The following is a 52,768-nucleotide window of genomic DNA, read 5'->3' as shown; positions in this document are numbered from 1 at the left end:
ACGGTGAGCCCGGCGCCGCGAAGCGCCCTGGCCCTCTCCACCATTCTCCTACTGTATGCCATGCGGACTCCGTTCCGGACCTCAACGGTCCAACTTTTTGTCCGCAGTCCCATTGTAATTCTGGGATGCGTTTTCCGCGGATCCACATAAAAGAAAAGGACCCCTTTGCAGAGGTCCTAGTCAATTCAAGGTGGCGGGGAAGGGAATCGCGTCCGCGCGCTGCGCGGACGGACCGCTGCGGCGCTTGCGCGCCTTGCGAGCTACGCTGGCAAACGCTATCGCGTTTCCTCAGCTCCGCGCCCTCGCGGGGTTCGATTCCGTGTGGGGACTACATAAAAGAAAAGGACCCCTTCGCAGAGGTCCTAGTCAATTCAAGGTGGCGGGGAAGGGAATCGAACCCCTGACACGAGGATTTTCAGTCCTCTGCTCTACCAACTGAGCTACCCAGCCATTTGAGGTGTGCCTTGTTTCAAGGCTTGATTAGTATAACCAAGGACGCGCTCCGGTCAACCGAGAATTTGAAAAAAGTTTTTGGACACCGCCTCGGTTCTGTAAAGCAGCACGTCAGAGACATCAACCGGCCGCAAGAAGTTTTTCGCTCAGGGCCTTCAAGCCTGCACTCGTTGCAAGACAGTGGGCGATACAAAGATTGAAGGGCGTTCCAGCACCGCCCAAGCACCGGGACAGGAACACATGCGCCAGGGGCGGACATTTTCGTAGCGTGCAAGGATATTGCCGCTGCAATCAATAAAGGCAATGTCGATGGGATAAGCCATAAAACAGGTGTGAACCGAAGAGCAGCACGGAAACGCCATGACGAGCGGCAGTCCGTCAGCCGTAATCGGCACGCGGCCCAGCATGCCGCGCAAGCGTGCGCCAAACGATTCTGCCACCATAAACTCTGCCGGCGACCAACCGAGCCTATTGAGCGCACGCGCGTAGGCGATATAAGACAAGACGGCGCTCACATGACCACCCCCGGTCGCCACGGATCGACCGTAACCGCGCGCTCGTGCGACAGCTTCGCCGGCGTCCCCAGAGAAACGCCGGCAATGCTGAGCAATCTAGGCCACGGCTCATAGTACATGACGCAGGCATAGGTCCTAAACGTCCCGGACAGAGAGAGCAAGCCGCCGTCAGACGACGCCGAGCTCTGCTCGCTCGAGACCTCGACCTGCAGATTATAGCCCTGCATAGCCGCCTGAATCTCGGACTGGACACGCATCGAGGCATCGACAGAGCTCTCATCGCCCTCCCCTTCCGGCGCCACAGCGTGCGCCAGCACGATATCGGGCACCACGCGATCGAAGCGCGCAACGGCGCCAGCAAAGACCATGACGTTGTACACAATGAGCGCAAGCGCCAGCAAAACGGGAGCGACCACGGCCATCTCGACCGTCGCCTGGGCGCGCTCCTCGTACAAGACTGCACCAACGCCCATTACGATCCACCGCCCAAGGCGCCAACCAGCGTGGCGACATCGACGGTAAGCGGGATGGAACCACCGCCGGGCAACGGAATCTCCGCAAGTGTGAACACTGTACCGCTAATGGTGCGTTCGACTTGATATTCCAACGCCTCGCAAAGCGCCTTGGGATCGGTCACGCCCAACGGAATACCTCGCAGTTTGTCTTGCGCTTGAGAGAGACCGGCAATGTCAGACCCCGGACTCTTAATGACGTTAGCGGAATCGGTCAGCACCGGCTTTCGCAGGCGCAAGTCGCACGGTTCCAAACCCAGCGCCGCCACGGACGCCGAAACGGTATCGCCGAGCCACGATGCAATGGAGCCCAACGCGCCGCTGCCCCCTCCTAGGTCTTTAATCATCTCGTCCATAAGTTCGTCGGCCGAACCTTGGATGTCTCCGTATCCCACAAGCAGGCGTCCCCAAACATCCATGACGCCATCGAGTACGCCGGCAACGCCGCCCGAGCGCTCTTCCACTGTCGAGAAAAACCGCGAGAGCACGTTGTTTTGCGCCGTCGCGTTGTCGGGAGCCAAGACCGCGGCAGAGATTGCACCGCGACTGCCGAGCGTAACCGGCTTATTGAATGAAGAGTTGAGCTTACCGGGACTGGTCATATCGCCCGAGACCGCAAAGGCGACCACGCCGTTTCGGCCGGGCGGGGCGATACGCGGCCGCTCGCCCGAAAGCGCCTTGATGGCCTGGTCAAACGCATTACCCGCGCGATCGGCCTCGTCCTCGGTCTGACGCATGAGCTCGAGCTCTTTGTTGCGACATTCGACGTAATCTTCCAGAGCCCCTTTAAACTCGTCAAAGTGATACTCGAAGCCGTTTTCGATAGAAGTCGAAGGCGCTGCAACGGCACCGAGCGACGAAACGCCAAAATGGCATCTGTTGCATCTGTCCTGCCCGTCATAATCAGCAACCGAGGCTAACCCGCCTGGCGACCCCTTCTTATAGTTGGGGCAACTCGTTCCGTAATGCAGATACGTCTTGTCATCGATGGTACTAATTGGCCACGCCGCATCGGTATAGAGTTCCGTCGCTCGCACCTCTTCAGAGTTGCGCGGCAACAGCGGGATATGGGAAGTGACTTCATCTCCGTCCTCGGTTACATATGCACGATTGACCTCTGTACTCGCATAGGTGTAAAACGCCTTGCGCGCCGCCGACTCCGCCTTCGTCTCGACGCTTGAGCCCTGAGGCGCCTCGTTTGCAAGGCGCGAGCGGTAATAGGCCTTCGCGCGATCGAGCGCCACTTGCGGCTCCCATGTGACACTCGAGGCATAGTGCGGATTCTCAATATCCGAAAGCTTCGCCAAGCTCCTCGCGCGTTCCCACATGCACGAACAGCTTCCGACTGCGCCTCTGTCCGATCCGCCGCAGTCGGCAAGCCAGGCGCGTTCCTTGGCCTTTGACGTTTTCTCGGACGCTTTCTTCAGTTCCTTGGCAGCATAGTCAAGGTCTTTTGAGGTGCTCTCGATGGCATCGGTCGAGATCTCTGACCCCTCGAGCGCAACAAAGTCCGACTCCGATGTCCTGGGCACGGCGAGCGCTGTGCCGGTATAGGTCACGTTATCGGTATCCTGCGCCGAAACAGCCTGCGTAGCTCGCGCGGCAACCAGATATGGCAGAGCCGTTTCGACTTTTTGCAAACCCTCCGACGCACTTTTGGCAAACCTATTGCGCGTTTTAATAATCTCAATCCCGGTATCGACCATATCGCTTGCGGCTATTTTCCCACCCGGCACCAGCATGGCAACCAAGCCGGTGCCGATTGTGGCAAACCCCGCCAGGCCCAAGCTCAAAATGCTCGCATCCACCACCGTGGCCGCTGTATGGTAGGACGATATCACGTTGGCACCCGCCAGAGCACCGCTATCGGCCGCCACCTGGGTATCCCCGGCACGCGACATACTCCATATCGCCGCCGTCGACGAAAACAGCAGCGTAAGCACCACAAGTATGACGACCGCCGAAGAAAGCGTAGTGTAGGCACCGTCCTCGATAAACAAGTCGATACCGGAGCGGCCCATGAAGCCGCCCCGCTTGCGGCGGGCATTCGACCGGCAACGGCACACGAGCCCTCGCATCATTCGCAGCAGGCGACGCCTAATCCCACGCGGCAATCCACGAATCATAGTCTCCCTCCAGCCATCCGGGACGCGATCGATACGAAACGTCGACTTTCAACTCAACATTTCCTCCTCCCCCCACATTGCCCATGGCCTGCGCGAACGCGCCGATCACGGGCAGCGGCTTTACATCACCCGCGATAGATACAGACGAAACGCCCCTTGCGCCCGCCCGGCCAAGCTCGATATCCCACGACCGCGGTCCGCCGGCGTGAAAGATCGAGACATCGGGCACCGCGGCGAGACGGCGGCGAGCAAACTCCTTGAGGTCGTCGTCCTCCGCCGTCGTCGTGGTCATGAGCCGCGCCGTCTCGGCGGCGGCAGACTCCATGACCGCGCGCGTATAGAGCAGGCACACCGGCTGCAGCGCAAGGAGGATGAGCGTCAAAAACGTCGGCAGCAAAAAAGCGGCCTCGACCGTGGACTGCGCCCAATCCTCGCGCGCGATATCAATAGAGCGCGATGTCTTTGGCGCCTGCGGCGGCGTCGATAACCGATGTCGAGGCGACGCCATGGGACGCCGCCCGTGCAGCCAACGCCGCCAAGCGTCCGTCGGTGCCGGCGCGCCAAAGCCCCGCAATCGCCAGCACGATGGAAAGCAGCGCCATGGTGACGATGGCGTACTCAACGGTCGATTGGGCAGACTCCTCGCGCAAAACGTCAAGCATTTCACGATCCCTCCTTTGACCCCGATGCTTGCGGAACCAAGCGCACCGCGCGTAAGCGGCACGAGGCGTCGCCGGCATCCGCGGCAACCGTCACCATGTCGACCCAGCCGCGCCCATCGCGCACGATGGCGCCCCATACGTTGCCCTTGATGTCGAGGTAACCGCTTAGGGCGAGCTGGGCTGTGGGCACCTCGCGATAGACACGCAACAGGTCCGCGGCAGCCTCGGTCATCGGTCGCTCCTCGGCCCATGTCAGCCGGGCTGCGACTGCGTTGTCCGCAGATGGACCCGCCGCAGCATCCGCCCGTTCGTCGAGGGCGCGCAGAAAAGTTTGTGCCGTGACGGCGGCATCCCTGTCGGCCGTGTCCCGCGCTTTGTCATAGGGAGGCGCCACCGCGCCCGAGCTCCCATCCGCGACGGCCCCAGAACGCTGCTGTCGCACGGCATTCAGCCCCCAGAGCGTCGCCGCTATCACCACAATCAGGCAAGCGAGCACCAGCAGCACGCCAACAGAATGCCCGCCTTCTACAGGCTGTTGATGCCGTCTTTGATCGCGTTCCATAGCTTTTCGACGTTGCCCTTAAATGCAACGATGGCAATGATCGCGATTACCACGAGCACGCCGACCAAGATGGCGTACTCGGTGGTACCCTGCGCGCTTTCCTCCTGCACCAGCGCCTTGGCACGTTGACAGGAACGCATTGCACGGTAAAGCGTCCGACTCCAAACCCTACCCATAACGTCAGCCATTTTGTTCATGTATTCCTCCCTACATCATCCCGCCTGCTCCCAGCAGCGGGCCCAATATGGATAACAGCAGTGCCGGCAAGATGAGCGTGCCAGTGGGAATCAGCAGCTTGACGGGCGCTCGTTCAATCTCGCGCTCGACCGCGGCACGATGGGCGGCGCGGATCTCGCGACTTTGGGCAGCAAGGGTCTCGGCAAGCGGGGCACCCAGGGCGAGCGCTTGACCCACCGTAATGGCAAAGGTCTCGAGCGCCCGCACGTCCAGGTCCTGCGCGGCCGCCAACAACTCGTCCTCGCGCGCTCCCACGCCCACCTGCCACGCCATGCATGCCCGTTCAAGCCGAACAGTCAGCGCCGATCGACGATTGGCGCAAAAGATCTCGAGCGCCGCATCGAACGAAAGGCCGGCGGAAAGCCCCAGGCGCACCACATCAATCATCTCGGACACCTCGCCGAGCGAAACCTGCGCTGAGTTGTCCACGCCAAATGCGCCCCTCACCCGCGCAATAGCGGCATCGATCACCGAATGGGCCGCAGCAACGACCAGCACCGCCTCGCCCCTGAAAATCTCCATGGTCTTGCGCACATCCGAGCGCTCCAGGCCCGTCGCGACAAATACGCCGAAGGCGTACAGGCAAGCCGCGGCGGCAACCAGGGCGCTCACAGCTCCACCCGCATAATGCGTCGGATAACCATTAGGGCGACGCCGTTAAGGGCAAGCCCCAGAACCACGGCGCCGGCGCCTACCGGCGTTGCGAGACCGTAGCGAAAATCTGCCGAAAGCAGGGCCAGCACCGCGCACATACCCGCCGGCATCGCCGCGACCATATGCGCCGACATGCGCGCCTGCGACGTTTTGACATCCAGGCGGCGCTTGAGCTCGATACGCTCCCCCACCATGCTCGACGCCTCGGACAGCAGATCGGCAAGCGGGGCACCGGTCCGCTGCGACACCTTGAGCGCCAACGTGACAAGCGAAAGCCCGGGGGCGTCGATGCGGACAAGCAGGTCGTCGAGCGCATCGGCAGCCGAAATGCCACAGTCGATCGCCGCCGCTACCCGCAGAAACTCGGTATGCACCGGCTCTTGCGCGTGAGCGCCCACAAACCGCATGCCCTGGGCCAGCGAATGTCCCGAGGCAAGCGACATGGAAAGTGCCGTAAAGGCCTCGGGCATGGCTTCCTCCACATCGCGCTGCTCGCGTCGGTGGTCAAAGATGTCGCGTGCGGCGCCCGCGGCAAAGGGCGCAACCGCCCCCAAAACAAAGCCGATGGGCGATAGCGACACCACGGCAAGTGCAAGGCAGCAGACGCCACTCGATAGCAACAGGAACGCTAAGCGTGAAGCATCATCCTCAACGACAAGACCGATGCGGCGCACGGGAGCCAACGATGCCCACGAACGGGCGATCTTTTTCAGCAGATCGTTTTCCACCAGCTCACGCGGCAGCTTCTCTGCCGCCGTCTCGAGCGTCTGGCGCACCAGCTCCGCCGGCGGCACCCTCGGCACATGAGGCTCCACTCCGCATACCGTCGCGACCGAAAACCCGGCAAGGCCCCCTACGACGAGGGGCACAACGACCTCCATTCGTCCACCTCCTCCTGTGTAAGCGTTCCCGAGCGCAAGCCCTCTGCGATAAACGGCGGCTCGCGGTTGAGGGTCCAGGTGCGCTCGGCGGCATCGAAGGTCACGTAGCGCTCGAGTTCCACGCCACCCGACGCGCCGCGTCGCACCCCCGAATAGGAGGACACAAAACGCCGGCCGTCCGCATGGCGCTCGGACATCACGATGCCGTCGAGCGCCATAGCGATTTGTTCCTCGATAAGCTCGCTCGGCAGATCGATGCCATAGCGCGCAAGCAGCGTCAAACGCACCACGGTCTCTTGCTCGGTGCCCGCATGAAGCGTGGTGAGCGACCCGTCGTGGCCCGTGTTCATGGCCTGCAGCATGTCGCAACATTCCGCACCGCGTACCTCACCCACCACAATACGGTCGGGACGCATACGCAGGGCGTTGGTCACCAGGTCGCGGATTGTCACCGCACCCTCACCCTCAATTGAAGCCTCGCGCGCCTCCAGGCGAACCACATGCGGGTGATGCGCGAACTTGAGCTCGGCGGAATCCTCGATCGTCACGATGCGCTCGCCGGTAGATATCTCGCACGATAGCGCGTTGAGCAGCGTAGTCTTGCCCGACCCCGTACCGCCCGCAACCGCCAAATCTTGGCGCAGCGACACCGCACACGAAAGCAGTTGCGCATACCAAAGCGGCAGCGACCCCAGGCCCACAAGCTCGTCCAACGAACAGATGCGATCCGAGAACTTGCGGATAGTGAGGATCGGCCCATCGATCGCCACGGGCGGAATCACCGCGTTGACGCGATAACCTGTCTTGAGGCGGGCGTTGACGATGGGACTGCGCTCGTCGATACGCCTGCCCAGCGGCGAGATGATGCGGTCGATGAGCACGCGGATCTGCTCGTCATCCTCAAACGCATGCTCGATGGGGTATAAGACCCCGCCGCGCTCAAAGAACGCCGAGCGGCAACCGTTGACCATAATCTCGGTGACGGTGTCGTCCTCGATGAGCGGCTGCAGCGGGCCCAAGCCCACCACGTCATCCAAGATCTCGTTGATGATGGTCTCACGCTCGGGCGTCGCCAGGTCGGTCGGTTCTTCCACGTTGAGTGCCGCCTCCACCGCAGGACGCAATTCCGAGCGGGCAAGAACCGGATCGACGTAGGCACTGATGCGTGCCACCTCGTCGTAGCCCACGCGGTCCATCACGGCCCGCTTGGTGCGGCGCTTGACCGCGCGGCGCCGTCCCACATCGACAGGTGCCGCCGCCGCTGCCGCACCGGCTGCTTTAATTCTCGTTTGCAGGCTCATCGGCAATCACCCTCACGCGACCAGGGAAGGCGGATGCGTGGGCGTTCGGTGCGCGTTGCACGGTCGGCGACCATATCGCTCCAAGGGCCGACGGCGCAGCCCAGCTCCACGAGCATCTCACGCGTGGCCTCGCGCACGCTGGTCGCAAAAGCGCTGGTCTGCCCCACTGCCTCGTCAGCGCGCCCAAACGCCATGAGCGCGGCGAGTTCCTGCCCGCCATCGGCGATACGAATCTTGGAGCTCAACGCACAGGCAATCTCAAAGCGCATGGCGACATCCTCGTCCGCCCCACGCGCGCCAAATCGGTTGAATACGGCGCTCATGCGCGTGCGCGGCACGCCCACACGGCTCGCCAGCTCAATGACGCGCGCTGCAGACGTCGCGGAAGAAACTGCCGCATCACCCACGACAAGGCAACGGTCGCACGCCGCCACCGCAGCCGCCACGGCATCGCCCCAAAAGACCGAGGTATCGATAAGGACCACGTCGGACTCACGACGCAAGATGTCGAGCAGCAGCTCTACCGGACGCGCCATGAGCTCGGCGCGCTCGGGCGCTGCGACAGGCCCCCAAAGCGTAACGCCTGGGGCAACGCGCATCGATGCAGCGACCACGTCTGGCTCCGCAAGTGCGCCCGCGACCGACGGCTCGATAAGTGTCGCCATGTCATGTGGGGCATCGGCGCCCAGCAAGTCGTAGAGATTTCCAAACATTAGGTCCAAATCGAGCACGGCAGCTCGCAGACCCAGCAACGAAGCGGCATGCGCCATCGTGGCGACAATCGTCGATTTGCCACAGCCGCCCGATCCCGAGACGGCGCAGATGACCGGAGCTCGATGCGACGTCGACGCAGTGTCTGCCAGCGGTGCAGGGGCTGACGACGTGGGCGGCAACGTCCCCGTCTCGCCAGCCGCACCCAAGCGCTGCGTCCACGCCGGCACGGCAGGCTGCTCAAACGGTAGGGGCGGAACTGGGGATTCCGCTGTCACGTCGACGTGCGGGCCATCACCCGCGACAAGCCCCTCGACCTCATCGAGTCCATCGGCCAGGCTCACGCCGTGCACGTATCCCATATCTACGGCCAGGAGGTCTTCGCCATACGGTACCGACGCTCCGGCGTCATCACATGCAAGGGGGCCCGGGGGGCGCCGAACATGCTCGGCTTCCGCTTTCCCATAGTCATCAACACGCGGGCCTCTTGTAGCGCGAGGCGCCCCGGGTTCCCTATCAACAAAAACATCGGGCTCAGGCGACACGCCCCAATCGGAATCAACCGCTCCCTCGCCCACATGTCCGCTGCCGCATATGCTGTGCGCAGCGATGACCTCGGTCGCCCCCGCGCGAAACAGCCCCTCGATATCCGACGGATCGAGCGCCTCTATCAACACGACGACGCGGCTCACGCGTCCTTCGGCAGTCAGGCGCGCGACGGCCTCTCGCACATCTTTAGTATCAAACAGGGATGCCGCGATAATGGCAGCGCCACGGCGCGAAGGAAACGCCCGAGCCATAGACACCAACCCGTCTAGGTCGCCCACGCGAAGCACCTGCGCGCCCGCATCGCGGCCCTCGACTTCCTGCTGCAGCAGTCCGTAATCGCCACACGCGCAGCACGCAAGCCAGATCGCCTTCATCACTCGTCGCCTCCGCTCTTTTTGCCGCGTGCCGTGGCGGGAATCGTCAAGCTGACCGTTCCCTTGCCCGAGGCTCCCAGCAATTCCTTGACGTCTTTGGGGTCGGCCGCCAGCGTCACCCACTCGACCTTGCCTTCGCGCGTGGCACCGGCCTCGTCGCTGGTATCGATCACATACGCGCCGCACAGCCGGTCGGTCACGCCGTCTTTTTGCACGTACACATCCACGTAGCTGCCCACGCCTGCGGCTCCGCCCACCGAATGCTCGGCATCGACCGCCACCGAAACGGCAACCTTGCCCTTGGGCACCTCGAGCGTATGGCTCTCGGCTTTGGTGTAGACATCGCAGACCACGGCATTTTTGGGAATACGCGAGGTCGTCACGTCGCCACGCACCTGGCGCAGCTCGGTCGCCGCATCACGCGGCAGCAGGCTCGCGAGCCACTCTTGGGTTACGACATTGGTCTCGTCGAGGGTCTCACCCACATCGATATCACGTGCGGCAACGCAAACTTCGACGCGATCGCCGCCGTATTTGGCCAAGGTTTCGGCCTGGGCCTGCTCAGCCCGCGAACGAACCGATGATCCGTAAACCATGCAGAGTGCCGCGGCGAGCACGCCCGCTGCCAGGCTGATGGCGATGCGCTTGCTCTTGTTCACGGCAGCTCCTCTCAAGACAGCACTGGACGGATGGGATGCCCGTACCACTATTGTCCGAGCGGCCAAGCAACAAAACAGCGCGATCACCATCTTGGTTTTAAGTGTCAAACCAATTACCAGCCAAGAGCTGACCAACCCGTCAAGCCCGCGGCAAGGTTTTGGTCAGTGCGTCGGCAAAACGCTCATTTAAGGGTGCATCGGCAGTAAAAAAGCCGCCTCCCGCACAGTTGGAAGACGGCTGTCATAGATAAATTCAATTACAGATGGACATCGGGATCGAGCATTTGGGCACTCACACGCATGGATGACGCCAAGTTTTGGAACGTTTCCAGGCGCAGGCCATCGATCTGCCCGGCATCGGCGGCCTCGCGAACGGCGCAGCCCGGTTCGTGGGTATGCGTGCAGTCGCCAAACCGACACGCACGCGACGCCTCGACGATCTCGGGGAAGGCACGCGCCAGGCCCCGCTCGTGACCAACGAGTGGCAAACTGCGCAGGCCCGGAGCGTCGGCAATGACGCCGGCGTCGCCCGGCAGCGCCACCATCACGCGCGCGACCGTGGTATGGCGGCCTTGGTCGTCGCGCTCGCGCACGCCACCGGTAGCCAGCGCATCGTGGCCCAGCAGCGCATTGAGCAGCGTCGACTTTCCGGCCCCCGACTCACCCAGGATCATGGCGCACGTTCCCGCCGGCACACAGGCGCGCACCTCATCCAAACCACGGCCTTCGGCAGAGGACGTCACGATCACGCGCACGTCCGGGCCCACCAGACGGCGCACGCGATCCAGATCGCGCTCGAGTTCCGCGGCCTCGCAGCGGTCGGCCTTGGTAAGCACCACCACCGGCTCGGCATCGCAGTCGAGCGCCAACACCAGCGAGCGCGCCACGCGGTCGAGCAGCACTTCGCCGGCGCCAAGTGCCTGCACGATCAGCACGCTATCCACGTTGGAACAAAGCACCTGACGCTCGCCGCGGGCGCGGCCACGCCAACGCTCAAAACTCGTGCGTCGCGGCAGGACGCATTCGATTACGCCCATATCGTGCCCGGGTGCACGACGCACCGCCACACGGTCGCCCACAGCCGGCAGCAGCACCTCGTCCTCGCCGCGCGACTTGGCAAACCCCACGGCATGCTCGGCACGAAAGGTATCGTCGGCCGTCGCCACCAGCGGAAACCCGCGATCTAAGCGCACCACGGCGCCCAGTTGCATCTGCTCGGGCTCCTCGGCTTGGGCGCAAAAATCGTCAAATGCTGCCTGCTGAGCCGCGGCGACCGGCAGATCGCCAAACGCCGGAACATCCTGCAGCGCATCGAGTCCCGGCACGCTCGCCAGCAGCTCCTCGGCAGACGCGGGGGCTTCGGTCGCAAGCTTCCGACGACGATCACGCTTGGCTCGCGCCCCCGTCGTCTTTTTCTTCGCCTTAGCCCTAGCCTTGCCCACAAGCGCCTCCCAGCACCACAAATCACAACTGAGCAGGTATTTTAAATCAAAAAGAGCTGGCCGGGCAAAGCCCGACCAGCTCACATGCTTTCCCTCAGCCAATGGTCCCGAGAGGCCATCCGAAGGCCCGACCGCCGAGAGGGGTTTCTTCTGAGCGATCCCGCAGCGCGAAGCGCGAGGACCAGCGAAGAAGAAACCCCGCAGGCGGTCGGGCCGGTGGGAAGGATGGCCTTTCGACCTACTCCTTCTCGACCGCGCGCATGATCGCCTTGTAGATCTCCATCAGCGGAATGATCAGGAAGGCAAGGCCCAGCGCGGCGATAACGCCCTTGAGCTCAAGCGTCACGGGGCCAAAGAACATCTCGGCAAGCGTCGGCTGCACGGTTACGATCACCGTCAGCACCAGCGCCAGCGCGGCAGAGGCCCACAGCCACTTGTTCTGCTTCTTCATCTTAAACAGCGACGTGCGACGGCTGCGCATGTTAAAGCAGTGGAAGATCTCGACCATGTTGAGCGTGATGAAGGCCATCATCACGCCTTCCTCGTCGGCGACGCCGGCGATCATATCGGAGATGTGGATGTAGCCCATGTCAAAGTACACGCCCACAAAGAAGCTCGCCAGCACCAGCGCGGCAATGATCAAGCCCTGGACCACGCAGTCCAGGCCCATATTGCCGGCAAAGACACCGTCCTTGGCGTTGCGCGGCTTGCGCCTCATGATGTCGCCCTCGGCATCCTCCATGCCCAGCGCGAGCGCGGGGAAGCAGTCGGTGACCAGGTTCACCCACAGCAGCTGCACCGGCTGGAAGATGGTAAAGCCGATGAGCGTGGCGATAAACACCGAGAACACCTCGGCAAGGTTGGCCGAAAGCAGGAACTGGATGACCTTGCGGATGTTGTCGTAGATGCGGCGACCCTCTTCGCAGGCACCGATGATGGTGGCGAAGTTGTCGTCGGCAAGCACCATGTCGGCGACGTTCTTGGTAACGTCGGTACCGGTGATGCCCATGCCAACGCCGATGTCGGCACGCTTGATGGACGGGGCGTCGTTGACGCCGTCGCCCGTCATGGCCACGATCTGGTCGCGCGACTTCCAAGCCTCGACGATACGGGTCTTGTGCTCGGGCTGGACGCGGGCGTACACGCCGTAGTCCTCGATGTGCGCGTCGAGCTCCTCGTCGCTCATGCGATCGAGGTCGGCACCGGTGATGGCATGGCTGCGATCGGTGACGATACCCAGCTGCTTGGCAATGGCCACGGCGGTGTCGATGTGGTCGCCCGTGATCATGACGGTGCGGATACCGGCATCGTGGGCCTCGCGGATGGCGTCGGCGACCTCGGGGCGGACCGGGTCAATCATGCCGGACAGGCCGCAGAAGACCAGGTCGTGCTCGAGCGCGGCGGGGCTGCAGTCGCTTGGGACCTCGGTGTAGGTGCGGCTTGCCAGCGCCAGCACGCGCAGGGCCTCGTCGGCCATGGCCTTGTTGGCGGCCACGAGCTCGGCACGACGCTCCTCGGTCAGGGGGACGACCTTATCGCCCTCGTAGATGTGGGTGCACAGGCCGATCACCACGTCGGGCGCGCCCTTGGTGTATTGCTCGTACTCGCCGTCCAGGGTCTCAACGACCACGGACATCATCTTGCGGCCCGAGTCAAACGGGGCCTCGCCCACGCGCGGGTGCTCGGCAGTCAGACCAGTGAGGCCCGCCTTTCCGGCATCGTTGACGAGCGCGCACTCGGTCGGCTCGCCCACGGCCTCACCCAGTTCCTCGTCCCACTGGGCATCGGAGCACAGCGCCATGCCTGCCAGGAACTTCTCCTTAGGCGCAGCGAGCTCGTGCTTGACGACTGTCATCTTGTTTTGGGTAAGGGTACCGGTCTTGTCGGAGCAGATGGTCTGCGTGCAGCCGAGAGTCTCGACGGCAGAGAGCTTGCGGATAATTGCCTGGCGCTTGGCCATCTTGGTCACGCCAAGCGACAGCACGATGGTCACGACGGCGACCAGGCCCTCGGGGATGGCAGCGACGGCGAGCGAGACGGCGACCATAAAGGTGTCGAGCAGGGCAGTCGGGTCGGTAAGGACGTTGCCCACGCCGTGGCGGACGATGTCGACGCCAAAGATCACGACGCAGATGACGATCACCATAATGGTGAGGATACGGCTGAGCTCGGCGAGCTTCACCTGCAGCGGTGTGAGCTCTTCCTTGGCCTCGGCCAGGGCACCGGCGATCTTGCCCATCTCGGTATCCATGCCGGTGCCGACCACGACGGCGCGGCCACGGCCGTACACAACGGTGGAGCCCATGTAGCACATGTTCTTGCGGTCGCCGAGCGGCACGTCATCGGTGCCCGCGGCAAGCTCGATCACGTTGGCGTGCTTCTCGACCGGCACGGACTCGCCGGTGAGCGCGGCCTCTTCGATCTTCATCGTGGCGCTCTCGAGCACGCGGCAGTCGGCCGGGACGGAGTCGCCCGCCTCGAGCATGATCACGTCGCCGGGTACGAGCTCGGCGCTCGGCAGGTGCACGAGTTTGCCGTCGCGTAGAACCTTGGACTGCGCCGCGCTCATCTCCTGAAGGGCCTCGAGGGCCTCCTCGCTCTTGGCTTCCTGGACCACGCCCAGCACCGAGTTGACGATAACGACGAACATGATGATGGCGACATCGGCAAAGTCCGCCTCGCCCTTAACCATGCCCGTGAGCGCGCTGATAACGGCGGCAACGATCAACATGATGACCATGGGGTCGGCCATCTGCTCAAAGAAACGCTTCCACAGCGGCGTCTTCTCGGCTTCCTCAAGCTTGTTAGGGCCTGTCTTGGCGAGGCGCGACGACGCCTCGTCGTTGCTCAGGCCGAGGTTCTCATCGACACCTTGGTCGCTGAGCACCTCCGCCGCGGCGGACAGGTATTCCTTTTGCATATAGAGTCCCCTCCTGGGATTCGGGCCACTCAGCAGATTGATGCCCGATCATAATTCCCAGGAGAAGGGCAAGGGCTCATCAAGGCTGCCGTGCTGAGCGGCAGTTGATAGTGGAGCTATGGTACCCCAAAGCGACGCGTCTAGCCAAAACAATCCATTTGGAAATATGGTCCGTATGCAACGATGCGGACCGTGTGATGCTCAATACTGATAAAACGTTTTTTCTTAGGCGCGTCGCCAAACTAAAATATCGCCCAGATAGCAGCGGTTAGAGCGGTTGGTAAAGTTTTTTCATATACCGTTTTTCCCGTAAAAAATGAACTTCTAATTCGGCATACGGTCGATTTTTTGGGGTATTCGGCCGGTATTTCGTTATAATCAACTCAGTTTTATTTCTTATGGTTTATCTATCAGCGCAAGACGATGTCAGATGGAGGTCTGAATGTACAAGCGCACTAAGATTGTATGCACCATGGGTCCCGCCTGCGATAGCGACGAGACCATCCGCGAGATGATCAAGGCGGGCATGAACGTCGCCCGTTTTAACTTCTCGCACGGCTCCTACGACGAGCACCACGGTCGCATCGAGCGCGTCCGTCGTATTTCCAAGGAGCTCGGTATGCCCGTCGGCATCCTGCTCGACACCAAGGGCCCCGAGGTCCGCACCGGTCTTCTGGTCGACGGCAAGAAGGTTGCCGTCAAGACCGGCGACAAGATCGTCGTCACCGCTCAGCCCACGTCCGAGGATTTCCACGGCACCGCTGAGCACATCTCCCTCGACTACCTGGCTCTGCCCTCCGAGGTCGAGAAGGGCTCCCTCATCCTGATCGATGACGGCCTGGTTGCTCTCGAGGTCGAGTCCGTCGACGGCCAGGACATGACCTGCGTCGTCAAGAACGACGGCCTGATCGGCGAGCGCAAGGGCGTCAACATGCCCAACGTCAACATCTCGCTGCCCGCCATCACCGAGCGCGATCGTCAGGACATCCTCTTTGGCCTGACCGAGAACATCGACTACATCGCCGCTTCCTTCATCCGTGACGGCGAGTCTGTCCGCGGCATCCGCGAGCTTTGCCGCGAGAACGGCGGCGAGCACGTGACGATCTTCCCGAAGATCGAGTGCGCCCTGGGCGTCGAGAACTTCGATGAGATCCTCGAGGCTTCCGACGGCATCATGGTCGCCCGTGGCGACCTGGGCATCGAGATCAAGCCCGAGCTCGTTCCGCACATCCAGAAGGAGATCATCGCCAAGTGCAACGCGGCCTACAAGCCCGTTATCACCGCTACGCAGATGCTCGACTCCATGCAGCAGAACCCGCGCCCGACGCGCGCCGAGGTTGCCGACGTTGCTAACGCCATTTACGACGGTACCGACGCCGTCATGCTGTCCGGCGAGTCCGCTGCCGGTAAGTACCCGGTCGAGGCCGTCAAGATGCAGGCCAGCATCGCTCTCGAGACCGAGAAGTACCTCCCGGCTCACGCTCCGCTCGAGGTTCCGGCCGATGCTCACGGCACCCGCGTCGTCAACAACGTTGTGGGTATGTCCGCTGTGAACATGGCCACCACCGTTGGCGCCAAGTGCATCACCGTGCCGACGACCACCGGCCGTACCGCTCGCCTGATCTCGCACTTCCGTCCCAACATGCCGATCTGCGCGTTCTCCCGCCACGAGTGGGCCGTCCAGCAGATGATCATGTACTGGGGCGTTATCCCGCACAAGGCCGAGATTACCCAGGGCACCGTCAACGGCACGATCGTCAAGGCGATCGAGACCGCTAAGGAGCTCGGCTACGTCGAGACCGGCGATTTGACCGTCGCTACCGCCGGCGATCCCCGCATGAGCGTCCAGCTTGAGGACAAGGTCTCCTCGACCAACGTCGCCTACGTCGCTCAGGTGCGCTAAATCGCACTTGCAAGCACATTTGCATTAAAAAGGGCCCGGAAGGCTTCGCCTTCCGGGCCCTTTTTCTGTGCGCCGATGCCTACCGCACGGCATGACACGCACCCATTTCTTTACCAAAAGCGCGAGATCCGCCCTCCGAGGCCCAAAAAATAAAGCCCAAGCGCTAAAAGTGTTCGCCCGGTGGCAAACCCACACCTCACACAGGGCTGATAAATCGTTTTAGCAAGGTCTAAATCGACCACGTTTTCGGAAGTGCGGGGAAAAATTGCCTACCCCCGAGCACAAGCCCTTTTATTTCAACAAAACCCCTGATAAAGTTGGCTTAAATACCGCTTGTGGTTGACCTGTTTGTCTTTTTCCCCGCACTTCCGAAACCGATAGCTTTTCTAGCCCAAACTACGCTCAAACGATCGGATCGCTATGTCATTTCTTGCCTGCGGACCCACGGCTTTTCAGTACTATCGCATACCGCCCCAGATACTGGGACTCTATCCGGCAATCCTGCCGCCCGACCATGACCATCGCTTGGTGCATTACTCAAAACAACCAGTATTTAAAGACTTGCTCGGCACACCAGTCTGGAGATTCGTGGGCGAAAGAAAACAGCGCGCGAACGGAAAGCTATTTCATAGCCGTCTGCTAACCCAAGAGCCGCCTCCTGGGTCGTTTAGGCAGACTGAGCATGGATTTGATGTCACGTCGCCCGAGTTTACGCTGCTCAACCTTGCTACGCAGGTCTCACGCAACCAGTTACTCATGGCTTGCTACGAGATGTGCGGCTCCTTTGCAGTGTTCACGCCTTGTAAACGGGCGCAGCAGCAGCTCGATGAAGCAATTTCGCTTAAGCTCATTCCGCCCGACTGTGGTTGGAAACGTGTTGTCGACACCAAGGGCAATGACACCAACTTGTGGAAGCGCACGCCGCTTCTTTCCGCAGCGGATATCGCCGCGTTCGCCAAGCAGGCCGCAGGCCTGCGCGGCGTTAAACAACTGCGCTGGGCGGCCGAGCACATGACGGGACAGACCGCCTCGCCCTTCGAAGTACAGACCTCCATGCTTGTCTCGCTCCCCCGCAACGAGGGCGGCATGGGCATCAATATCGCAAACAACGTGCGCATCCCACTCAGCGACGCCGCGCGCTCACTGTATGACAAAACCTGCTGCTACGCCGATATCCTCATAGAGAGCAGCACCGACAGCATGGGCGTCATTCTGGAATGCCAAGGCCGCTCCGCCCATGACAGCGAAGCCGCGAGCCTCTCCGATGCCGAGCGCACCACCGCCCTTACAAGCATGGGCTATGACGCTATCCAGATAACCTATGATCAAATCAAGGACACGAAGAGCTTTAACAGCATCGCCGAGCTAATTCATAAAAAGGCGGGGCTCCCTTACGTTCCAAAATCTAAGCTGGAACTCACTGCCGCAGAAACCCTTCGGCGGGAGCTATTGGTCGATTGGGATGAACTGTTCACCGCGAAGTCAGCCGGCTAGCAGCTAGCGATCAGAGGAACTGCGGGGACGTCAGAAGCGGCAACGCGGGCGGCAAAACCCGCCTCGGTTAGCTCAACGACCTCGGTAAACGTTGCGTCAAAGAACTCTTCGGTCAGCAGACGGTACGGCGGATGATCCGGATCGCCGGGGTTTTCGCGCACAATCTCGTGCATAACGCCAATGGTCTTGAGCACATACTCTTGTGGAATCGAATACTGACCAAACTGGGCCGCCGCGGTATAGAGGCGATCGGTCGCACGCGGGATAGAAACGATGCCGAGCGTCTTGCCAAACCAGTCAAAGTCTCCCTGCTTCTTAATGCGGAACTCCTCGCACGGCTTGCCGCCGCGCGCCTCGAGATATTGGTTCACGCGCGTGTTCCACACGGTATCGGCCACCAGATGCGACCAAACGCCCAGCGTCAAATCGAGCAGCGACTGCGCTACGTCATCGGGCGCAAGCGAAAACTCGGCGGCGCCGGGGCCGTCAACCGGCTCGGCGTCTTTGTAGCGCTGCGGATAGTGCACCCGATTGAGCCTTTCACGCTCTTCGACAATCGAGGTCGCTGCAGCCGGCGCACCCGCCGGCGCACCTTTAAGCAAAGGCGCCACATAGGTGTCCCAAAACTCATGCTCGCGTGGCTTAGGAATGGGCTCGGGCTTGGCAAAGTGCGTGATGCGATACGGGATGGGGTCGGCAATACCGGGAACCATGTACCCCACAAAAATGTCCGGAACCACGCTGCCAAACAAAAAGGCATTGCGGTCGCGCACGTTATCGGCAAGCGCGCCGGCACGCGCCAGAAGTCGTTCCGTCTGAGCGATATGAATATTCCAGCTTGGCATAGCTACCCCCGTAAAAACCCGGATAACTATACCATTCGCAGCAAGTCACGTGCGCGGCCGCAACCCCACTATGCGGCAACTATTCTGCTGCACCGTTTTCGGTTCCATATGACGGCACGGGAGCCTCGACCACGTGGTGATATCGATCGATATAAATCGCACGGGCCCCAAGACGTCGTACTAAATCCTGATGATGCGTGCTCATCAAGACCGTCTTACCGGCAGCAACATAGGCCAGTAGAAAGTTGACCACGATGTCGCAAGAGTCCTCGTCAAGTCCGTTGGTAGGCTCGTCGAGCACCAGAATATCGGGGTTCATCGACACGACGGCAGCCAGCGCCACACGCTTCTTTTGCCCGCCCGAAAGCTGATAGGGCGAGGCATCGACCAGATCGGCAACCTGAAACAGCTCCATGGCATCACGGACGCGGCGCCCAAGCTCGTCCGCCGAAAGCCCCATTTGAGCCGGGCCAAACGCGACCTCCTCGCCGACCGTGGCGCAAAAGAGCTGTGCATCGGCGTTTTGGAACACGAAGCCCACGTGCTGATGGAACCGCTGGGCCGTCGCGGAATCCTTGAGATATGCCGCATCGACCACATGTCCATCAAACAGGTACGTACCCGCATCCGCAAGCTCAAGCCCGTTGATAAGCCGCATGATCGTCGTCTTGCCGCAGCCGTTGGGTCCAAGCAGCGCAACCAGCTCACCGCGATTAACCTGCAGCGACACGCTATCGACCACCGTATGGCCCGCATAGGAAAACACCACGTTGCGAAACTCGATGAGCGGCGTGGCCTTGGCGCCGGCAGCACCGCTCGCACCCATCGCACCATTTGTATCGTTTGCCAAAACGTCGCCCTTCCCTATTCACATCGACGGCTTGACCGCCCGCGCTACAGCACCGCGCACAACACGGCGAGCAGCACCACAACGGCCGCATAGACCGCGTCGTGCCAGCCAAATCCGTTCCGTGCAGGCGCCGGATATGCGCCGGCAAAACCGCGGCAAAGCATAGCCTCGTCCATCGCGCGGCTGCATTCCATCGCCTTGATAAAGGTCATGCCCATGATACCCGCGATCGAATCGGTACGCGAAAATCCTGCAGGCGCGCGGCCCACACTGCGAAGCATGACCGATTCGCACAGGTCGTGCGCCGTGCGTCCCAGCACCTCGATGTGTTTGAGCGCCATATCAAACGTAAAGATAACCTCGTCGGGCAGGTGCAGCATCTTAAGCGCCGCCGACATGCGACTCCAGGTAAGCGTCCACGAAACGCCCAACACCAATGACACATTAACAAAGGTCTTGAGCGCAATCTTGAGCATGGCGCCCGTGGCAGAAGCACCCAGCAGCAGGGCCGGCAGCGCCAAAACCACGGCAAACCCCGCTGCAGCCAACGCCGGCACAAAGGTCGCGCGCAGCCCGCGTACGGGGCGCACCGCAACGAGCACCAACGCGATCGCTGTCATCAGCATCAAGTACAGCGGGCTCTGCGTCAGGCATACGCACAGGACGCAGACGAACATCCCCACCAAACGCACTGGCGCCGAAACGGAAGAAAGGGCGCGGTCGATAATCGACCCGCCCTTATGTGCGCCGCCGCCTAGACGAACCCGCTCAAGCAGGCTCGCCAGGTGCAGGACATTCTTTTGCATCACACGATGCCGAGCCCCCGCGGGCTCATAACGCTGCTCGGCCGCAAGCCAGCTAGGCAGCTCGACCGTCGCCATGGGCTCCGCTTTCCTTGACCGTTAGCGAGACTAGGCGAAAGGCGATGGTGAGCACCGCCACGCCAATCACGCCCGAAAGAATATACATCGCGGCCTGGCCGGCAAAGCCAAGGACCTGCTCCTCGGAATAGGCCTGCAGATAATCGCCCGTGGGCAGGGCATCGGCAAAGGTCGGGGTATCGAGACCGACCGAAGTCTGCAGACTGTCGTCACCAGCCTCCTGAACGGCGGTCGCGGCGCCATCGGCGTCCCACTCGCCCCAGGCGTCACCCGTGGCAAGCAAGCCGAGCGGCGTGGCCACGACAAGCACGGCGACCAGGATGAGCGTGGGGACCAGCGAGGTCTTCTTGGCAGCAGCGCCCTCGGCAGCAAGCTGGCCATCGGCGGCCTCGGGCCCGACGATAACGCTCGGCGCCGTCTTCTTAATGAAACCGTAGATGGCGGCCGTCGCCACGCCCTCGACCACGCCGGCTACCAACATGTGCGGAATCATCATGGCCGGAATGGCAATAGAGAGCGGGAAGGGGCAGTACAGCGGAGCGCCCGAAGCGTTGGTAAAGAACATCGGCTGAATACCAAACTCGATCGCCGTGCACAGGGCCGCCAGGCACAGGCCGACCCAACCGCTTACGACGGCCGAAACCGAGGTGCCCCAGCTCTTGTCGTGCAAACGGCTGTTGAGCGCACGGAACACGATAGCGGCGGCAAACGGCAGCACGAAGGCCATGTTAAAGCAGTTGGCGCCAAAGGACAGGATGCCGCCGTCGCCAAACAGCAGCGCCTGCAGCGCCAGCGCGACCGAAACCGCGATGGCCGCGGCCTCCGGGCCCAGCAGCAGCGCGATGAGCGCACCGCCGACGGCGTGACCCGTGGTACCGCCGGGCAGCGGCACATTGAACATCATGAGCAAGAAGGAGAACGCGGCGCAGATACCCAGAAACGCCATATGCTCGCGGTCGAGCGTGGCGCGCACCTTTTTGATGCAGTGAACCCACACAGGGACCATCACCACTGCCATGACGGCATCGGTCTGCGGGGACAGATAATTATCTGGAATGTGCATGTACGCCTCCCGGTTATCGGCGCACAGAATTACAACGCCGCTTAAATCACCTTGCCAGTGTTACGTATTGTCAGATTCGTAACACGCCGCTGTCTATCATAGCAAAACGGCGCACTGCCGACAAAGCAGCACGCCGTTATGCAATGCGCGTGTCATATATGCAGGCTCAGCAGTGCCTTATACCGAGGATAGCAGTCACGTAAGGCTCGGCAGCAGCCACCGCTGACCCATACCCCAGTGCAGGACCTAGCCGCGGACCTCGCCGTTTACGCCCTTGCACACCTTGGTGACGATCTTCTGGTGCGCTTTTTCGACCTCTTCGCTGGTAAGCGTGTGGTCGTCGGAGCGATACGTAAGCGCAAAGGCCATGGACTTCTTGCCCACGCCCACGCGGACCGGATCGCGGTAGACGTCGAACAGACGCACACCCTCGAGCAGCTTGCCGCCGGCGCTGGTAATGCGGCGCTCAAGGTCCTCGCAAGTCACGGAGTTGTCGACCACGATAGCAAGATCGTGCTCAACAGCCGGGTACTGCGAGAACTCGCGGTAGTTCTCCTGGTTGCGGGCGCCCTTGATCAGCTTGTCCAGGTCGAGCTCAAAGGCAACGACAACCTCGTCGATGCCCATGGCCTCGCGCGCCTCGGGGTGGATCTCGCCGACCCAGCCCAGCACGGTGCCGCCAGACAGAACCTCGGCGGCACGGCCCGGCTGCAAGAAGGCATAGCCCTCGCCCTCGACGGGACGGAAGCGAACCTTCTCGATGCGCAGCTGGGCGAGCAGCTCCTCGACAATGCCCTTGCCAAAGAAGAAACGCAGCTTGCGGTACTTCATGTTCCAGGACTGCTCGCTCCACTGGCCCGAGAGCACGCCCGCCACGGACTTGGTCTCCTTGGGCAGGCTGGCGTTCTCGCGGCCGTGGAACAGGCTGCCGACCTCGTACAGGTGCACGTTGGGCGTGCCATGGGCCTCGTTATAGGCCACAGACTGCAGCAGGCCCGGCAGCAGCGAGCGGCGCATCTCGGTCTGCTCGGCCACCAGCGGGTTCATAAGTACCACGGGGCAGCCGCGGCCCTCGGTGGACATGCCGATCTTCTCCAGGTCGCCCGGCGCGGCAAAGCCAAAGGTCGTGGTCTCGTTGAGGCCGCAGGCGCGCAGGATCTCGCCGACCTTGCGGGTAAGCTTCTGCTCGCGGGTCAGGCCACCGATGTGGTTCTTGGCAGCCGGGATGGTCGCCGTCACGCGGCCCATGCCCCACAGGCGCAGGACCTCCTCGATCAGGTCGATTTCGCGCGGCAGGTCGGGGCGGAAACTCGGCGGGGTAACCATAAAGTCCTCGCCGTCGCGCTCGACGGTGCAGCCCAGGCGGGTGAGCGAGCGCTCGATAAAATCGGGCTCGATATCGGCGCCGCAGATGGCGTGCACGCGGGCCAGGCGCAGCTTGATGCTGTCGATGGTCTTGGGCGCGGGGAACACATCCACGTAGCCGGGAGCGACCTCGCCGCCGGCGATCTCCTCGATGAGCGCGCAGGCAACATTGGCCACATCCACGCAGCCGGTCTCATCGACCTGGCGCTCAAAGCGGATGGAGGCGTCGGAGATCAGCGACAGGTCGCGGCTGGTGTGCGAGGTGCGACCGGCGTCGAAGCAGGCGCTCTCGACCATCACGTCGACGGTGTCGTCCTCGATCTCGGAATCCATGCCGCCCATAACGCCGGCCAGCGCCACGGGGCGCTCGCCGTCGGTGATAAGGCCCATGCCGGCATCGAGCGTGCGCTCCTCGCCGTCGAGCGTCGTGAACTTCTCATCCTGCTGGGCGGCGCGAACCACCACGCGACGCCTGCCATCGCGCTCGGCAAAGGTGTCCAGGTCAAAAGCGTGCAGCGGCTGACCGGTGAGCATCATCACATAGTTGGTGATGTCGACGATGTTGTTGTGCGGACGCACGCCCAGGGCGTTAAGGCGCTTGACCATCCAGTCGGGCGAGGGGCCGACCTTCACGTTGCGCACGATGCGGGCGACATAGCGGTCGCACAGGCCCTCGTCGGCGATCTCGACCGAAAGCTCGTCGTCGGTCGCGCGGCCGGTCTCCGCCTTGATGGCGGGCAGCTCAACGTGGAAATCGCGATCGAAAATGGCACCGGTCTCACGGGCCATGCCGATCATAGACAGGCAGTCGGGGCGGTTGGGCGTGATCTCGCAGTCGAGCACGGTATCACTCGAGCCCACATACTCGGCAAACGGCATGCCGCAGGGCGTATTCTCGGGCAGGATCATGATGCCGGAGTGGTCGCCACCCAGGCCGAGCTCGCGCGCGGAGCAGTTCATGCCCATGGACACGACGCCGCGAAGCTTGCTCTTCTTGATCTTGACGTCACCGGGAAGCACGGCGCCGATCATTGCCGTGACGATGTGGTCGCCGGCCTCAAAGTTCTGCGCGCCGCAGACGATCTGCAGCGGGGCGGGATTGCCGTCGGCGTCGAGGTTCTTGTCACCCACGTCGACCGAGCACACATACATATGGTCGCTATCGGGGTGCGGGGTCTTGGTAAGCACCTTGGCGGTCACCACGTGGTCGAAGGACTCGCCCACGGTGTCGATCGCCTCGACCTCGGTGCCGGTACGGATATATTCGTCCGAAAGGGTCTTGGGATCCTCCGGAATATCGATCATGGTCTTGAGCCAGTCGTAAGAAACACGCATCTAACTGGTCTCCTTTCATCTGTAACGTCTGCAATAAACAGACGGAAAACTCCAGCTACGGAGACGGGTTTCCGAGGTGCCGCAGATTGCCCCGAAAGAGGAGCGCCGCGTACTTGGGTACGCAAGCGACGGTTTGAGGGGCAAGGTGCGGTGGCTCGGGAAGCCGCCGGGACAGGTCAACTTAAAACTGATTCAGGAAACGCATATCGCCTGTCATGAGCGTTCTGAGGTCGGGCAGGTCGTAGCGCAGGGCCGCGACGCGCTCGGCGCCAATGCCAAAGGCGAAGCCGGTGTACTTCTCGGGGTCGATGCCGCAGTTGATCAGGACGTTGGGGTCGACCATGCCGCAGCCCAAGATCTCGATCCAGCCGCTGTGCTTGCAGAAGTTGCAGCCCTTGCCGCCGCAGACGTGGCAGCTCACGTCCACCTCGCAGGAAGGCTCGGTGAAGGGGAAGAAATGCGGGCGGTAACGCGTCTTGCGGTCCTCGCCAAACATGCACTTAACAAAGTAGTCGAGCGTGCCCTTAAGATCGCCAAAGGTGATGCCCTCGTCGACGACCAGGCCCTCGATCTGGTTGAACTGCGGCAGGTGACAGGCGTCGGCCGTGTCGGGACGGTAGACGGTGCCCGGGCAGATCATGTAGATGGGCGGCTTCTGCGACTCCATGGTGTGAATCTGCACGCCCGAGGTCTGGGTGCGCAGCAGCACGTCGGACTCGCCGTGGGCATGCGCCTCGGGGTGCGCGACGCTGCCGGGGTTGTTGTCGACCACATAGAAGGTGTCGCGGGCCGAGCGGCTCGGGTGATCCATGGGGGCGTTGAGCGCGGTGAAGTTGTAGTAGGAGGTGTCGACCATGGGACCGGACTCGACGGTGTAGCCGATACCGCTAAAGATATCCTCGGCCTCCTCGATAATCTGCTTGATCAGGTGCTGATGGCCGATCTGCGGACGGATGCCCGGCAGCGTGATGTCGACGGCCTCGTGCTCCAGTGCGTGCTTGAGGGCGGCGGCCTTCATCTCGGTGGTGCGCTCGTCGAGCATGCCCTCAATCAGCTGGCGCATCTCGTTGGCGCGCTTGCCCATCACGGGGCGATCCTCGGGGGCGAGCTTGCCCATCATGCGCATCAGGCCGGTAATACGACCCTTGCGGCCGAGCAGCTCAACGCGCGCAGCCTCGAGCTTGGCGGCGTCGTCGGCGCCTGCGACGAGCTCCTTGGCCTCTTCCTCGAGTTTGACCAGATCATCAATCAGACTCATGTCTTCCCTTTCGTCTCTCGCGTTCCCCGCTCGCCAGGACGACTGCCGCCGTCTGGCGTTGCGAAAACGCGGCCCGGTTCGGTAACAAAAAACCGTCCTCGGGCATGTGCATTGCCCAAGGACGGTTGAATTCCGCGGTACCACCTTGTTTGACCCGGCGGATGTCTGGCCCGCCGTGCCCACTCTATGCCCCTTATCGCGAGGCTCACGGCTTCCCTACTGGGGCTTCGCCGCCGCTGGCCGCGCGCCCGTTGAGGTTGCTGCTCGGGAGTGAACGCTTGGCCCTTGCCACCGCAGGAAGGCTTGCAGCCCATGGCCTTCCCTCTCTTGCCGGCGACGCGGCGGGCAAAACCCTCTCCGTCAACGCATTGGGCTATAGGATAACACATTCTGCGAGCATATCGCCGCGTTCCGTTTTGTTCGCACTGGGTACAAGGCAGATAGCTGTGCAAACTGGCCGCACGCCCACCCGTGGCGTCCGGTCTGCGAGATCAAGGATATAGGTATGGGAAAGAAACTCGATAAGAAGGCCAAGGCCGCCGTGGCCAAGGCCTCTAAGAACGCCAAGGCGGGCAAGGGCATCAAGAAGCTCCGCAAGCTCGAAGGCAAACTATGGACCCGCGAGTACCTGCTCAAGATTGCCGAGTTCGATGGCGCGACGATTGCCCCCGCCAACGGCGCTGCGGCCCGCGCCGATGCTATGGGCACCCTTGCCGGCGAACATCACAAGCTCCTGACCAGCAAAAAGTCCGTCGAGCTTGTAGGCTCGCTGGCACACGAGACCGTCGCCGGCGGCAAGATCGACGACCCACAGCTGCTCGACGAGATCCGTGTGCTCGGCCGCGACCAGCGCGAGGCAAGCGTTATCCCTACTGAGGAGGCCGAGGCCTGGACCAGGCTCACCTGCGAGGCCGACGCCGTGTGGCACAAGGCCAAGACGGCCAACGACTGGGCGAGCTTTGAGCCCTACGTGGATAGAATCGTCGCCCAGCTCAAGCATCAGGCCGAGCTCATGGACCCCAAGCGCGACCCATACGATGTTTGGCTCGACCAGTACGAACGCGGCCTTTCCGCCAAGAGCTTCGATGCGTTTTGTGACGAGGTCAAGGCCACCGTCGTGCCGCTCGTTCACGCCATCGGCGAGCGCGGACAGCAGCCTACTGCCGACTTTTTGCACGCGCATGTGCCCGAGGCCGCCCAGCGCGCCATGAGCTTCGACCTGATGAAGCTCGTCGGCCTTAACCTGGACGACACCACGCTCGCCTTTACCGAGCACCCGTTTAGCGAGGGCTTCTCGGTGGGCGATGCGCGCATCGCCACGCACATCTACGAGGACGACTGCATCTCCAACGTCTATAGCATCATCCACGAGGCGGGGCACGCCATGTACGAGCTGGGCGTGAACCCCGCTTACGCGCGCACGTGTCTGGAGGGCGGCACCTCCATGGGCATTCACGAGAGCCAGAGCCGCTTTTTCGAGAACACCGTAGGCCGCAGTCGCGCTTTTATGGGCCCGCTGCTCGAAGTGCTGCGCCGTCACGCGCCCGAGGTCTACGGCAACGTGGACGAGGACACGCTCTACCGCGCCGTGAACATCGCTCAGCCGTCGCTGATCCGTACCGAGGCAGACGAGCTCACCTACCCGCTGCATATTATGGTGCGCTACGAGATTGAGCGCATGCTGTTTGCCGGCGAGGCCACGGCAAAGGACATCCCCGCGCTTTGGAATCGCTTTATGGACGAGTACCTGGGTATTCCTGTTCCCGACGACACGCGCGGCTGCCTGCAGGATACGCACTGGAGCGGCGGCTCGTTTGGCTACTTCCCCACGTATGCGCTGGGCAGCGCCTACGATGCCATGTTTGTGCCGGCCATGTGCCGCGACGGTGTCGACCTTAACGGCGCCTGTGCGAGCGGCGACCTGACACCCGTCCGTGCTTGGCTGGGCGAGCACATTTGGCAGTGGGGCCGCGCCAAGGACGCGCCGGAGCTCATCAAGGGCGCGTGCGGTATGGCATTCGATGCCCGCTACTACTGCAGCTACCTGCAGGACAAGTTCACCACGCTGTACCAGCTGTAAGGATTGACCAGCACGCCATCGCCAACGCCAACCATGTTGACGTCGATGTCTTGGCAACGTCAGCGAAAACGGCCCCAAGCGAGCAAGGTGACGTGAAATGAAAGGGCGCTGACCTTCTGGTCGCGCCCTTGAAATTGAACGCCAGATTGCCGCTTGGGCCGTTTGTAGCGTCGAGCGGTTACGCGGTTTGGTAAAACCGCGTAACTACAGAGCCTCCAGCGCGGCGGCGATGCGCTTCATGGCGGCGTCGGCGGCGTCTTGGTCGGGGGCCTCGGCCAAAACGCGAATCACCGACTCGGTTCCGCTCTTGCGCACGAGCACGCGGCCCTCGCCCGCCAGCGACGCCTCGGCCTCGGCAATGGCGGCCTGCACGCCCATGTTGCCCAGCGCAGCATCCTTGTCCGCCACGCGTACGGCAACCTGCGCCTGCGGCAGCAGCTTACACGGCACCGCGAGCTGCGAAAGCGTCTCGCGTTCGGCACGAATCACTTCCATCACACGCAGCGAGGTCATTATGCCGTCGCCCGTACGCTCGATATCGCCAAAGATCGTATGGCCCGTCTGCTCGCCACCCAGGCTGTAGCCGCCCTCGCGCATCTTGGCATACACGTGGCGGTCGCCCACGCCGCTGGTCACGGCACTCAGGCCGGCAAGCTCCAGCGACTTAATCAGGCCAAAGTTGCTGGCGATCGTCGGCACCACGGTACCGCCCGAGAGGCGCCCGTGCTTGTTAAGATACACGCCGCACACGTACAGAATCTGGTCGCCGTCGACCACGCGGCCGCGCTCGTCCACGGCCAGGCAGCGATCGGCATCGCCGTCGTAGGCAAAGCCCACGTCCAAGCCTTGCTCCACCACATGGCGCTGCAGGCGCTCCATATGCGTAGAGCCACAGTCCACATTGATGTTAAAGCCATCGGGCGCGGCGTTAATCACGCGCACGTCGGCGCCCAGCGCGTCGAACACCGGCTTGGCCACCGAGGACGCCGAGCCGTTGGCGCAGTCGATGCCGATCTTGACGCCCTGCAGCGAAAAGTTCGCGCTTGCAATGAGCGAGGCGATGTAGCGGTTGCGACCCTGCATGTAGTCAACCGTGGCGCCAATGTGGTTGCCCGTGGCCAGCGGCACCTCGCTCTTGCCATCGATGTAGTCCTCGATGAGCTCCAGCACGTCCTCGTCCATCTTAAAGCCGTCGCTGTTGACCAGCTTAATGCCGTTATCGCAAAACGGGTTGTGGCTCGCACTGATCATGATGCCGCAATCGAAGCAGCCCTCCACGGTCTGATGCGCCACGCCCGGCGTTGGAATCACGTGCAGCATATATGCGTCCGCACCGCTCGCAACCAGACCGCTCACCAGCGCCGCCTCGAACATATAGCTCGAGCGACGCGTGTCCTTGCCCACGATCACGCGTGCTTTGCGCTCGCGGTTGGCGCCGTAATACCAACCCACAAAACGGCCGATCTTGTACGCATGCTCTACGGTCAGCCCAACGTTGGCCTCGCCGCGAAATCCGTCGGTGCCAAAGTACTTCATAAGAGGTCCTCTCTATAGACAAAGGCGCGCCGCCAAAGCAACGCGCCGCCAGCCTATTATCCTTTATAGCAACCGCAGAGGCTACACCGTGAGGAACATCATCACGATGATCATGGCAAAGCCGATAAGATCGGTCGGCAAAAACACCGTGCCCAGCATAACGGCACTCGTGATGGTCGCCGAAACCGGCTCCACGGTTCCGATCAAGCTCGCACGCACCGAGCCGATGTCCTTGACGCCCTGCATATAGAGCATGTACGCCAAAAACGAGCCCACGACCACAAACACCGCGAGCGCCTCGACGCCGGCGGCATCGAGCGCCGGCATATGGGCCCAAGGCTGCACGATAGTGCAGGTGACGATACCAGCCGTGAGCATGGCTGAGCCCGTAACGATGGGGCTGCCGTATTCGGGCAGAATCTTGGCGGGAATCACCGCCATGCAGGCGGCGCTCACCGCGCACATAAGACCCGCAACCAGGCCAAGCGGCGAGATGCTCAGGCTGGTGGGATCACCGCCGGTAGCGATTAAAAAGGTGCCGCCCAGGGCCAGACCAATGCCGATCGCCTCGCGAGCGCGCGGCATGCGGCGATCGACCACGCAGGTGTAGCCCATGATGATGACCAGCTGCAGGCACTGAAGCACCGTCGCAGTTCCGGCATTGGTCAGACGCACGGCCGAAAGATAGCAGAACTGGTTGAACAGCAGGCCAAAAGCGGTAAAAAGCAGCAGTTGCTTACGGTCGGCAGGCGTGGTCCAGAGCTTGACCAGACGCTCGCGATCGCGCGTGACCACCACGACCATAAAGAGCAGGCCGGCGAGAATCTGGCGCACACTCATAAGCCACAGGGTATCAACGTGATAAGTGTCGAACAGAAAGCTCGCGCTGGTGCCCGAAAAACCCCAAAACGAACCGCCCACCAGCGTGGCCAGAACGCCCGTAATCATCTTGCGCGTCGAGGCACTGTTCAGGCGGTCGCGCCATGCACGGCGGGTGCTGCGGCTGAGCTCATCGGTGCCCTCGGGCACATCAATGTTCGATATATCGGTCATCGGCACCGAAGCCCCTGCGCCTTCGACCTGCTCGACACGCTCTTTGCTCATCCCGCTCCCCCGAAACAGTCTGGAAACAATTCGGCTTACCTTACCACGGCGAAGGCGCCAGCTGGGGGCTTGTCCGCTTATCGGTAGGACAATTCCGCAGACGTCTCTTCCATGGTTCGGCATCGCAACGGCTTTGCATTATGCGATAGCCAAATCGCGGCAGCGAGCTCTTTTAAAATGGGCGCGACAAAGCCCTTTGATTCCACAACGTTAGCGATTTTAAAAAATATTCTTGCCACCGAGTTCAAGCTCCGTTATATTATCCCTTGCGCACTTGCGCACCCTTGATCGGGCGTTTAGCTCAGGGGGAGAGCGCTTCCCTGACACGGAAGAGGTCAGAAGTTCAAATCTTCTAACGCCCACCAAATGTTCGCAGCCCAGAGGCTATGCCTCTGGGCTGTTTTGTTTTATATGCTAAGCCAAAAGGGCGCCGTGGCACCCAAAACCGCTTCGGCAGCCCCAATAACCATCCCAATCGAGGCTGATACCGCCTCTACATAACCGGCAATCATCCCGGCAGACCCCAAGTTGCTTCGGTATCGCCGGCAATTACCCCTGCCACACCCAAAGTCGCCCAGACAACCCCGGCGACCGCCCCAACCAGCCCCAAAATCACCCAAACAGCCTTGGCGACCGCCCCGATCTGGCCTTCGCAAGCCTCGCGGCCACATCCGGACAGCCTTCCCATAACCAGGTCTAATACTTTTCCCGAGAAGTGAACGACCTTATTTGGACCCCCGAAGCATCCACACTTTTTACAGCCAAAACCGCAGGATTCCAATGATAAAACCGCAGGAAATAAGCCACCAAAAGTGTCGATGTTTCGGGGGTCCGTTTTGACTCGTTCACTTCTCGGGAAAAGTATTAGACCTGACAATGAGGCCCTTGGTCCCATGCCCAGCAACCGCCCCTACCAATGTTGACGCGCCTCGATTACGGCCTGCCAAAGCTTAAACCGCTTCGCTTCGACGCGCTTGAGGGCAAAGTATCGCTGCTCCTCGCTCATGGGCTTGTTAAAAATGGGTCGCTTGTTCCGGTGCAGCTTCCGTCGGATGCGTTCGCACAGCCGGATGAGCTTGTCGTAGTCATTTGCCTGCTCAGTCGTCACGGTGAAGTGTGCCACGCCGCTCAACAGCTCCAACTCGTTGCGGCGCTCGGCATCCTTGTAAATCTTCTCGCGTCCGTCATGAATGGCATCGCTGTCGTAATCGACCATCGCGGTCAGCACCTCTGGCAGCAGCCCGGCCTTTACTTTATCCATGCCCACCTCGACTTTAGCCGTAAGCGTTATGTCGGGTGTGCGCTCCAACACGCGAAGCTTGTGATCGCGTCCGTCATTGTATCCATCGCGAATGAAGACCTTCTTGTTAAGTTCGGCCTTGCCCAATGCATACCCGCCGTAGCGCGCAGGCAGCGACATAAACATGCAGAGCCCCGACTCCCTCGGAGAGCGCGACCCCTCGATCACATATGCAAGCAGCGCTTTTGCCTTCGCGATACCCCTCACCTTGGGTGACTTCTCGATATACGCCGCGATGAGCTCCTTAGTCGTGAGCCTGCTATCGCGCATGCCCGCATCCCTGCCTGTTACCCCACCGGGAGCAAGGTTATCCAGCCGGTAATCCGATGTCATCGCATAGCCGGCATAGACGGCCGCTGCCACATCGCCATCGTGCACAGCCTGCAAAAACACCAGCTCGGGAGAGCACACATACGCATCAAGGTCGCCCATCCAGTGGCCCAGCGAGATAAACGAACCCGCCGGGAGCTCGTTGGTGCACAGATGCGTCTTAACATGCTTGCTCTGCCGACGGCCGGCGCGCGACGGCACCAGCAAATCCAGCGTTTCGATCCCCAGGTCATAGCGATCGATAACCTCCTGCGCTTCTTGATCCAAGAGCGCACAGGCACCTGCAATCGACACGACCTCTGGCTCCGAATCCCCAAAGCGGGGGTTCGGCATGTGCGCCAACAGCGCCAATGCGGCGTTATGTGAAACGATAAAGTACCTCATGGCGCGAAGATAGCACGCACGCCGGCGGCGGCTGGCGGTTCTGTTAAGTTTCCGACAAACGACCGGCGGTTTTTTCGCCGAGGTGCGCCAAAGTGTTCATTCGCCGATGCCCAAACCGCAATCCGTCAAGCTTTTGGCAAGGTTGCCGCCCAACTGGCCAAAAGCCGACCATCTACTTGCCAGTTTATCCAAGGCGTAACCAACCAGTCCGCACCGCGGCTTCTCGGCAAAACGCCACAACGTCCACACCCTGCGGTATCCTTGAGCCACTTACACCTGTAGCACCAAGGAGCCACCATGCGCACCGAGCTCGATGTTCCCTTTTCGCGCAAAGAAGAAGCCAAGGCGCTGGGCGCCAAATGGGACCGGACCAAGAAGATCTGGTATGTACCCAGCGGCGTCAACCCCGAACCCTTTGCCGAGTGGCTGCCCGGTGTTGACCGATCCGACCCCTCTGCGCCGTATATATATCTAGTACTGGGCAAGCGCGAATGCTGGAAATGCCACAAAGAGACCTCGGTCGCGGCCTTCGGCATTCCCTATCGAGCCGATGACGGCGAGGGCATCGCCATCGCGCACGCACCCAACAAGGCCGGGCACATTGCCATCGACACGACCAATGCCAACGCGCTCGCCATTGTTCCCGCTATTGGCTGCGTGCCGGGCGAGATCCGCGACTATCTTTCTAAGCGCTGCGGCTACAAGCCCGTAGGCGCGCGAGCCTCCAAAGCCCCATCGCTCGGCAACACGTGCACCAGTTGCGACGCGCTGCAAGGCAGCCGCTATCTGTTCGAAGAACCCACGTCCCCGTTTGCCCTCACTGCCATCAACAAGCTGCCGGCACTGGAGTTTGTGCGCGTCGAAGTTGCCGGCGTCTTTGGCGTTCCGGCCACGCATACCAATTTTGACCAGGCACTCTTTACCTGGGCACGCGACCATCACGCCAAGTTCCACAAGAAGCTCGGTGAGGGGGTTTATTTGTAGAGACGACATCGAGGTATCGAGGAGCAGGGGCTGATTGTTAAATAATCTCGAAACGCTACAGCCCCAGAATATGCTCCAGGTAGCCCTTGTTGAACCAGAACGATTGCTTCGTCATCCAACGCCCGTCGGGCAGTTCGTAAGCATTCCTTGCGATGTCACCGACCTCTGTTCCATCGGCAAACTTGTAAGCCGCTTTTGACGTATGCGGACGAACGTGAACAACTGGATTGTCCGCCATACCGGGCAGATTGTTAGTCACTTTGAGCTTTCCGCTCGCATCCCGATACGGATTGAGCTCAATGCCCTCACGTATAACCTTTCGCGTCTCATCCCAACAAGCTTTCGCAGGGCCTTCGATTTCGTTTTCTCCCATCGCCCAGAACAAACAACGGTCGAGACGCAGCACGCCATCGTGGTCCTCGCGAAACACAACGAAGAAGAAGCGATTGGTCTCAAGGCACGCATGAAAAGGCGACGTCTCCCAGTCTTCCTCGATCAAACGCTTGAACTCAAACGGTGGGAACGACATAGCCTGTTCGATGTGCCCCCTGTTGTTAACTCGAACGGTTCGGACGGATATGCCTGCCTTGACGAATTCCTCGGCAGCATTGTTCTTGATTCCGAGCATACGATAGACGAGCGTTGTCCACTGCGCCTTATTGCCCGTGTACTCCAACCCGTATTGCTCCGCAATCTGGCGATCAGTTTCGCCATAGTGTTGCTCGATAAGTCCAGTTACGTAACTTTCGAAATCGATAGACTTGCCATCGTCCTGAACAATGCTCTCCCCGACTCGCGGAGCACCGAGGACATAAGTGTGGAGCACATAGTCCATATACGAGCGCTTGAGGGAAAAGGCGCGACGCTTTGCGCGATGGTGCTCAATCTCACCCGTATCGGTATTGAAGTACTCATAATACTGGTCCGCCCACATCGTGGCCTCAGTTGCGCCCTTCGTGCAAGCACCCAGATAAGTCGTCATGCCTTCTGAAAGCTCGTCCGCACGGCCATCCTGAATATAAGAAATGATCTTCTCGTAGTCGGCGCGAATGATTTTCATATCCTCTTCGGGCAGTCGAACCATGACCGCACGCTCAATGCGCTGGTCGTATTTGTCGATAGAGCGATCGCGGCCGTAGTAAATCAGCAGGATATTGCTGAGCTTGGTCTTGAGATGCGAGCTGTCGTAGTCGAGCGAAACGGGACGGTCGTAGGGAATCATCGTCAAGACAAGACGTTCACCGGCAGATTTACGACCGTCTTTAAGTACGTCAAAACACGTTGCCTTGAGCTCGACACCGGCCTCGGGAAAGTCCGGCCGGTCGTCGCTGTTGGCCTTGTAGCCAAAGTAACGCTCCTCGATCAGGGTTCCCATACCGCCCTTGTACTTCTTAGACCCAAAGTCCTTGGGCGCGCTCTCCCCCTCCGGAGCAATGCCAAGCTCAAGAATATCGCGAAACGTCATCCCGTCGAGATTGGCAGCATAGCGCTCGATGCTTGAGGGGTCAGAAAAATCAGTATCGTCAAGCATGCGCTTGAAATCGAGGTGCTTCTTGGACATGGCAAATCCTCTCGAAATAAGACACGATCTAATATGTATGCTACTGTAAATTCGGGTTATACCGTGAAGATCCCCTGGGGATCGTCCATTTGCAACCCGATTTCTGTACCCTTGATCTTTGCATTTGCAGCGATTTGGGGGAGTGAGTATGTCAGAGGTCAAAATCGCCGAGCTTTTTGCTGGCGTCGGCGGATTTCGTCTGGGCCTCGAAGGCTATGCCGACCCTCGTTATCCCAATTTCTATATGAAACCGGCCGGCCCCTTCCGCACCATTTGGGCAAATCAGTGGGAACCGCCCGGAACCAAGGCGCGTCAGTTTGCGGCACGTTGTTACATGGACCGCTTTGGCGAAGATTCCGTTGTCAACGAAGATATCAATAAGGTCTTGGAGCAGGCTGAAGCCGGCGAAATTAAAATCCCCGATGTGCAAATGGTCGTCGGTGGCTTTCCCTGCCAAGACTACTCTGTCGCGCGTCCTCTCAATCAGGCGCACGGCATCGAGGGCAAGAAGGGTGTCCTCTGGTGGGACATCTATCACTTCCTCGAGATGAAGGAACCCAAGTTCGGCCTCTTCGAAAACGTCGACCGCCTGCTCAAATCGCCCGCGTCTCAACGCGGTCGCGACTTCGCCATTATCCTAAGCTGTCTTGCCGACCTCGACTACACGGTCGAATGGCGCGTGGTCAACTCTGCCGAATACGGTTTCCCCCAGCGTCGCAAGCGTGTTTATATCTTCTGCGAAAAGGACGCTGGCAGGGTTGATCTCGTTGATCGCATGCACAACGGCGTCATGGCTAAAGCCTTCCCCGCCATCTATCCCGACGAGATGTCCGAGCTCGACGTTTTACCCGACCCCTACGAGAACTCAACTCGTTTTGGCGTCGGCCAAAAGACCTCTCAATTCAAGAATGCCGGCGTCATGCAGGGCTGTCATGTTCTGACCTGCGCCTTTGCCGAAGACTATCACGGTGAGCGCCACGTGCTTGGCGACGTGCTTGTCGACGAGGCTGATGTCCCGGAGCAGTTCTACATCTCCGACGAAAAGCTTCCCGACTGGCGCTACCTTAAGGGCAGCAAGCGCGAAGAGCGCACTAACAAGAAGACAGGCTTTACGTACACGTATTCCGAGGGAGCCATGAGCTTCCCGGATGCCACCGACAAGCCGAGCCGCACCATCCTCACAGGAGAAGGCGGCACGGGAGCGAGCCGCTTCAAGCACGTCATCGAATGTCCCGATGGCCGTTTCCGCCGTCTTGTTCCCGACGAGCTCGATCAGCTTCAGGGATTCCCGAAAGGCTGGACCGATACGGGCATGACTGACGGCCATCGAGCCTTCTGCATGGGCAACGCACTCGTCACCGGCGTGCCCCACCGTATTGGTGAAGCTATGGTCGAAGTGTATGGCCTCTAAGGCAAGCAATCCGGAGCCGGCAGTTCACGCTGTCGACTCCGTTTTTTCCATCCCACTCCCCTGTATACTGATGTAGCACGTGTTTCATCCGGGCTTATTGGGCCGGATTGTTCATGGGAGGGTTTTGTGGCTGCTTCGAATCCGCCTAAGGGAAGCGTTTCTTCTTCGTCCATCAAGCCGGTTACGCGCAAGGCCGTGCGCTGCCAGCGCGAGGTCGCTTGGCTTGTCACGCAGGCGGCGGGCAGGCTTGTGGCGACCACTCAGGACGTCAATGCGCCTACGCCGAGCTTTGTGTTAGCGGCGGCGCTGGATTCTGTGCGCCAATTGGAGCTTGCCGCACAGGATGCCAGCGGCCACCTCGACTACCAGAATGTTATGGCGCCCGACCTGCAGACGTTCTGCCACATGGCCAAGTTGCCCGCCGCGCCCAATGCGCTTTCGGACGCGGGCTACATGTTTACGCTTTCGGGCGCGGACCTTATCCGCGATATCTACGCATACTGCAGCGAGCTCGCCGAGCGCCACGTCTTTGACGCGGCAGAAGTCAAACCGGGATATGCCATCAAGCTGGTTCTTAGGCTGTTCTTGATGGATGGGTTCGGGACTATGCCAGCGTAAGCCGGATTTTTAACTTCGCCGTCGACTGGGCAACAACCGCCTTACCTTAGCGGGCGCCAATCGAGAGTCGATTATTGGGTCACCTCGTCCGCTGGCGCATTTATTCCGCACGCTCCGACAGTCGATACTTGCGGTTGCGACTCGTCGCCGGCGCTGTGGGCTCAAGCTCGCCTTGAGCAATGAGTGTGTTGACGCGCGACCTAACCTGGGAAATTGTGAGCCCTGTGTGCTCCGCCAACTCGCGCGTACCCAGCTCACCGCAACGCTTAAGTGCCGCCACAATTAAGTCACCGCCGTGGTCGACCGGCTCGACCTTTGAGCGATAGAGAACCACTTTGAACCGATCGAATCCCGGGCAGAACAGGGGCTCGGCCAAACCATGAGCACACATGGCGTCGATCATCATCGGAATGCCCGAGCCATTGCCCTCAGCCGGCGAACCTGCGCCATCCGGCAGCGGAACAATCGACATGAGTTTCATGAGCGTCGCGTTGCGGCACCGGGAGCTGCCGTCAAACAAGTTCTCGCGAGTCTTTCCTCCGTATAGGCCGCCAGGATTCGTCACCTCGACACGATCGTCAAAGACGTCGACGGCAATCGATTGTCCACAGAACCGATCCCCGTATTCTCGGTGGATTACGGCGTTGGCGATTGCCTCGCGCAGGACCTCCTCGGGAATCTCCAGCGAGTCGACACGCGAGACGCCTTGGATCGTCGAGGTTCGCCGCAAATTCTTGGCGACTGCCGCGACGGCATCCGAGATCATTTCGCCCAACGTTCCCTCGCAGATCGTACGGTCCATGAACCTCAACGACCCCGCCGCGCCCTTCTGCGTTCCGGCATAGACCGCCACATCGATAAAGAGCTTAGGATAGAACTGCTGAGGATAGGCACCCGCAGCCAGGAGCCCGGCCTTAGTAACTTTGCCCTGGGAGTCGAGGAAATTCAGGCGCTCCAGCTTCGTTTTCTTGTCCGGCGCGCCGCGCATTGCCCGAGGTGTCAGCGAGAAAGCACGCTCTATCGTGCGATCGACCAGTGCCTCGTCAAGATCGCCTGCAACCGCGCCGGGCACTGCATCGCGATCGCTAGGACTCGTCCGCTCGTATGACGACAGTGCCAAAACCTCGGTCGATGAAAGTGGCACGTCTTTGTCATCAATGCGCTTGTAGCTGCCGCCCTGGGCGCCGCGTTCTATTACATAGCAGGGCTTGCTCGACGGGTCGAGCTCCTCAATCGTGATAACGAGAACCACGGTGCCCCGAAGCTCCACGCGCTCAATAGTGTATTTGGGCGGATTGGCCAGTTTTCCGCGACCGCCGGCATCACCCATGCCTGCGACAAATTGGTTGAGCACCTTCTCGGTCTCAAAGTCCTCAACCGGGACAAAGCCCGCGCGCTCGCTCACGCCGAGCACGATAATTCCGCCGGCGGTATTCGCGAATGCGCTAACCGTTTCCCATACGTCGCGAGAAAGCGTCGTGGCGCTCTCCTTGACCTCGACGCTAAGATCGTCCGAGCCCATGCGCCTTAAAGACTCGAGCAGACCGATCAGTTCGTTCTCGTTCATCTGCACGTCCTTTCGCTCGGTCCGGCGGAGAATGCCGCGAATAGATTTCCTTCGTCTCTCAGTTATCTCTCGTAATTATCTCTTGTCTCTCTGTTATCTCTCGTATTAGAGATGAGTGAAAGATGAGAGATAAGATATCTACCATCTGTTTCATTTAAACATGTTTTTGCTGGTAGAACAATCAGTATTGAGACAATACCGTGATTTCTTGTCTCTTTGCTGCTCAGTTATCTCTCATATTCATCTCTCGTCTTTCTGTTATCTCTCGTATTAGAGATGAGTGAGAAATGAGAAATGCATGAGTGATGGACGGTCCGAAAATCCGCGCTCGTGTGTCCGAATATCCACGCTCGCGCGGCGGTCACGCAGGGCCTTCGCCCAATCCGCCGGCATCGTCTCCAGTTCGCCGCAGAGCCGCGGCCCCATATGGGTATACTCACGAGGATTCGACTCGATTCGCCCCCGCTGGGGCGTCAAAGGAGACTGCATATGCCCACCACCTTAACCGACCCGCGCGCCGCTGCCGCCGCGCTGCTGGTGCCCGGCACCACCTGTCACGGCTTTGCCGTCGAGCGCTGCGAGACCGTGCCCGAGCTCGACTCGGACGCCTACGTGCTGCGCCACACCGCCTCGGGCGCTCGCCTGCTGTACCTGGCGTGCGACGACGAAAACAAGGCTTTTGCCATTGGCTTTAAGACGCCGCCGGCCGATTCCACCGGCGTGTTCCATATCCTCGAGCACTCGGTGCTGTGCGGATCGGCCAAGTTTCCCGTCAAGGAGCCGTTCGTCGACCTGATCAAGAGCTCCATGCAGACGTTCCTCAACGCCATGACCTACCCCGACAAAACCATCTACCCCGTTGCCACCACCAACGAGCAGGATCTGTACAACCTGATGGACGTGTACCTGGACGCGGTGTTCAACCCGGCCATCTATACCAAGCCCACCATTTTTGAGCAGGAGGGCTGGCACTACGAGCTGGACCTGCCGAAGGGCGCCGAGGGCGAGGGCAACGGCAGTTCCGCAAGCCTGCGCGAGGGAACGCTACGCTATAACGGCGTGGTTTTCAATGAGATGAAGGGCGCGCTGTCCGACCCCATGAGCGTGCTGGACGATGCCGTCAACGCCGCGCTTTATCCCGACACCGCCTATGCGCACGAGAGCGGCGGCGACCCGCGCGCGATCCCTGCGCTCACCTACGAGCAGTTCCTGGACACGCACGCGCGCCACTACAATCCTTCCAACTCCTACATCACGCTCTACGGCGACCTGAACCTGGACCGTGCACTGGCCTTTTTGGACGAGCGCTATCTGTCGCAGCCGAGTGCCGCGAGCCGCCGCATGGACGCAGCCGTCGCCGCCGGCGAGGACCCGTCCACGCTGGCGCCCAATCCGCTGGTCGTGCAGGCGCCCGTGACCTGCGAGTACAAGCGTGTCGAGATGGCAACCACACCCGAGAACGCCCTGGTGGGCCTGGGTCTTGTGCTGGGCAGCGCGCTCGACCGCAAGCGCACGATCGCGGCGGACATCCTGTTCGAGGCACTGCTGGGTTCCAACGAGGCGCCGGTTAAGAAGGCCATTCTGGCCGCCGGCCTGGGCGGCAACGTGGTGAGCTACACCGCGGCCGAGAGCCTGCAGCCCTACGAGCTCATCATGCTGCAAAACGCTCAGCCCGGCGTGGCGCGCGAGCTGCGCCGCGTGTTCCAGGATGCCTGCCGCCACCTGTGCGAGCACGGCGTTCCGCGCGAGCGCCTGGAGGCCATCATCAGCAGCAACGAATACGACCTGCGCCAGCGCGACTACGGTATCGCCGACGGCGTGGCCATTGCGTGCGACGCGCTGAGCACCTGGCTCTACGATGACGACGCCGCGACGCTGGCGCTCAAATACGGCCCGGTGTACGAGGAGCTGCGCGGCGAGCTGGACGGCAGCTATTTTGAGGACCTGCTGCGCGAGCTCGTGCTGGAAAACGACCACATGGCGCTGGTCGAGCTGGTGCCGGTGGATGCCGCCGAGGGTGCGGAGAGTGCCGAGGCTGCCGAGCTGGCAGCCAAGCGCGATACCATGACCGATGCCGAGCTGGCCGATGTGGTCGAGCGCACGGCTGCGCTGCGCGCCGCGCAGGAGGCGGATGACACGCCCGAGGCCAAGGCCACGCTGCCACGCCTGCGCGTGTCCGACATTGGCGAGGCGCGCCCCGAGCCGCCGCTGGTCGTGGACACGACCGCGCCCATCCCCTGCCTGCGCCACGGCATCCCCACCAACCGCTTGGCCTACGCCATGCAGTATTTCGACCTGAGCTGCGTCGCGTTTGAAGACCTGCCCTATGTGACCCTGCTCTGCCGCCTGTTCAAGCAGTTGCCCACGAGCGAGCACTCGGCCGAGGAGCTCGACAACCTTATCGCCGGCAAGCTGGGCTTTTTGAGCTTTACGACCGAGGTCATGACCCAGCCCGACGTGGACGGCGTGCGCCCCTACCTGCTGGTGAGCGCCGGCGCCCTGTCCGAAAAGATCGATGCGCTGGCAAGCCTGCCGCGCGAGGTGTGGTCGAGCACGCTGTTGTTCGATGCCGACGCCGACCGCGTGCGCGACGTGCTCACGCAGATTCGCATTGGGCTTGAGCAGGGCTTCATTAACAACGGTCACTCGGCGGCGCTCGGTCGCGCGATGAGCTACAGCTCGCCTTCGGCCGTGGTGCGCGAGCAGCTTTCGGGCGTGGACTTCTACCTGTTCCTGCGCGATCTGCTCGACCACTTTGACGAGCGCCTGGACGATCTGCGCGCCAAGCTTGCCGAGCTGGCAGGCCGCATCTTTGTGTCTGATGGCTGTCTGGCGAGCTTTACCGGCAGCGATGAGGACTTTAACACGTACTGGGCCGCCGCGGGCGACCTGGGGTTGGGCGCGAGCGACGGTGCTGTTGCCGGCCGCGACACGCTCGTGGTGCCGACGCCGTGCGACCGCCACGAGGCTTTTGTCATCCCCAGCGACATCTGCTTTGCGGCAAGCGCATGCGACCCGCGTCGCCTGGGCATTGACGTGACGGGCGCCTGGGCGGTTGCCGCCAACGCGCTCTCCTACGACTACCTGTGGAACGAGATCCGCGTGAAGGGCGGGGCGTACGGCTGCGGATTCCGCGCGGCAGGCGAGCGTCAGGCCGCGTTCTACACCTACCGCGACCCGGCAATCGACCCCTCGATTGAGCGCGTGGCGCGCGCAGGCGAATGGCTCGGCAGTTTTGAGCCCGACGTGGCCGCCTTTGAGGGCTTTATCGTGAGCTGCGTGAGCGGCATGGACGCACCGGTGAAGCCGTACGCGCTCACCAAACGCCGCAACACGACCTACTTGGCCGGACTCGATCCGCATGCACGCGAGGAGCGCCGCGCCCAGATGCTCGCCGCCACGCCCGGTAAGCTGCGCTCGCTCGGCGCCGACGTGACGCGCATCGCAGCCGTCTCGCCCACCTGCGTCTTTGGCGGCCGAGACGTCATCGCCAAGAGCAACGCCGGCTTCAACGTCATCGACCTGCTGGGCTAACGCACAGCAAAGGTAGTTTTTTGGGACATGCCTGAAAATCTACCTTTTCTTTTGCCGCTGCTTGGGCGGGGCAGCTCAGCCCGTCACACCAGTTTGTCTAAATCTGTAACATCTAGGCAGCAATATTGGCTCCAGATGTTACAAATCGAGACGTTTTCGGATGACGCCGGCCCTTTGTCTCAATCTGTAACATCTAGGCCCGATTTTGCCGAGTTACTGTTACAGATCGAGACACACCGCCGCGAACACCCACTCTTCGTCAAAACCCACGAAGGTGTCCATGAACTGCTCCCCTTGCGATGGTTTGCGTGGTGGTTTCGTCATTTGACCAGATAAAACCTACCAAAATAAACCTGTCCCTTTTTGGCAGGTTTGAGAGAGGGGCCGGGATGGATAAGGCCGAGTTGCGGCGGGCGGTAATTGCCCGGCGCGACGCTCTAGATTTGGATATGCGGACGGCAAAGTCTGCTGCTGTATGCGCGCGGCTCGTTGAGTTGCTGGGCGTCTCGGGTCCCGTGGCCCCGCGCACCGTTGCCGCCTATGCCGCCATAGGCTCCGAAGTCGACCCTGCCGCGTTTGCCGCAGCGGCCGCAAAACACGGCTGGCGCGTGGCCTATCCGTGCATGTTCTCGGCAGCTGACACCGTGGCTTGTGGCCAGCGCATGTGCATGCGGGCAGTTGCTGCCGGCGATGCGTCCGAGGCCCCGTTTATCGCCCACCCTACGCGGGCCTTCGCAGCCACGGACGTCGACAGCAGCCGTTTTCCTATCGTGCCTGCCGAGGCGCTCGATATGATCGTCGTGCCGCTCGTAGCCTTCGACCACACCGGCGCGCGCCTGGGCTACGGCGGCGGCTGCTACGACCGCTACCTGCCCACGATCTCGCCCGCATGCCAAATCATCGGCATCGCCTTTGACGAGCAGCGTGTCGACCACGTTCCCACCGACACCCACGACCTGCCGCTACCCCACATCATCAGCGCCTAACCGCCGTTGTATCGCACCCGCAAGATGGGCATCCGAAAATCCACGCTCGTCACGCCGCAGCCGCAGCCACAACCGCAACCGCAACCGCGGCCGTAGCCTAGTGCTCCTCGCCGGCGCGGGCCAGGTCGTAGGGCGTGGTCTGGTAGACGTAGTAGTTGAGCCAGTTGGTGTAGAGCAGCTGGGCCTGGCTGCGCCAGACGTTGCGCGGCTCGGCGGTGGGGTCGTCACCTGGGAAGTAATGCGCCGGCACCTGGGGGTTGAGCCCGCGCTTCACGTCGCGCTCGTACTCCAGGCGCAGCGTGTCGGTATCGTACTCGGGATGGCCAAAGACAAAGAAGCGGCGACTGTCGGTCGACTTGACGATGTACAGGCCCACCTCGTCTGATACGGCCACGACCTCAAGCTGCGGCTCGGCCTCCACGTCCTCGCGGCGCACATCGGTATTGCGTGAATGCACGGCATAGAAGCGGTCGTCAAAGCCGCGGACCAGCGGGCTTTGCGGCTTCACCAGATAATGCTCAAACACGCCGCTCGCCTTGGCCGGCAGGTCGCACTTCTGGATACCGTAATGATGGTAGAGCCCTGCCTGTGCGCCCCAGCAAATATGCAGCGTAGAGTGCACGTGCGTGGTGGACCAATCCATGATCTGGCAGAGCTCGGGCCAGTAGTCGACCTCCTCGAACGGCATCTGCTCCACCGGCGCGCCCGTGATGATCAGGCCGTCGTAGTGGATATCGCGGATGTCGTCGAACGTACGGTAGAACGTCTCCAGGTGGCCGGCACTCACGTGCGTGGCCTCGTGCGTCTTGGTGCGTAGCAGGTCCACCTCTACCTGCAGCGGCGTGTTGGAGAGCTTGCGCATGATCTGCGTCTCGGTGGCGATCTTGGTTGGCATGAGGTTGAGGATGAGCACGCGCAGCGGACGGATGTCCTGGTGCAGCGCGCGGTACTCGGTCATGACAAAGATGTTTTCGCTCTCGAGCTGCGCGGCGGCAGGGAGGGCGTCGGGGATGCGAATGGGCATGGATGCTCCTTACGAGTCAGTTGCAGCTATGGTACAACGAGCGGCCCCATCCGCGCGAGTGCATCGCCCCGAGACACCGTCAGCGGCCCAAATCACTCCAAAAGTAGAGATTAAGGCATGTCCCAAAAATCTACGGCGCTTTAGCCTAGCAAAGTGGCAGCAGGACGCTACAATGGTTCGATGCGAAAAACTCGGCCGAAAGGATATGAATATGTACCAGACGCGTAAGATCGGTGTGGTCGGCCAGGGCCACGTAGGAGCACATGTCGCCAACAGCCTGCTCATGCAGGGCATTGCCGATGAGCTGTACCTCTGCGATATCAACGAGGCAAAGGTGACGTCCGAGGTCCAGGACCTGCGCGACTCCCTTTCGTTTGTTCCGTACAACACCAAGATCGTCAACTGCTACGACCACTACGAGGAGCTGGCCTGCTGCGACGTCATCGTCAACGCCGCCGGCAAGGTCGCACTGGCCGCTGGCAACCGCGACGGCGAGCTGTTCTTTACCACCGACGCCGCCCGCACCTTTGCCAAGCGCATCGTCGATGCCGGCTTCGACGGCATCTTCGTGAGCATCTCCAACCCCTGCGACGTCGTGTGCACCGAGCTGTGGCACCTGACCGGCTACGATCCCAAGAAGATCATCGGCTCGGGCTGTGGCCTGGACTCTGCCCGCCTGCGCACCGAGATCTCCAAGAAGGTCGGGGTGAGCCCCAAGTCCATCGACGCCTACATGATCGGCGAGCATGGCTTTAGCCAGCTGGCCGCCTTTAAGGCCGCAACCATCGCCGGCAAGAGCCTCAACGAGCTTCAGGCCGAGAACCCCGACAAGTACGCCTTCGACCACATGGAGGTCGAGGAGCTCGCACGCAAGGGCGGCTATGTGACCTACGCCGGCAAGCAGTGCACCGAGTACGCCGTTGCCAACTCCGCAGCGCGCGTCTGCGCCGCCGTGCTGCACAACGAGCACGCCGTGCTTTCGGCCTCTACGCTTATGACCGGCCAATATGGCGAGGAGGGCATCTTTACCTCCCTGCCGTGCGTGATCGGCGCCGAGGGCGTCGAGGAGGTCTACACGCTCGACCTTTCCGAGCACGAGCTCGAGGGCTTCCACAAGAGCTGTCAGCACATCCGCGACAACATCGCCCAGCTCGACTGGTGGGACGCCGAGGCCTACGACGCCAAGTAGTCCGCCGGTTGATGCGACAACTCACTCATACGGACACAATGTAAAGCGGGCCGCGCCGGAAACCCACCGGCGTGGCCCGCTTTTTGACTCACGCGACACGCTTGCAGATTTAGGTCTAATACTTTTCCCGAGAAGTGAACGAGCAAAAACGAGCCCCCGAAGCATCGGCACTTTGTGGAGACCATTTCCTGCAGTTTCATTAAGATTTTCCTGCTGTTTTGGCGTCAAAAAATGTCGATGCTTCGGGGGTCCAAAATAGGTCGTTCACTTCTCGGGAAAAGTATTTGACTTCGTTTTTCGACAAATAGAAAGGGGCGCCGTGACGCAAACGGGGCCCGCGCTTGGCGAAGGCCCCGTCATGAAAAATCGCGTTCCCCGTTACCTAGTACTGCTCGACGCCCATGTAGCGGCGAACCTCGGGGCTGTGGTCAAATACCTTGCCGCGGGCGGCGCGCAGCTCACAGCTCATCGCATAGAAGAAGATCGGCTCCAGGTACGAACGCACGCTGGCAGGCACCTCGCCCACGCCGTACTCAAGCGCATCGAGCACCATGACCGTATCGGTGTGCGTGTTGAGAAATGCCAGTGCGCGCTCCTCCATGGGGCGGCACTCGCCAGCGCCAAGCTGCACAAAGTAGAACACGCCGGGCTCGGTAGCCTCGAAGGGACCGTGGAAATACTCGCCGGAGTGGATGTAGCAGCAGTGCTGCCACTGCATCTCCATGAGCGAGCAGATGGCCATGGCGTAGGTCTGGCTAAAGTTGGGGCCGGAGCCCAGGATATAGAAGAACTTGTGCTGCTGGCAGAGCTCGGCAAAGCGATCGCCCAACTCGGCGTTGACCTTCTCGCGGGCAGCGGGCAGCAGTGCGTCCATCTGCTTAAGGCCGGCGTACATGTCGGCGAGCGCCTCGTAGCCCTCCTGCTGGTCGAGCAGCTCGGCGGCGATCAGAGCGCCGATGCCCTGCGGAACTTCGGCCTGCGACTCGCCCTTGCCCCACGGGTAAACCCAGGTGGTCCACTTGCCGTTATCGATCTTGGAGCCCGCGTAGTCAGTCATAGTCACGACCTCGGCACCGGCGGCCAGCGCCATCTCGCAGCCGTCGACGACCTCTTGCGTGTTACCGCTGTGGCTACAGGCGATGACGAGTGACTTCGGCCCTAGGCTCTTGGGGGCCATAAGGCAAAACTCGCGCGCCGTGTAGACCGTCGAGGTAAACGTGGTTGCCTCGCGCTTGAGCAGCTCATTGGCCGGCATAAGGTCAATCATCGAACCGCCGCAGGCGATCCAAAAGACATTCTCGATCTTACCCTTGCGCTCGATAATTTCCTGAACCAGATCGTGTGCGTTCACGGTGACATTCCTCCCTGTGTGGCGGCTTTGAGCGACGACAGCTCGTACCTGCGGTCGTTCTATGTTGTCCTATTTATAGCACGCAAGCTGTCGCAGGTGAATTCATTTCACCAAACTTGTTCTGTATTGTTCTATCTATGGACGTTAGATGTCGAACACGTAGCGCGAACCCACGATCTTTTGGCGCCCGAGCAGCAAGGGCCGCTCGTCCGCATCGGTAAAGTACGCCTCCATATAAAAGAGCGGCTCGCCGACCGGCACCTCCAACAGCGGGGCCGTCTGAGCATCGGCGAGCGCGATCTCCACGGTACAGGGATCGGACTTGAGCGGTGCGCGGCCCGAATGCACGGCAACGAGCGCAAAAATCGAATTGTCGGCGAGGTCCTCGTCGGCAAGCTGCTGCAGATAGGGATGGTCGGCCAGCACAAAGGCGTTGTTCTCGAGCATGACGGGCACGCCATCGGCCGTGCGCACGCGCTCGACCACGATGAGCTCGCAGCCGGGTTCCACGCCAAAAAACGCCGCGTCCTCGCGCGTCGCCGCAACCACCGTGCGCGACACCAGGCGCGCTCCGGCCGCCATGTCGTTGGCAGCGCAGGCCTCGGTAAAACTCTGGACGTCGCCTTTCTGGACAATCTTGCGCTTGAGCTTGGGCGCACACACAAACGTGCCCCTCCCCTGCTGACGGTTGAGATATCCCGCGCGCGACAACTCCTCAATGGCGCGACGCACGGTAATGCGCCCCACGCCGTAGGACTTCGCGAGCTCCATCTCGGAAGGAATGCGCGAGCCGGCAGCGTACACGCCGCGCGCGATCTCGCCCTTTAGGTCGTCCATAACCTGCTGGTACAGCGGCACGGCGGACACGTCAGTACGGTCGGTCTTGCTATCGGCTACCATCGTTACGCTCCATCCCGTGCATGCTCGGATTCAAACTCTTCAATCGCCGCCATAAACTGCTCGCCAAAGGCATCGGCTTTTTTCTCGCCAATGCCATTGACCCGGATAAGCTCGTCGCGCGTCTGAGGGCGCAGGCGGCACAGACCGCGCAGGGCCTTATCGGAGAAGACCATGTACGGCGCCATCTCCAGCTCGGTCGAAATCTCCTTGCGGAGTGCCCGCAAGCGCTCGAACAGCTCGGCATCGTCGCCCACGCGCGGGCGCTGATCCAGCTCGGCCTCCTCGCGCAGCAGATCCACCGCACGGCGGGCGCGGGCCGAGACCTTGCGCTTGGATGCACGACGCTTAACGGTAAAGGCAAACGCCTCGTCCTCGACCTCGCCGGCACGCGGGCCCAGCCCAACGACCGGGTACTGTCCCTGTGAGGTTGCCAAATAACCGCGGCCGCACAGCTGCCCGATGATGTCCTTGATGCGCCCGACCGACTCGCTCGACAGCTCACCGTAGCCGCGGTCCTCGTCCAGATGCATCTGGCGAATGCGCTCGGTGTTGCCGCCGTGGAGCACGTCGGCGATCAGCGACTTGCCAAAACGCATGGGACGCGTAGCCACATAGCGCACGGCGGCGCGGGCCATATCGGTGACGTCCTCGACCTCGAACTGCGTGAGGCAGTTGCTGCAGTTGCCGCAGCCCTCGGCGTCGTCCGTGGCGGCACCGCTAGCACCGGCCGCGGCGGCATGCTCGGCCGCAGCCTCGTCGCCAAAGTAGCGCAGCATGTATTCGCGCAGGCAGCCGGTGGTATTGCAGTAGCCCTCCATCTGGCTGAGCAGGCGGTATCGATTCTGGAGCGCCCACGCGCGTTGCTCGTCATCGAGCGCCTCGTCGGCAGCATCGCCGCGGTCGATCAAAAAGCGACGCATGCGAAAATCATTGCCGTTCCACAGCAAATGGCAGCTGGCTGGGTCGCCATCGCGGCCGGCGCGGCCCGCCTCCTGGTAGTACGCCTCGATGCTCTCGGGCACGTTGTTGTGAATCACGTAGCGCACGTTGGGCTTGTCAATACCCATGCCAAAGGCGTTGGTGGCAACCATTACCTGGATATCGTCGTCGATAAAGGCGCGCTGGCTTTGCCGGCGGGCGTCGTTGCCCATGCCGGCATGGTAGCGGCCAACGCGAATGCCGCTGGAGCCCAGCGCCTCGGCAAGCTCGCTTGCCAGCGCATCGACGGTCTTGCGAGTCGAGCAATACACGATGCCGCTTTCGCTCGAATGTGCGATCACATAGTCGCGCACCCACGCGGCCTTGGCCTTGTCGCCCATCTCCTCGCAGCCAAAGTAGAGGTTCCTGCGATCGAAGCCCGTCACCACCGTCGCGGGGTTTTGCAGGCCGAGCATCTGCTGAATGTCCGCGCGCACGCGCTCGGTCGCCGTAGCGGTAAAGGCCGCCACGATGGGGCGCTGCGGCAGGGAATCGATGAACTCGCGAATCTGCAGGTAGGCGGGACGGAAATCCTGGCCCCACTGGCTTACGCAGTGGGCCTCGTCAATGGCCACGAGCGGCACGCCAATGCCGGCGGCGGCCGCGACCTCCCGCGCAAAAGCTAAAAAGCGCGGCTCGAGCAGACGCTCGGGCGCCACGTACATAAGCTGGTAGCGGCCCTCGCGCGCCCGCTTGAGCACGGTGTTTTGCTGGGCCGGAGTAAGACTGGAGTTGAGATAGCTGGGTCGCGCACCCGCCGCGAGCAATGCGCGAGTCTGATCCTCCATAAGCGACAGCAGCGGACTCACCACAAAGGTGATACCGGGCAGCATGAGCGCGGGCACCTGGTAGCAAATGGACTTGCCGGCGCCCGTGGGCATAACGCCCAGCGCATCGCGGCCGGCAAGGATCGCATCGACCATGCGGTCCTGCCCCGGGCGAAACGAGGTGTAGCCAAAATAGGCGCCGAGCGTATCGAGCGCCATCTGCTGCATGCTATCGGTCATGGTTTCCTAACGTCCAAGTCATCTGCCGCCGATTATACGCCGCCACGCGGACCGATGCCGCACGGCTGCCGGCCACGGGCAATGTAATCCGATGGGAACGAGCGTGGATAATCTCCCACTTTGAGCCCGTCACCAAGCAAATAACGGGAGATTATCCACTCTCATTTTTTGGTGAAGGACAGCTAATTTGGGACGGGGCTATTTTGACTACTTTTACATGCAAAGTAGTCAAAATAGCCCCGTCCCAAATTAGCTGCCCGAATCAAGGCAACGCCGATGTTTTGGCAACGCCAGCGAACGCCCGTCATTTGAGCCAAGGTGCCGTGAAATGAAAAGGCGCTGACCTTCTGGTCGCGCCTTTGAAATTGAACGTCAGATTGCCGCTTAGGGGCGTTTGCAGCGTCGACCGGTCCGCCGTTCGCTAGAACGGCGGAACCAAAGGCGTAGCGTCAAGCCGTTACACGGTTTGGTAAAACCGCGTAACTTATATGACCATGACGTAGCGGCTGCCCACGTAGTACTGCTTGCCGAGCAAAACCGGCTCGCCATTGGGACCGGTAAAGCCGGCACGCAGGTTGAGCAGCGGATCGTGCGGAGCGATGCCCAGCTCGGCCGCCTGCTCGGCATTGGCGCGAACGGCCTCGACCGTGCGGTAGCCAACCGAGGCAATCGGCGTTCCACCAACACGCTCGACCTCGGCAAAAATCGACTTGTCCTCAAGATCGGCCGTCAACAGCTCACGGTAGGCGTCAAAGGGCACAAAGATGTTCTCCTCAAAGATGGGCTCGCCGTCGGCCGTACGCACGCGCTTGATATGCAGCAGCAGCGCATCCTTCTGCAGGCCAAAGAACTCCATCTCGTTTTGGCGCGCCGGAACGATCTGGCGATCGATTACATGCGCGCCGGCCTTCATGCCATTGTCGGCACACAGCGCGGTAAACGTCTGCAGCATCGAGGCATGAAACTGGCGGTTGATGTGCGGCGTGGAGACAAACGTGCCACGGCCTTGCTGTTTAACCAGATAGCCATCGGAACACAGCTCCTCTACGGCGCGGCGCACCGTAATACGGCTCACCTCGTACTGCTCGGCAAGCTCAAGCTCGGACGGGATACGCTCCTTGGGTGCATAAACACCCTTCTCGATCGAATCCTTGATTTCGTCGTAAATCTGCTGGTACAGCGGCGCATTTTTGGGTGCAGGCATATCTAATCACTCTTATCGAAATATCGGAATAACAAATACGTATATAACGTCTAGTTTTATGTTACCTCATAACGATAAAACGATACACCCTCCCTACCAAAAAGGGACAGGATTGAGCAGAGCCGGCAAAATACCAAATACCTTACTTGCCGTCGTCCTGCTGCAGGCTGTCCTGTTCGCTGATGCGCACCTGCCTGCTGGCCATGCGTGCGGGCTTGTCGGGATCGGGAACGGCCGTGGGCATGGGTTCGTCGACATGACCGCCCCACCAACCGCCCACAAAGTTGAGCGTGTGGAACACGTTGATCACGGCGCCGGGATCAACCTCGCATACCAGCCTGATAATGTCCTGGCTCTCGTAGGTCGAGACAACGGTGTGCAGCAGGTACATCTTCTCGCGGCTGTATCCGCCGACGACCTCGGCGCAGCTAATGCCGTGCTGAAAATGGTTTACGTAGGCAGTCATGACCTCGTCTGCCTTGCGCGTCGTGATCTGCAGCGTCACACGATCGTAGCGATGATAGAAACTGTCGATGGTCTTGGTCGAAATAAACTGAAACACAATGGAATACGCCGCCTTGTCCCAGCCAAACATAAAACCAAAGATTGCCAGGATAAAGCAGTTAAAGCCAAAGATGACGCCCCAGATGGTCTTGCCCGTGTGGTTGGAAACCCACAGCGCGATAAAGTCGGTGCCGCCGGTGGATGCGCCGGACTTAAGCGCGATGGCAGCACCCAGGCCCGAGACCACGCCGCCAAAAATGATGAGCATGATCTTGTCGCCCAAAAATGGAGCGAAGTGAAAAACGTTGAGGAACAGCGACGAGAGCACGACCTGCATCATCGAGAAGATGACGAAGCGCTTGCTAATGCCGCTCCAGCATAGGAGCGCCACGGGGATGTTGAGTGCGAGCATACCGAGCGAAATGTCGATGTGAACGCCGCCTAGCGAGGTAACGCGATCGAGAAGGACCGCGACGCCGGTAAGACCACTCGGAAGCAGGTCAGCGGGCCAAATGAACGCCTGGATCAGGAATGTCTGGAGAACGGCAGAGACCGTGACTGCCACGGCAGTAATGGCACGGCGGACGATGGTGAGGCGGCCGAGTACGAGCACTCGGTCCGTGAGCTGATCGATGGCATCCGCCACGCAGGCTCCTTTCGAAGGCAGATATAGTTGTGGGGCATGCCCGCGATTGTAGCATGGAGCGTGCGGGGGCGCCTCAATTCACCCTCTCTCGACAACCATCAGAAGGACCGTGAGGCCGCTCAAATCAAAACCACCCCTAAAAGGGGTGGTTTGCTCTTAGGGTATAACCCTTGGATTTCCGGCACGCGTCTAAAGGCGCCGGCCCTCACGGGGTTCGGGCCGCACTGCAGATTGACCCGTGGCGGGCCGGTCAAACCGGCGCTATTTACGCCCCGGCCCCCTGCCGAAGGGGTCCTCGTACTCCTTGACGCTCAGCCGGTCGAGCGCGATGTCGGCCTTCTCCTGCTCCCGGATGTACTTCGCGATCGTGGCCTCGTTCAGGCCGACGGTGGACACGTAGTAGCCCTCGGCCCAGAACCTCCTGTTGCCGAACTTGTACTTCATGTTCGCGTGCCTGTCGAATATCATCAGCGAGCTCTTCCCCTTCAGGTAGCCCATCACGCTCGACACGCTGTACTTCGGCGGTATCGCCAGCAGCATGTGGACGTGGTCGGGCATCAGGTGCCCCTCGATGATCTCTATCCCCTTGTACTGGCAGAGCTTCCTGAAGGGTTGATTTCCGATCTCAGCCGAACACATTGAGCTGATGGCTCGCTCCCGCAGTCAACCGAACGCCCCCGCGGCCCCTCTCGGGCCCCGGGGGCGCCATTTTCCCAGTTGAAGGAATGGTGGAGATGTGTTTCGATGGGTCCGGTGGCCATGCTCCGCCCGCCGCCCGGCACCTCTTCCCAGACTCAGCCGGACGGTCGGTCCGTCTATTCCGTTTTTCTCCTAGGCTAGGCCAGCGGGGCATCGCCCCTCTCTGCGCGCGCCCTCTCGATGAGCCCCGGCGTCAGGTCGAGGTCGACGAGCGGCACGTCCCCCACGCCGTAGGCGTCCAGCAGCGCCGCCGCGTCCTCCCCGAGCATCGCCCTGAAGGCGCGCGCGGGCGTCGCGAAGCCGAGCGCGCCGCGGGGCT

Annotated in this window: 40 protein-coding genes, 2 tRNA genes and 2 pseudogenes; 10 read left to right on the top strand and 34 right to left on the bottom strand. The window is 61.3% G+C overall.

Annotated elements, in window-relative coordinates:
• Nucleotides 1–377: 377 nt before the first annotated feature.
• From ACTQ40_RS07705 to ACTQ40_RS07635, 15 genes are all read right to left on the bottom strand, one after another.
• Nucleotides 378–450 (bottom strand) — tRNA-Phe (locus ACTQ40_RS07705).
• A 158-nt stretch (nt 451–608) separates the two neighbouring features.
• Nucleotides 609–968, bottom strand: coding sequence for a DUF192 domain-containing protein (locus ACTQ40_RS07700; RefSeq protein ID WP_427719076.1), 360 nt, complete (start codon nt 966–968; stop codon nt 609–611).
• Nucleotides 965–1,441 carry a hypothetical protein gene (locus tag ACTQ40_RS07695; RefSeq protein WP_427793906.1) on the bottom strand — a complete coding sequence of 159 codons (477 nt, stop codon included), beginning with the start codon at nt 1,439–1,441 and terminating at the stop codon, nt 965–967. Before ACTQ40_RS07695 ends, ACTQ40_RS07700 begins: the two co-directional genes overlap by 4 nt.
• Nucleotides 1,441–3,606: a hypothetical protein gene (locus ACTQ40_RS07690; protein WP_441563730.1), complete on the bottom strand. Its 2,166-nt coding sequence runs from the start codon at nt 3,604–3,606 to the stop codon at nt 1,441–1,443. The genes ACTQ40_RS07695 and ACTQ40_RS07690 overlap by 1 nt, the downstream gene beginning before the upstream one ends.
• Nucleotides 3,578–4,114: a TadE/TadG family type IV pilus assembly protein gene (locus tag ACTQ40_RS07685; RefSeq protein WP_441563728.1), complete on the bottom strand. Its 537-nt coding sequence runs from the start codon at nt 4,112–4,114 to the stop codon at nt 3,578–3,580. The genes ACTQ40_RS07690 and ACTQ40_RS07685 overlap by 29 nt, the downstream gene beginning before the upstream one ends.
• Entirely contained in the window at nt 4,050–4,268 is a 219-nt protein-coding gene (locus ACTQ40_RS07680; RefSeq protein WP_154517649.1) for a hypothetical protein, read from the bottom strand. Before ACTQ40_RS07680 ends, ACTQ40_RS07685 begins: the two co-directional genes overlap by 65 nt.
• Before the next feature lies 1 nt (nt 4,269).
• Entirely contained in the window at nt 4,270–4,500 is a 231-nt protein-coding gene (locus ACTQ40_RS07675) for a hypothetical protein (protein ID WP_154517646.1), read from the bottom strand.
• A gap of 293 nt (nt 4,501–4,793) precedes the next feature.
• Complete coding sequence (locus ACTQ40_RS07670; protein ID WP_441044823.1) at nt 4,794–4,970, bottom strand: hypothetical protein; 177 nt, start codon at nt 4,968–4,970, stop codon at nt 4,794–4,796.
• A 67-nt stretch (nt 4,971–5,037) separates the two neighbouring features.
• On the bottom strand, nt 5,038–5,679 hold the full coding sequence (locus ACTQ40_RS07665; protein WP_441563726.1) for a type II secretion system F family protein: 642 nt from the start codon (nt 5,677–5,679) through the stop codon (nt 5,038–5,040).
• Nucleotides 5,676–6,602, bottom strand: coding sequence for a type II secretion system F family protein (locus tag ACTQ40_RS07660; protein WP_441015634.1), 927 nt, complete (start codon nt 6,600–6,602; stop codon nt 5,676–5,678). The genes ACTQ40_RS07665 and ACTQ40_RS07660 overlap by 4 nt, the downstream gene beginning before the upstream one ends.
• On the bottom strand, nt 6,575–7,903 hold the full coding sequence (locus tag ACTQ40_RS07655; protein ID WP_441563725.1) for a CpaF family protein: 1,329 nt from the start codon (nt 7,901–7,903) through the stop codon (nt 6,575–6,577). Before ACTQ40_RS07655 ends, ACTQ40_RS07660 begins: the two co-directional genes overlap by 28 nt.
• Nucleotides 7,900–9,537 carry an AAA family ATPase gene (locus ACTQ40_RS07650; protein WP_441563724.1) on the bottom strand — a complete coding sequence of 546 codons (1,638 nt, stop codon included), beginning with the start codon at nt 9,535–9,537 and terminating at the stop codon, nt 7,900–7,902. The genes ACTQ40_RS07655 and ACTQ40_RS07650 overlap by 4 nt, the downstream gene beginning before the upstream one ends.
• Nucleotides 9,537–10,196: a Flp pilus assembly protein CpaB gene (gene cpaB / locus ACTQ40_RS07645; protein WP_427719097.1), complete on the bottom strand. Its 660-nt coding sequence runs from the start codon at nt 10,194–10,196 to the stop codon at nt 9,537–9,539. Before cpaB ends, ACTQ40_RS07650 begins: the two co-directional genes overlap by 1 nt.
• Before the next feature lie 257 nt (nt 10,197–10,453).
• A complete protein-coding gene (gene rsgA / locus ACTQ40_RS07640) occupies nt 10,454–11,407 on the bottom strand; it encodes a ribosome small subunit-dependent GTPase A (RefSeq protein ID WP_427795936.1) in 954 nt (317 codons plus the stop codon).
• A 469-nt stretch (nt 11,408–11,876) separates the two neighbouring features.
• Nucleotides 11,877–14,558, bottom strand: a complete 2,682-nt coding sequence (locus ACTQ40_RS07635) for a cation-translocating P-type ATPase (protein WP_441064138.1) — start codon at nt 14,556–14,558, stop codon at nt 11,877–11,879.
• A gap of 442 nt (nt 14,559–15,000) precedes the next feature.
• Here ACTQ40_RS07635 and pyk point away from each other — a divergent pair, with 442 nt between their 5' ends.
• Both pyk and ACTQ40_RS07625 read left to right on the top strand, forming a co-directional pair.
• A complete protein-coding gene (gene pyk, locus ACTQ40_RS07630; RefSeq protein WP_154517625.1) occupies nt 15,001–16,461 on the top strand; it encodes a pyruvate kinase in 1,461 nt (486 codons plus the stop codon).
• Nucleotides 16,462–16,881: 420 nt separating this feature from the next.
• Nucleotides 16,882–17,955: a hypothetical protein gene (locus ACTQ40_RS07625; protein WP_441563721.1), complete on the top strand. Its 1,074-nt coding sequence runs from the start codon at nt 16,882–16,884 to the stop codon at nt 17,953–17,955.
• Here the strand turns inward: ACTQ40_RS07625 and ACTQ40_RS07620 are convergent.
• The 6 genes from ACTQ40_RS07620 to pheS all read right to left on the bottom strand — a co-directional run bounded on the left by ACTQ40_RS07620 (nt 17,952) and on the right by pheS (nt 25,552).
• The gene (locus ACTQ40_RS07620) at nt 17,952–18,800 is read right to left on the bottom strand and encodes a hypothetical protein (protein WP_427795218.1); all 849 of its coding nucleotides are present in this window, start codon (nt 18,798–18,800) and stop codon (nt 17,952–17,954) included. The genes ACTQ40_RS07625 and ACTQ40_RS07620 overlap by 4 nt on opposite strands.
• A 79-nt stretch (nt 18,801–18,879) precedes the next feature.
• Complete coding sequence (locus ACTQ40_RS07615; protein WP_441048992.1) at nt 18,880–19,650, bottom strand: energy-coupling factor ABC transporter ATP-binding protein; 771 nt, start codon at nt 19,648–19,650, stop codon at nt 18,880–18,882.
• A gap of 44 nt (nt 19,651–19,694) precedes the next feature.
• On the bottom strand, nt 19,695–20,531 hold the full coding sequence (locus ACTQ40_RS07610; RefSeq protein ID WP_441563720.1) for an energy-coupling factor transporter transmembrane component T family protein: 837 nt from the start codon (nt 20,529–20,531) through the stop codon (nt 19,695–19,697).
• Nucleotides 20,509–21,594: a cobalt transporter CbiM gene (cbiM, locus tag ACTQ40_RS07605; protein WP_441563719.1), complete on the bottom strand. Its 1,086-nt coding sequence runs from the start codon at nt 21,592–21,594 to the stop codon at nt 20,509–20,511. The genes ACTQ40_RS07610 and cbiM overlap by 23 nt, the downstream gene beginning before the upstream one ends.
• A 246-nt stretch (nt 21,595–21,840) precedes the next feature.
• Nucleotides 21,841–24,294, bottom strand: coding sequence for a phenylalanine--tRNA ligase subunit beta (gene pheT / locus ACTQ40_RS07600; protein ID WP_441563717.1), 2,454 nt, complete (start codon nt 24,292–24,294; stop codon nt 21,841–21,843).
• A 181-nt stretch (nt 24,295–24,475) separates the two neighbouring features.
• Nucleotides 24,476–25,552, bottom strand: coding sequence for a phenylalanine--tRNA ligase subunit alpha (pheS, locus tag ACTQ40_RS07595; RefSeq protein WP_154517607.1), 1,077 nt, complete (start codon nt 25,550–25,552; stop codon nt 24,476–24,478).
• A gap of 505 nt (nt 25,553–26,057) precedes the next feature.
• On the opposite strand from pheS, the gene ACTQ40_RS07590 reads away from it, so the two are divergent.
• On the top strand, nt 26,058–27,632 hold the full coding sequence (locus ACTQ40_RS07590; RefSeq protein ID WP_441563715.1) for a carboxypeptidase M32: 1,575 nt from the start codon (nt 26,058–26,060) through the stop codon (nt 27,630–27,632).
• Between the two features lie 204 nt (nt 27,633–27,836).
• Here ACTQ40_RS07590 and glmM read toward each other — a convergent pair whose 3' ends face one another.
• Together glmM and ACTQ40_RS07580 are read right to left on the bottom strand one after the other, a co-directional pair.
• Nucleotides 27,837–29,168 carry a phosphoglucosamine mutase gene (gene glmM, locus ACTQ40_RS07585; RefSeq protein WP_441563714.1) on the bottom strand — a complete coding sequence of 444 codons (1,332 nt, stop codon included), beginning with the start codon at nt 29,166–29,168 and terminating at the stop codon, nt 27,837–27,839.
• 81 nt (nt 29,169–29,249) lie between these two features.
• Complete coding sequence (locus ACTQ40_RS07580) at nt 29,250–30,272, bottom strand: DMT family transporter (protein WP_441563712.1); 1,023 nt, start codon at nt 30,270–30,272, stop codon at nt 29,250–29,252.
• Between the two features lie 290 nt (nt 30,273–30,562).
• Between ACTQ40_RS07580 and ACTQ40_RS07575 the strand changes: the two genes are divergently transcribed.
• Nucleotides 30,563–30,637, top strand: a tRNA-Val gene (locus ACTQ40_RS07575).
• Nucleotides 30,638–31,182: 545 nt separating this feature from the next.
• Here ACTQ40_RS07575 and ACTQ40_RS07570 read toward each other — a convergent pair.
• Nucleotides 31,183–32,286, bottom strand: a complete 1,104-nt coding sequence (locus ACTQ40_RS07570) for a hypothetical protein (protein ID WP_441563710.1) — start codon at nt 32,284–32,286, stop codon at nt 31,183–31,185.
• 297 nt (nt 32,287–32,583) lie between these two features.
• On the opposite strand from ACTQ40_RS07570, the gene ACTQ40_RS07565 reads away from it, so the two are divergent.
• Nucleotides 32,584–33,270: a DUF5710 domain-containing protein gene (locus tag ACTQ40_RS07565; protein WP_441563709.1), complete on the top strand. Its 687-nt coding sequence runs from the start codon at nt 32,584–32,586 to the stop codon at nt 33,268–33,270.
• 55 nt (nt 33,271–33,325) lie between these two features.
• Here the strand turns inward: ACTQ40_RS07565 and ACTQ40_RS07560 are convergent, their stop codons facing one another.
• Complete coding sequence (locus tag ACTQ40_RS07560) at nt 33,326–34,831, bottom strand: Sau3AI family type II restriction endonuclease (protein ID WP_441563708.1); 1,506 nt, start codon at nt 34,829–34,831, stop codon at nt 33,326–33,328.
• Nucleotides 34,832–34,979: 148 nt separating this feature from the next.
• Between ACTQ40_RS07560 and dcm the strand changes: the two genes are divergently transcribed.
• Both dcm and ACTQ40_RS07550 read left to right on the top strand, forming a co-directional pair.
• On the top strand, nt 34,980–36,242 hold the full coding sequence (gene dcm / locus ACTQ40_RS07555; protein ID WP_441535745.1) for a DNA (cytosine-5-)-methyltransferase: 1,263 nt from the start codon (nt 34,980–34,982) through the stop codon (nt 36,240–36,242).
• 126 nt (nt 36,243–36,368) lie between these two features.
• Complete coding sequence (locus ACTQ40_RS07550; RefSeq protein WP_441535746.1) at nt 36,369–36,860, top strand: hypothetical protein; 492 nt, start codon at nt 36,369–36,371, stop codon at nt 36,858–36,860.
• A gap of 100 nt (nt 36,861–36,960) precedes the next feature.
• Here ACTQ40_RS07550 and ACTQ40_RS07545 read toward each other — a convergent pair whose 3' ends face one another.
• Nucleotides 36,961–38,427 (bottom strand): ATP-binding protein, encoded by a 1,467-nt coding sequence (locus ACTQ40_RS07545; protein ID WP_441535747.1) that lies wholly within the window; start codon nt 38,425–38,427, stop codon nt 36,961–36,963.
• Nucleotides 38,428–38,916: 489 nt separating this feature from the next.
• Between ACTQ40_RS07545 and ACTQ40_RS07540 the strand changes: the two genes are divergently transcribed.
• Complete coding sequence (locus tag ACTQ40_RS07540) at nt 38,917–41,961, top strand: insulinase family protein (protein WP_441563706.1); 3,045 nt, start codon at nt 38,917–38,919, stop codon at nt 41,959–41,961.
• A gap of 389 nt (nt 41,962–42,350) precedes the next feature.
• A complete protein-coding gene (locus ACTQ40_RS07535) occupies nt 42,351–42,947 on the top strand; it encodes a 5-formyltetrahydrofolate cyclo-ligase (RefSeq protein ID WP_441563705.1) in 597 nt (198 codons plus the stop codon).
• A 97-nt stretch (nt 42,948–43,044) separates the two neighbouring features.
• Here ACTQ40_RS07535 and metA read toward each other — a convergent pair whose 3' ends face one another.
• On the bottom strand, nt 43,045–43,971 hold the full coding sequence (gene metA, locus ACTQ40_RS07530; RefSeq protein ID WP_427719472.1) for a homoserine O-acetyltransferase MetA: 927 nt from the start codon (nt 43,969–43,971) through the stop codon (nt 43,045–43,047).
• A 211-nt stretch (nt 43,972–44,182) separates the two neighbouring features.
• Here metA and ACTQ40_RS07525 point away from each other — a divergent pair, with 211 nt between their 5' ends.
• Nucleotides 44,183–45,160, top strand: a complete 978-nt coding sequence (locus ACTQ40_RS07525; RefSeq protein WP_152067319.1) for an L-lactate dehydrogenase — start codon at nt 44,183–44,185, stop codon at nt 45,158–45,160.
• Nucleotides 45,161–45,542: 382 nt separating this feature from the next.
• On the opposite strand, the gene ACTQ40_RS07520 is transcribed toward ACTQ40_RS07525, so the two are convergent.
• From ACTQ40_RS07520 to ACTQ40_RS07490, 7 genes and pseudogenes are all read right to left on the bottom strand, one after another.
• Entirely contained in the window at nt 45,543–46,511 is a 969-nt protein-coding gene (locus ACTQ40_RS07520; RefSeq protein ID WP_152067318.1) for an SIS domain-containing protein, read from the bottom strand.
• A 144-nt stretch (nt 46,512–46,655) separates the two neighbouring features.
• Complete coding sequence (locus ACTQ40_RS07515; RefSeq protein ID WP_152067317.1) at nt 46,656–47,411, bottom strand: GntR family transcriptional regulator; 756 nt, start codon at nt 47,409–47,411, stop codon at nt 46,656–46,658.
• Between the two features lie 2 nt (nt 47,412–47,413).
• Nucleotides 47,414–49,396, bottom strand: coding sequence for a RecQ family ATP-dependent DNA helicase (locus ACTQ40_RS07510; RefSeq protein WP_441563704.1), 1,983 nt, complete (start codon nt 49,394–49,396; stop codon nt 47,414–47,416).
• Nucleotides 49,397–49,880: 484 nt separating this feature from the next.
• Nucleotides 49,881–50,600 carry a GntR family transcriptional regulator gene (locus tag ACTQ40_RS07505; protein ID WP_427719478.1) on the bottom strand — a complete coding sequence of 240 codons (720 nt, stop codon included), beginning with the start codon at nt 50,598–50,600 and terminating at the stop codon, nt 49,881–49,883.
• A gap of 142 nt (nt 50,601–50,742) precedes the next feature.
• A complete protein-coding gene (locus ACTQ40_RS07500) occupies nt 50,743–51,750 on the bottom strand; it encodes a YitT family protein (protein ID WP_441563702.1) in 1,008 nt (335 codons plus the stop codon).
• Between the two features lie 261 nt (nt 51,751–52,011).
• Nucleotides 52,012–52,356, bottom strand: a pseudogene (gene tnpA, locus ACTQ40_RS07495) (IS200/IS605 family transposase); the annotation flags it as partial.
• A 230-nt stretch (nt 52,357–52,586) separates the two neighbouring features.
• A pseudogene (locus tag ACTQ40_RS07490) lies at nt 52,587–52,768 on the bottom strand (IS30 family transposase); the annotation flags it as partial.

Origin of the sequence: Collinsella sp. Sow4_D11, from assembly GCF_052116465.1 — a bacterium.
In the GTDB taxonomy this organism is placed as follows: domain Bacteria; phylum Actinomycetota; class Coriobacteriia; order Coriobacteriales; family Coriobacteriaceae; genus Collinsella.
This window is presented reverse-complemented; position numbering and strand designations above follow the sequence as displayed.

What these genes read in the sequence shown, in the direction of transcription:
- ACTQ40_RS07620 (WP_427795218.1), bottom strand. Translation starts at nt 18,800, where the DNA reads ATGCCAAGCTGGAATATTCATATCGCTCAGACGGAACGACTTCTGGCG.
- pheS (WP_154517607.1), bottom strand. Translation starts at nt 25,552, where the DNA reads ATGAGTCTGATTGATGATCTGGTCAAACTCGAGGAAGAGGCCAAGGAG.
- ACTQ40_RS07650 (WP_441563724.1), bottom strand. Translation starts at nt 9,537, where the DNA reads ATGAAGGCGATCTGGCTTGCGTGCTGCGCGTGTGGCGATTACGGACTG.
- rsgA (WP_427795936.1), bottom strand. Translation starts at nt 11,407, where the DNA reads ATGCAACTGGGCGCCGTGGTGCGCTTAGATCGCGGGTTTCCGCTGGTG.
- ACTQ40_RS07540 (WP_441563706.1), top strand. Translation starts at nt 38,917, where the DNA reads ATGCCCACCACCTTAACCGACCCGCGCGCCGCTGCCGCCGCGCTGCTG.
- pheT (WP_441563717.1), bottom strand. Translation starts at nt 24,294, where the DNA reads ATGCGTGTTTCTTACGACTGGCTCAAGACCATGATCGATATTCCGGAG.
- ACTQ40_RS07510 (WP_441563704.1), bottom strand. Translation starts at nt 49,396, where the DNA reads ATGACCGATAGCATGCAGCAGATGGCGCTCGATACGCTCGGCGCCTAT.
- dcm (WP_441535745.1), top strand. Translation starts at nt 34,980, where the DNA reads ATGTCAGAGGTCAAAATCGCCGAGCTTTTTGCTGGCGTCGGCGGATTT.
- pyk (WP_154517625.1), top strand. Translation starts at nt 15,001, where the DNA reads ATGTACAAGCGCACTAAGATTGTATGCACCATGGGTCCCGCCTGCGAT.
- ACTQ40_RS07680 (WP_154517649.1), bottom strand. Translation starts at nt 4,268, where the DNA reads ATGCTTGACGTTTTGCGCGAGGAGTCTGCCCAATCGACCGTTGAGTAC.
- ACTQ40_RS07655 (WP_441563725.1), bottom strand. Translation starts at nt 7,903, where the DNA reads ATGAGCCTGCAAACGAGAATTAAAGCAGCCGGTGCGGCAGCGGCGGCG.
- ACTQ40_RS07545 (WP_441535747.1), bottom strand. Translation starts at nt 38,427, where the DNA reads ATGAACGAGAACGAACTGATCGGTCTGCTCGAGTCTTTAAGGCGCATG.
- ACTQ40_RS07535 (WP_441563705.1), top strand. Translation starts at nt 42,351, where the DNA reads ATGGATAAGGCCGAGTTGCGGCGGGCGGTAATTGCCCGGCGCGACGCT.
- ACTQ40_RS07685 (WP_441563728.1), bottom strand. Translation starts at nt 4,114, where the DNA reads ATGGCGTCGCCTCGACATCGGTTATCGACGCCGCCGCAGGCGCCAAAG.
- ACTQ40_RS07625 (WP_441563721.1), top strand. Translation starts at nt 16,882, where the DNA reads ATGTCATTTCTTGCCTGCGGACCCACGGCTTTTCAGTACTATCGCATA.
- ACTQ40_RS07610 (WP_441563720.1), bottom strand. Translation starts at nt 20,531, where the DNA reads ATGGCGACGGTCGAGCTGCCTAGCTGGCTTGCGGCCGAGCAGCGTTAT.
- ACTQ40_RS07590 (WP_441563715.1), top strand. Translation starts at nt 26,058, where the DNA reads ATGGGAAAGAAACTCGATAAGAAGGCCAAGGCCGCCGTGGCCAAGGCC.
- ACTQ40_RS07570 (WP_441563710.1), bottom strand. Translation starts at nt 32,286, where the DNA reads ATGAGGTACTTTATCGTTTCACATAACGCCGCATTGGCGCTGTTGGCG.
- ACTQ40_RS07515 (WP_152067317.1), bottom strand. Translation starts at nt 47,411, where the DNA reads ATGGTAGCCGATAGCAAGACCGACCGTACTGACGTGTCCGCCGTGCCG.
- ACTQ40_RS07690 (WP_441563730.1), bottom strand. Translation starts at nt 3,606, where the DNA reads ATGATTCGTGGATTGCCGCGTGGGATTAGGCGTCGCCTGCTGCGAATG.
- ACTQ40_RS07675 (WP_154517646.1), bottom strand. Translation starts at nt 4,500, where the DNA reads ATGACCGAGGCTGCCGCGGACCTGTTGCGTGTCTATCGCGAGGTGCCC.
- cbiM (WP_441563719.1), bottom strand. Translation starts at nt 21,594, where the DNA reads ATGCACATTCCAGATAATTATCTGTCCCCGCAGACCGATGCCGTCATG.
- ACTQ40_RS07695 (WP_427793906.1), bottom strand. Translation starts at nt 1,441, where the DNA reads ATGGGCGTTGGTGCAGTCTTGTACGAGGAGCGCGCCCAGGCGACGGTC.
- ACTQ40_RS07635 (WP_441064138.1), bottom strand. Translation starts at nt 14,558, where the DNA reads ATGCAAAAGGAATACCTGTCCGCCGCGGCGGAGGTGCTCAGCGACCAA.
- glmM (WP_441563714.1), bottom strand. Translation starts at nt 29,168, where the DNA reads ATGAAGTACTTTGGCACCGACGGATTTCGCGGCGAGGCCAACGTTGGG.
- ACTQ40_RS07660 (WP_441015634.1), bottom strand. Translation starts at nt 6,602, where the DNA reads ATGGAGGTCGTTGTGCCCCTCGTCGTAGGGGGCCTTGCCGGGTTTTCG.
- ACTQ40_RS07525 (WP_152067319.1), top strand. Translation starts at nt 44,183, where the DNA reads ATGTACCAGACGCGTAAGATCGGTGTGGTCGGCCAGGGCCACGTAGGA.
- metA (WP_427719472.1), bottom strand. Translation starts at nt 43,971, where the DNA reads ATGCCCATTCGCATCCCCGACGCCCTCCCTGCCGCCGCGCAGCTCGAG.
- ACTQ40_RS07565 (WP_441563709.1), top strand. Translation starts at nt 32,584, where the DNA reads ATGCGCACCGAGCTCGATGTTCCCTTTTCGCGCAAAGAAGAAGCCAAG.
- ACTQ40_RS07580 (WP_441563712.1), bottom strand. Translation starts at nt 30,272, where the DNA reads ATGAGCAAAGAGCGTGTCGAGCAGGTCGAAGGCGCAGGGGCTTCGGTG.
- ACTQ40_RS07505 (WP_427719478.1), bottom strand. Translation starts at nt 50,600, where the DNA reads ATGCCTGCACCCAAAAATGCGCCGCTGTACCAGCAGATTTACGACGAA.
- ACTQ40_RS07560 (WP_441563708.1), bottom strand. Translation starts at nt 34,831, where the DNA reads ATGTCCAAGAAGCACCTCGATTTCAAGCGCATGCTTGACGATACTGAT.
- ACTQ40_RS07670 (WP_441044823.1), bottom strand. Translation starts at nt 4,970, where the DNA reads ATGCGTTCCTGTCAACGTGCCAAGGCGCTGGTGCAGGAGGAAAGCGCG.